This is a genomic window from Thermochromatium tepidum ATCC 43061 (assembly GCF_009664085.1).
Taxonomy (GTDB): Bacteria; Pseudomonadota; Gammaproteobacteria; order Chromatiales; family Chromatiaceae; genus Thermochromatium; species Thermochromatium tepidum.
Window position 1 is genome coordinate 1,042,400 of sequence record NZ_CP039268.1, and the last position, 57,427, is coordinate 1,099,826.

The 57,427-nt window shown below is 63.9% G+C and carries 49 protein-coding genes and 3 pseudogenes (2 of these 52 cut by a window edge); 26 read left to right on the forward strand and 26 right to left on the reverse strand.

Annotated features, from left to right (window positions below; genetic code table 11):
* The 3 genes in view from E6P07_RS04845 to E6P07_RS04855 are tightly spaced (each overlapping or abutting the next) and all read left to right on the forward strand, a layout consistent with a single transcriptional unit that may run on beyond the window.
* Positions 1-3,255: the 3' portion of a translocation/assembly module TamB domain-containing protein gene (locus E6P07_RS04845; protein WP_153974574.1), read on the forward strand. Its footprint begins 495 nt before the window's first position; the window shows 3,255 of its 3,750 coding nt (coding positions 496-3,750); its start codon lies beyond the left edge, outside the window; it ends in the stop codon at positions 3,253-3,255.
* Positions 3,173-4,183, forward strand: coding sequence for a lysophospholipid acyltransferase family protein (locus E6P07_RS04850; protein ID WP_153974575.1), 1,011 nt, complete (start codon positions 3,173-3,175; stop codon positions 4,181-4,183). The genes E6P07_RS04845 and E6P07_RS04850 overlap by 83 nt, the downstream gene beginning before the upstream one ends.
* Entirely contained in the window at positions 4,176-5,141 is a 966-nt protein-coding gene (locus E6P07_RS04855; RefSeq protein ID WP_153974576.1) for a lysylphosphatidylglycerol synthase transmembrane domain-containing protein, read from the forward strand. The genes E6P07_RS04850 and E6P07_RS04855 overlap by 8 nt, the downstream gene beginning before the upstream one ends.
* Before the next feature lie 68 nt (positions 5,142-5,209).
* On the opposite strand, the gene E6P07_RS04860 is transcribed toward E6P07_RS04855, so the two are convergent.
* Positions 5,210-6,172, reverse strand: a complete 963-nt coding sequence (locus E6P07_RS04860) for a SphA family protein (protein ID WP_153974577.1) — start codon at positions 6,170-6,172, stop codon at positions 5,210-5,212.
* A gap of 108 nt (positions 6,173-6,280) precedes the next feature.
* Positions 6,281-6,592, reverse strand: coding sequence for a hypothetical protein (locus E6P07_RS04865; RefSeq protein WP_153974578.1), 312 nt, complete (start codon positions 6,590-6,592; stop codon positions 6,281-6,283).
* A gap of 399 nt (positions 6,593-6,991) precedes the next feature.
* Between E6P07_RS04865 and smc the strand changes: the two genes are divergently transcribed.
* Positions 6,992-10,504, forward strand: a complete 3,513-nt coding sequence (gene smc / locus E6P07_RS04870; protein ID WP_153974579.1) for a chromosome segregation protein SMC — start codon at positions 6,992-6,994, stop codon at positions 10,502-10,504.
* Between the two features lie 11 nt (positions 10,505-10,515).
* Here smc and trxA read toward each other — a convergent pair whose 3' ends face one another.
* Positions 10,516-11,379 (reverse strand): thioredoxin, encoded by an 864-nt coding sequence (gene trxA, locus E6P07_RS04875; protein WP_153974580.1) that lies wholly within the window; start codon positions 11,377-11,379, stop codon positions 10,516-10,518.
* Between the two features lie 223 nt (positions 11,380-11,602).
* Between trxA and trxC the strand changes: the two genes are divergently transcribed.
* The 4 genes from trxC (at position 11,603) to greA (ending at position 17,322) form a co-directional block, all read left to right on the forward strand.
* Entirely contained in the window at positions 11,603-12,046 is a 444-nt protein-coding gene (trxC, locus tag E6P07_RS04880; RefSeq protein WP_153974581.1) for a thioredoxin TrxC, read from the forward strand.
* Between the two features lie 166 nt (positions 12,047-12,212).
* Positions 12,213-13,364, forward strand: coding sequence for a glutamine-hydrolyzing carbamoyl-phosphate synthase small subunit (carA, locus tag E6P07_RS04885; protein WP_153974582.1), 1,152 nt, complete (start codon positions 12,213-12,215; stop codon positions 13,362-13,364).
* 158 nt (positions 13,365-13,522) lie between these two features.
* Positions 13,523-16,732: a carbamoyl-phosphate synthase large subunit gene (gene carB / locus E6P07_RS04890; RefSeq protein ID WP_153974583.1), complete on the forward strand. Its 3,210-nt coding sequence runs from the start codon at positions 13,523-13,525 to the stop codon at positions 16,730-16,732.
* A gap of 113 nt (positions 16,733-16,845) precedes the next feature.
* The gene (gene greA, locus E6P07_RS04895; protein WP_153974584.1) at positions 16,846-17,322 is read left to right on the forward strand and encodes a transcription elongation factor GreA; all 477 of its coding nucleotides are present in this window, start codon (positions 16,846-16,848) and stop codon (positions 17,320-17,322) included.
* A 9-nt stretch (positions 17,323-17,331) separates the two neighbouring features.
* Here the strand turns inward: greA and E6P07_RS04900 are convergent, their stop codons facing one another.
* On the reverse strand, positions 17,332-18,186 hold the full coding sequence (locus E6P07_RS04900; RefSeq protein WP_153974585.1) for an SDR family oxidoreductase: 855 nt from the start codon (positions 18,184-18,186) through the stop codon (positions 17,332-17,334).
* A gap of 220 nt (positions 18,187-18,406) precedes the next feature.
* Here E6P07_RS04900 and E6P07_RS14155 point away from each other — a divergent pair, with 220 nt between their 5' ends.
* The 7 genes from E6P07_RS14155 to E6P07_RS04935 all read left to right on the forward strand — a co-directional run bounded on the left by E6P07_RS14155 (position 18,407) and on the right by E6P07_RS04935 (position 24,365).
* A complete protein-coding gene (locus tag E6P07_RS14155; RefSeq protein WP_425505156.1) occupies positions 18,407-18,532 on the forward strand; it encodes a zinc ribbon domain-containing protein in 126 nt (41 codons plus the stop codon).
* A gap of 220 nt (positions 18,533-18,752) precedes the next feature.
* Entirely contained in the window at positions 18,753-19,088 is a 336-nt protein-coding gene (locus tag E6P07_RS04910) for an FmdB family zinc ribbon protein (RefSeq protein ID WP_153974586.1), read from the forward strand.
* Between the two features lie 108 nt (positions 19,089-19,196).
* Complete coding sequence (locus E6P07_RS14160; RefSeq protein ID WP_211363165.1) at positions 19,197-19,457, forward strand: zinc ribbon domain-containing protein; 261 nt, start codon at positions 19,197-19,199, stop codon at positions 19,455-19,457.
* A gap of 209 nt (positions 19,458-19,666) precedes the next feature.
* On the forward strand, positions 19,667-21,445 hold the full coding sequence (aspS, locus tag E6P07_RS04920; RefSeq protein WP_153974587.1) for an aspartate--tRNA ligase: 1,779 nt from the start codon (positions 19,667-19,669) through the stop codon (positions 21,443-21,445).
* The gene (gene nudB / locus E6P07_RS04925) at positions 21,442-21,894 is read left to right on the forward strand and encodes a dihydroneopterin triphosphate diphosphatase (RefSeq protein ID WP_153974588.1); all 453 of its coding nucleotides are present in this window, start codon (positions 21,442-21,444) and stop codon (positions 21,892-21,894) included. The genes aspS and nudB overlap by 4 nt, the downstream gene beginning before the upstream one ends.
* Positions 21,895-21,973: 79 nt before the next feature.
* Positions 21,974-23,773 (forward strand): ABC transporter transmembrane domain-containing protein, encoded by a 1,800-nt coding sequence (locus tag E6P07_RS04930; protein WP_153974589.1) that lies wholly within the window; start codon positions 21,974-21,976, stop codon positions 23,771-23,773.
* A gap of 100 nt (positions 23,774-23,873) precedes the next feature.
* Entirely contained in the window at positions 23,874-24,365 is a 492-nt protein-coding gene (locus E6P07_RS04935) for a low molecular weight protein-tyrosine-phosphatase (RefSeq protein WP_246172932.1), read from the forward strand.
* Here the strand turns inward: E6P07_RS04935 and E6P07_RS04940 are convergent.
* The 4 genes from E6P07_RS04940 to rne form a co-directional block, all read right to left on the reverse strand.
* Positions 24,346-25,086 carry a DUF2334 domain-containing protein gene (locus tag E6P07_RS04940; protein WP_153974590.1) on the reverse strand — a complete coding sequence of 247 codons (741 nt, stop codon included), beginning with the start codon at positions 25,084-25,086 and terminating at the stop codon, positions 24,346-24,348. The genes E6P07_RS04935 and E6P07_RS04940 overlap by 20 nt on opposite strands.
* Positions 25,086-26,222, reverse strand: coding sequence for a glycosyltransferase (locus E6P07_RS04945; RefSeq protein ID WP_153974591.1), 1,137 nt, complete (start codon positions 26,220-26,222; stop codon positions 25,086-25,088). Before E6P07_RS04945 ends, E6P07_RS04940 begins: the two co-directional genes overlap by 1 nt.
* Complete coding sequence (locus E6P07_RS04950) at positions 26,216-27,412, reverse strand: sulfotransferase (RefSeq protein ID WP_153974592.1); 1,197 nt, start codon at positions 27,410-27,412, stop codon at positions 26,216-26,218. The genes E6P07_RS04945 and E6P07_RS04950 overlap by 7 nt, the downstream gene beginning before the upstream one ends.
* Positions 27,413-27,539: 127 nt before the next feature.
* Complete coding sequence (rne, locus tag E6P07_RS13875; RefSeq protein WP_246172934.1) at positions 27,540-30,263, reverse strand: ribonuclease E; 2,724 nt, start codon at positions 30,261-30,263, stop codon at positions 27,540-27,542.
* A gap of 608 nt (positions 30,264-30,871) precedes the next feature.
* Between rne and E6P07_RS04960 the strand changes: the two genes are divergently transcribed.
* From E6P07_RS04960 to E6P07_RS04970, 3 genes are read left to right on the forward strand one after another with little or no spacing between them, the layout of a single operon-like run.
* Complete coding sequence (locus tag E6P07_RS04960; protein WP_153974593.1) at positions 30,872-31,870, forward strand: RluA family pseudouridine synthase; 999 nt, start codon at positions 30,872-30,874, stop codon at positions 31,868-31,870.
* Between the two features lie 3 nt (positions 31,871-31,873).
* Positions 31,874-32,533: an HAD-IIIA family hydrolase gene (locus tag E6P07_RS04965; RefSeq protein WP_153974594.1), complete on the forward strand. Its 660-nt coding sequence runs from the start codon at positions 31,874-31,876 to the stop codon at positions 32,531-32,533.
* A gap of 34 nt (positions 32,534-32,567) precedes the next feature.
* Positions 32,568-33,578 carry a S49 family peptidase gene (locus tag E6P07_RS04970; protein WP_153974595.1) on the forward strand — a complete coding sequence of 337 codons (1,011 nt, stop codon included), beginning with the start codon at positions 32,568-32,570 and terminating at the stop codon, positions 33,576-33,578.
* 7 nt (positions 33,579-33,585) lie between these two features.
* Here E6P07_RS04970 and E6P07_RS04975 read toward each other — a convergent pair whose 3' ends face one another.
* The 6 genes from E6P07_RS04975 to nth all read right to left on the reverse strand — a co-directional run bounded on the left by E6P07_RS04975 (position 33,586) and on the right by nth (position 40,648).
* Entirely contained in the window at positions 33,586-34,194 is a 609-nt protein-coding gene (locus tag E6P07_RS04975; RefSeq protein ID WP_153974596.1) for a hypothetical protein, read from the reverse strand.
* A 215-nt stretch (positions 34,195-34,409) separates the two neighbouring features.
* Positions 34,410-37,538, reverse strand: a complete 3,129-nt coding sequence (locus E6P07_RS04980) for an efflux RND transporter permease subunit (protein ID WP_153974597.1) — start codon at positions 37,536-37,538, stop codon at positions 34,410-34,412.
* The gene (locus tag E6P07_RS04985) at positions 37,535-38,656 is read right to left on the reverse strand and encodes an efflux RND transporter periplasmic adaptor subunit (RefSeq protein WP_246172935.1); all 1,122 of its coding nucleotides are present in this window, start codon (positions 38,654-38,656) and stop codon (positions 37,535-37,537) included. Before E6P07_RS04985 ends, E6P07_RS04980 begins: the two co-directional genes overlap by 4 nt.
* Before the next feature lie 176 nt (positions 38,657-38,832).
* Positions 38,833-39,366, reverse strand: a complete 534-nt coding sequence (locus E6P07_RS04990) for a hypothetical protein (protein WP_153974598.1) — start codon at positions 39,364-39,366, stop codon at positions 38,833-38,835.
* Between the two features lie 186 nt (positions 39,367-39,552).
* A complete protein-coding gene (locus tag E6P07_RS04995; RefSeq protein WP_153974599.1) occupies positions 39,553-39,987 on the reverse strand; it encodes a DUF1841 family protein in 435 nt (144 codons plus the stop codon).
* Positions 39,974-40,648: an endonuclease III gene (gene nth, locus E6P07_RS05000; protein WP_153974600.1), complete on the reverse strand. Its 675-nt coding sequence runs from the start codon at positions 40,646-40,648 to the stop codon at positions 39,974-39,976. Before nth ends, E6P07_RS04995 begins: the two co-directional genes overlap by 14 nt.
* A gap of 109 nt (positions 40,649-40,757) precedes the next feature.
* Here nth and E6P07_RS05005 point away from each other — a divergent pair, with 109 nt between their 5' ends.
* Genes E6P07_RS05005 through E6P07_RS05015 form a run of 3 tightly spaced genes read left to right on the forward strand, consistent with a single transcriptional unit; the run spans position 40,758 to position 42,680 of the window.
* Positions 40,758-41,522, forward strand: a complete 765-nt coding sequence (locus E6P07_RS05005; protein ID WP_153974601.1) for a lytic transglycosylase domain-containing protein — start codon at positions 40,758-40,760, stop codon at positions 41,520-41,522.
* Between the two features lie 16 nt (positions 41,523-41,538).
* A complete protein-coding gene (locus E6P07_RS05010) occupies positions 41,539-41,985 on the forward strand; it encodes a hypothetical protein (protein ID WP_153974602.1) in 447 nt (148 codons plus the stop codon).
* A gap of 17 nt (positions 41,986-42,002) precedes the next feature.
* Positions 42,003-42,680 (forward strand): YiaD family glycine zipper/OmpA-like lipoprotein, encoded by a 678-nt coding sequence (locus tag E6P07_RS05015; RefSeq protein ID WP_153974603.1) that lies wholly within the window; start codon positions 42,003-42,005, stop codon positions 42,678-42,680.
* Between the two features lie 52 nt (positions 42,681-42,732).
* On the opposite strand, the gene cydX is transcribed toward E6P07_RS05015, so the two are convergent.
* The 6 genes from cydX to E6P07_RS05045 all read right to left on the reverse strand — a co-directional run bounded on the left by cydX (position 42,733) and on the right by E6P07_RS05045 (position 47,740).
* Entirely contained in the window at positions 42,733-42,852 is a 120-nt protein-coding gene (gene cydX / locus E6P07_RS05020; RefSeq protein WP_153974604.1) for a cytochrome bd-I oxidase subunit CydX, read from the reverse strand.
* A gap of 80 nt (positions 42,853-42,932) precedes the next feature.
* Positions 42,933-44,075 (reverse strand): cytochrome d ubiquinol oxidase subunit II, encoded by a 1,143-nt coding sequence (cydB, locus tag E6P07_RS05025; protein WP_153974605.1) that lies wholly within the window; start codon positions 44,073-44,075, stop codon positions 42,933-42,935.
* A gap of 15 nt (positions 44,076-44,090) precedes the next feature.
* The gene (locus E6P07_RS05030; RefSeq protein ID WP_153974606.1) at positions 44,091-45,695 is read right to left on the reverse strand and encodes a cytochrome ubiquinol oxidase subunit I; all 1,605 of its coding nucleotides are present in this window, start codon (positions 45,693-45,695) and stop codon (positions 44,091-44,093) included.
* Between the two features lie 354 nt (positions 45,696-46,049).
* On the reverse strand, positions 46,050-46,439 hold the full coding sequence (locus E6P07_RS05035; RefSeq protein WP_153974607.1) for a NifB/NifX family molybdenum-iron cluster-binding protein: 390 nt from the start codon (positions 46,437-46,439) through the stop codon (positions 46,050-46,052).
* A 51-nt stretch (positions 46,440-46,490) separates the two neighbouring features.
* The gene (locus E6P07_RS05040; protein WP_153974608.1) at positions 46,491-46,910 is read right to left on the reverse strand and encodes a DUF6858 family protein; all 420 of its coding nucleotides are present in this window, start codon (positions 46,908-46,910) and stop codon (positions 46,491-46,493) included.
* Positions 46,911-47,032: 122 nt separating this feature from the next.
* The gene (locus E6P07_RS05045; protein WP_153974609.1) at positions 47,033-47,740 is read right to left on the reverse strand and encodes a Crp/Fnr family transcriptional regulator; all 708 of its coding nucleotides are present in this window, start codon (positions 47,738-47,740) and stop codon (positions 47,033-47,035) included.
* A 261-nt stretch (positions 47,741-48,001) separates the two neighbouring features.
* Here E6P07_RS05045 and E6P07_RS14165 point away from each other — a divergent pair.
* The 5 genes and pseudogenes from E6P07_RS14165 to metA form a co-directional block, all read left to right on the forward strand.
* Positions 48,002-48,823, forward strand: a pseudogene (locus E6P07_RS14165) (ABC-F family ATP-binding cassette domain-containing protein); the annotation flags it as partial.
* Between the two features lie 213 nt (positions 48,824-49,036).
* A pseudogene (locus E6P07_RS14170) lies at positions 49,037-49,348 on the forward strand (ATP-binding cassette domain-containing protein); the annotation flags it as partial.
* 348 nt (positions 49,349-49,696) lie between these two features.
* Positions 49,697-49,903, forward strand: a pseudogene (locus E6P07_RS14175) (ABC transporter ATP-binding protein); the annotation flags it as partial.
* A gap of 48 nt (positions 49,904-49,951) precedes the next feature.
* Positions 49,952-50,797 carry an ATPase gene (locus tag E6P07_RS05055; RefSeq protein ID WP_153974611.1) on the forward strand — a complete coding sequence of 282 codons (846 nt, stop codon included), beginning with the start codon at positions 49,952-49,954 and terminating at the stop codon, positions 50,795-50,797.
* Between the two features lie 18 nt (positions 50,798-50,815).
* Positions 50,816-51,889 (forward strand): homoserine O-succinyltransferase MetA, encoded by a 1,074-nt coding sequence (gene metA, locus E6P07_RS05060; RefSeq protein ID WP_153974612.1) that lies wholly within the window; start codon positions 50,816-50,818, stop codon positions 51,887-51,889.
* Positions 51,890-52,114: 225 nt separating this feature from the next.
* Here metA and csm6 read toward each other — a convergent pair whose 3' ends face one another.
* The 6 genes from csm6 to csm4 all read right to left on the reverse strand — a co-directional run.
* Entirely contained in the window at positions 52,115-53,242 is a 1,128-nt protein-coding gene (gene csm6 / locus E6P07_RS05065; RefSeq protein ID WP_153974613.1) for a CRISPR-associated ring nuclease Csm6, read from the reverse strand.
* 108 nt (positions 53,243-53,350) lie between these two features.
* The gene (locus E6P07_RS05070; protein WP_162008606.1) at positions 53,351-54,535 is read right to left on the reverse strand and encodes a Card1-like endonuclease domain-containing protein; all 1,185 of its coding nucleotides are present in this window, start codon (positions 54,533-54,535) and stop codon (positions 53,351-53,353) included.
* A 102-nt stretch (positions 54,536-54,637) separates the two neighbouring features.
* The gene (locus E6P07_RS13625; protein ID WP_170286768.1) at positions 54,638-54,904 is read right to left on the reverse strand and encodes a hypothetical protein; all 267 of its coding nucleotides are present in this window, start codon (positions 54,902-54,904) and stop codon (positions 54,638-54,640) included.
* A 68-nt stretch (positions 54,905-54,972) separates the two neighbouring features.
* Positions 54,973-55,221, reverse strand: a complete 249-nt coding sequence (locus E6P07_RS05080) for a hypothetical protein (RefSeq protein WP_153974616.1) — start codon at positions 55,219-55,221, stop codon at positions 54,973-54,975.
* A 28-nt stretch (positions 55,222-55,249) separates the two neighbouring features.
* A complete protein-coding gene (locus E6P07_RS05085; protein WP_153974617.1) occupies positions 55,250-56,932 on the reverse strand; it encodes an RAMP superfamily CRISPR-associated protein in 1,683 nt (560 codons plus the stop codon).
* On the reverse strand, positions 56,929-57,427 hold the 3' portion of the coding sequence (csm4, locus tag E6P07_RS05090) for a type III-A CRISPR-associated RAMP protein Csm4 (protein ID WP_153974618.1). Its footprint extends 482 nt past the window's final position; the window shows 499 of its 981 coding nt (coding positions 483-981); its start codon lies off the right edge, out of view; its stop codon occupies positions 56,929-56,931. Before csm4 ends, E6P07_RS05085 begins: the two co-directional genes overlap by 4 nt.

A 57,427-nucleotide genomic window follows, 5' to 3' on the forward strand; every position in this document is an offset into this window, starting at 1 on the left:
CTGGAGCTGGGCGTCGATGAACCGCTCTTCGCCCTGGAATCGGCCCGGCTCTCCGACAGCCGTCTCGTGCAGGGCGCGCTGGACCTGGGACGCCTGGAGGTGCGTCTGCGCGATCCCGCGCTGAGCGCCGGTCTCCAGGGGCGTGCAACCCTGACCGATCGCTATCCGCTCGCGCTCGCGCTCGACTGGGCGCTGGAGCTGTCGTCCGAGGCGCGGCTCGCCGGTCGGGGGCCGGTGAGCGGCGATCTACACCGGCTCGAGTTGAGTCAGGTGTTGAGCGGTTCCATCGAGGCCCAGCTTGCCGCCGAGGTGAGGGACGTGCTCGGCGCCCTGGGCTGGGAGGGCCGGATCGAGGTCGCGCGGGTCGATCTGCCGGCCTTCCGGCCCGATCTGCCGCCGATCGAGACCCAGGCGCGGCTCACGACAACGGGCACGCTCGAGTCGGCCGGTCTCTCGGGGACGCTCGAGGCGCGCGCGCCGCAGCGGCCTGAACTCGGACGGCTCGGCCTGAATCTCGACCTGCTGTGGCGTGAACACCGGCTGAGTGTGCGGTCTCTGGCACTGAACGAGCAGGTCTCTAATGCCGATCTGCGCCTCCAGGGCGAGCTGGATCTGGGCGAAGAGCCGGGCCGATTCAGGCTAGAGGGCGACTGGAAGGGACTGCGCTGGCCGTTGAGCGGCGAGCGGGTCGCCGCGTCGTCCGAAGGCGCGTTGAAGGCTTCAGGGAGCCTTGAGTCCTTCGACTATCGGCTGTCCGGCCGGGTCGTCGGTCCCAGCATTCCGAGCACCAGCCTCGACGTGGCGGGGCAGGGCACGGCTACAGGTACCCAGCTTGAGGCCTTCGTGCTCGACACGCTCGACGGACGTCTGGAAGGGAGCGGCACCCTGAGCTGGACGCCGGACCTGACCTGGGATCTGAGTCTGCGCGCGTCGGGTCTGAATCCGGGTGTCCATGTCCCTGACTGGCCGGGACACATTGATGGGCGCCTGACCAGCCAGGGCCAGATCGATGCCGAGGGGCGCCCCGAATGGACAGCGGTCATCGAGGAACTGAGCGGACGTCTGCGCGATCATCCGATCGCCGCGAGCGGTCAGGTACGGATGACGGGCGAGACGCTCCAGATCGAGCGTCTGAGCGCCTCCTCCGGACCGAGTCGGTTGCATCTCGATGGGCATATCGAACAAGACCTGGATCTCCGCTTTGCGCTGGAGTCGCCCGACCTGGCCACCCTGTGGCCCGAGGCGCGCGGGCGCCTGAGTGCGTCCGGGCGGGTCCAGGGAACACGTGAAACACCGCGTCTCAGGTTCGACCTCAAAGGCGAACACATGACCCTGGCCGGAAACGCCCTCAACGAGTTGCGTGGAACGGCCGATCTGGGTCTTGTGCCCGATGGCCGCTTCGCCCTCCAGTTCACCGGACGCGATCTCGCGGCTGGCGGTCTGGGCTGGACGGTCTTCGAGCTGCGCGGCGATGGCCGGATGTCGGACCATCGGCTCTCGGCGCGGCTCACCGGCCAACCGCTCGCTCTCGATCTGGAGGCCGCGGGTGCGCTCGCCGAGGGCGGTGCCTATAGCGGTCGTCTGTCGACCCTGAAACTCAACACCCGGGATTGGGGCCAATGGTCGCTCCAGCGTCCGCTGCCGCTGAGCTTCGCGGGCAAACGCCTCGCCGTCGGTCCCCTCTGTCTGCGTCAGGCCCAGGGTGCGGGCGGCTGTGTCGGCTTCGAGCAGACCGAGCCCGGACGCTGGACCGCCGATCTGGATCTGGACCGGCTCGACCTCAGACTGCTCAAGTGGCTGCTGCCGGATACCCTGAGCGCCGAGGGTTCGGGCCGGATCAAGGGCCGCTTCCAGGCCAATGGCGCCGTCCTGACCGGCAACGCCACCGCTGAGATCCCCCAGGGACATCTCAACCTCGACCTGGGTCGGGGCAAGCAGAAACGACTGGATCTCTCCAACACCCGTCTGACGCTAGAGTCGGGCACGGCTGGACTCTCGGTACGTCTCGCACTGCCGATCGAGGGGCTTGGACGCCTCCAGGGCGATCTGGGCCTGCCCGGCTGGCGGCTGGACGCCTCGGCCCGTCCGGGTCAGACCCTGCGCGGCGGCCTACGCGCCGAGATCCCCGATCTGGCGCCGCTCGCTGGTCTGATGCCCGACATCAGTGGGCTCAAGGGCGCGATCTCATCCGACCTGAATCTCGGCGGGACACTCCAACGGCCCGGCGTCAGCGGCCGGCTCGACATCAAAGGTGTGAACTTCCAGCTGCCCCTGCTCGCGCTCGGCGTCGAGGACATGGACATCGAGGCCACGGCGCCCTCATTCGAGCGCTTCGACATCCGTGGTGCGGCCAAGCTCGGCGGCAGCACCCTGACCCTGATCGGGGAGGGGCGCACCGGCAGCCAGGGGCCGATGGCCAGGCTGCGTCTCGAAGGCGACAAGCTCAAGCTCGCCGACACCAAGGAGTATTTCGTGCGCCTTTCGCCGAGGATCGACATCGAGGTTGGCCCCAGCGGGGCCGTGGTAGGCGGTGAGATCCGCGTGCCCGAGGCGCGCATCCGTCCGCGCTCGCTCCCGGCCGGCACCGTCTCGCCATCGAGCGACGTCGTGCTCAAGTCGGCAGAGTCCAGTACGCCCTTTCCGATCAAGCTCGATCTGCGTCTGGTGCTCGGCGACGAGGTCACGATCGATGGCTTTGGCGTGCGCGGGCGGCTCTCGGGTGCCTTGAGGGTGCTGCAGGAACCGGGTCGCGAGATGCTGGGCGACGGTCAGTTGCAGATCACCGAGGGCCAGTACCGTCTGACCAGCGGCTTCGGACTCGCCGCCGAACTGGGCGCGCCGCTCAACATCACTCAGGGTCGGCTCATCTATGCCAAGAGTCCGATCGGCAATCCGGGTCTGCTGCTCCAGGCCGAGCGCGAGGGCAGCGACACCACGGCCGGGGTGCAGGTGGTCGGCACCCTGCGCCAACCCAAGATGACCTTTTTCTCCGACAGCGATCCCAACCTGACCCAGGCCGACATCACCAAGTATCTGATGACCGGCATCCCGCCCTCGTCCAATGATCGTGCCGATCAGGCGGGGCTTGCGGTCGGCACCTATATCGCCCCAAAGATCTATATGGAATATGAAAACGGACTCGGCGCTGAGTCTAACAAGGTCAAGCTGCGCTATGACCTCTCCAAGCAGATCGAACTCCAGACCAAGACCGGTAAGAGTCAGGGTGCCGACATCTTCTTCAAATTCGAGAACTAAACGGGCGCTCCTGCATCCGCGCGCCTGGCCGAGCTGGCTCGGGGTGTGGCTGATCCTGGCGCTGGGCCGGCTGCCTTTTCCGGTGCTGTGGGCGCTCGGATCGGTGTTCGGGCGTCTCGCCTATCTCCTGGCCGGCTCGCGGCGTCTGGTGGCGCGACTGAATCTGGAACGATGCTTTCCGGATCTCGGTGCTGCCGAACGCGAGCGTCTGCTGCGCGCCCATTTCGGTTGGCTTGGGGTGGCCGCGTTCTGTCAGGGCATTGTCTGGAGCGCCTCGCGCGCGCGCCTGGCGCGTCTGGTGCGTCTGCGCCACCGCGAGCGGATCGATGCCTGTATCGCCGCGGGCCGCCCGGTGATCGTGCTGGTGCCGCACTTTGTCGGACTCGAACTCGGCGGCGCGGCCTTCACGGCCCTGGTGCACTCGGGTGTCTATATGTACCAGAAGATCCGCAATCCTGTGGTGGATCATCAGGTCAAGCGCGCACGCCGACGCTTTGGTAGCCTCTCGGTCGAGCGTCAGGACGATCTGCGCGCCCTGGTGCGGGAGATCAGACGCGGGACGCCCTTTTTCTATCTGCCCGATCAGGACGGCGGGCGGCGTGGGATCTTCGTGCCCTTTTGTGGGATCCCGGCCTCGACCGTGCCCATGCTCGGGCGCTTCGCGGCCATGACGAACGCTGTTGTCATTCCGACCTTTCCGCGTTTCCTGCCCTGGGGGCGCGGGCTGGAGCTGACCTTCGCTCCACCGCTCGACGACTTTCCGAGCGGCGATCCGCAACTCGACACGGCGCGCATGAACCGGGTCATCGAGGCCTGCGTGCGTGACACACCGGATCAATATTTCTGGGTCCATCGTCGCTTCAAGACCCGTCCACCGGGAGCGACGCCCATCTATCCGCCCAAGCGCAAGAAGCGCAACCATGGTTGATCCGGGCGTTCGCATGGACGCCCTGCGCCTGGGGCGAGTCCGCGACTGGCTGCTCGGTGGGGCGCTGTTGCTGGTGTTGGTGGTTGCGGTCGAGTTCATGGTCGGCTGGTGGCCATTGCTGGCGCCCTGGCGCGCGCTCTCGCCGTGGCTGCTTGCCTGGTTGTTCCTGCTTACGGCCTTAAGCTATGGACTGCGTGCAGTGCGGGTGAGTGACTATTTTGGCGCGCGTCTGGCCGGGCGTTTCCCGTCGGTGCTGCGTCTGACCATCCTGCACAACACAGCCAACAACCTGCTTCCGATGCGCATGGGTGAGCTGGTCTTTCCCTGGCTGATGCGGCGCTATTTCGGGCAGGGTCTGCTGGACTCGGCCGCCGCTCTGGTCTGGATTCGGCTGCTCGATCTGCACTTCCTGGTGCTCGTCGCCCTCTTGATCCTCCAGCTTGGCCATCCCTCCTGGTTGTGGTGGCCGGCGGGCGGACTCTGGATCGCGGGGCTCGGCGTCCTGATCCTCCTGTCTGGGATGGGTGAGTCGTCCATGCTGGCCGGTGCGGGGCGCCTGCGCTCGATCCTGCGTCGGGTGCTCCAGGCGGTACCGGGCGATCCCTGGCTGATTGCACGTCTTTATGGCTGGACGGTCCTGATCTGGGGCCTGAAGTTCGTTGCCTTTGCAAGCCTGCTCCGGTCCTTCCTCCCGATCGATCTCTGGCGGCTGCTGGCGGGGGTCATGGGGGCGGAGCTCTCCAGCGTGCTGCCCGTCCACGGCATTGCCGGCTCCGGAAGCTATGAGCTCGCCGTGGTCGCCGCGCTGACGCCACTCGGGGTCGATCCAAAGCGGGCGCTGGCTGGCGCAGTCAATCTGCATTTGTTCCTGCTCGGGAGCACCTTATTGCTCGGCGCCCTGGCCTTTCTCTTGCCCAGAGGCGCGCTGCCGGTCGAGGCGCGCACCGCCGCTCCCTGAGCGATCCATCCAGCCACAACGGCACGATCACGCACGAGCGACCGCGCGGCGGGCGGATCGACCTCGAGTCAATGGAAGTGATGCACGTAACGCAGATTCAGCCGCGTCCCTTCGGGTCGATTCTCGGCCAGTGTCTCCCAATAGAGATTGGCGAACAGATGATCGTGCTTGGAGACGTGGTAGACGAGTCCCGGCCCCATACCCAGCACCTGTTCCTTGCTGTCCGAGCGCTCGCGCCCATCGACCTTGCTCTCGGTGATCTGCTTGAGAAAGTAGCCATTGAGGCCGAGCCGCAGACGGTTGGGGATGACCTCATAGGCGCTGGCGAAGTTCAGATGCATGGCCTGACCGGCCTGTGAGTCGTCGGCGCCGAGTGCGCTGTTGGGGTCGGAGTTCTCGGCGTTCCAGAGATAGTGCAAACGCCAGGAGAGCGTCCACTTGGGATCGATGAAGAGGGTCGCGGCCCAGTAGGGATTGAATGAGAAGAAATGGCTGCCCGGATTGAGCGCATGATCGGGGTCATAGTCCCCGGTCGGCAGGATCATCTGCAACTCGATCCGTTGCATGAAGCGCGGTCCGTTCGGTCCCATGACCGGATCCCATTGCAGGAAGGGGCCGATCAACAGATCACCGAGATTGCCGCTGTTGTGCGAAAGGGCCTGATTGTCGTCGGGATCGATATCGAAACCGGCGATCGGCAGCATGAGGTTCAGACCCCATTTGCCGCCAAGCAGCAGCTCTTGATCAGACGAGTAGAGCAGCTGCGTCAGACTGACGTTGACGTCCACCTCGGCCCGTTCGAGTCCGCGCCCGGTCGGCAGGCGCAGGTCGTCGCCATCGGCATCCTTGAGATGCCCCTGACGGTAGAACTGGAAGTATTGCTGGGCATACCAGCCCGGACCGGCCGGCGGTCCGCCATCGAGGAAGCTGGTGAAGCCGAGATTCAGGGCCGGCAGATCATAGGCCGATACCAGCGGGGCCGTGGTCAGCGCCAGGGTGGCGGCCAGGGATTTCAGAGCGGAAGGGCGCATCGGAAGCCTCTTGTCGTTGTGTTTGGGATCGAGCGCGCGGAAAGGTAACACAACTGCAATCGGTGTCCGAGCCTGGACGCGGCCTGCTCAGCGTTGGATGTGATCAGGTCAAGTCCTTGTCATAGGCGGTCCGAACCATCCTGAGTCGCTTGACTGGATCGGTCCGGTCAACCTCTGGGGGGCTGCGGGCGAATCGAGCGAGTTGAGATATTTCCAGATGCAGCTCGCGAAGAACTGGGCATCCTCCTGGAGGAATTCCAGGCGTGCAACCTTCGCGTAATGTCGCCGAATGGTTTCGGCATGCCGGAGCGCAAACTCATCTTCCGACAGTTGACGATCTTTTATCAACATTGATTTGACGTCTGGAATCGTGGCCAGATCATCGAAAAAAGCGCCACCAATACGAATCGTCTCGGTCATGGTCCATCCTCCTCTGATTTTCAGGAAAATCCTGAATTTTTTATTTTTTTATATTCGCATCAGATTGCCAGGATCGCTCGTCCTTCGTCGAATTTCTCCAATGGCGTTTATTTTTCATGAAGTTTCGATGAGTAACTTTGATTTAAAATCTTGTCAATACCTCGATAATTCGTGCGCAGGCTTTTTGCTGATTTTTGCGTCGTGGAATATCGTTCCGTGCATCCATGCATGATGATTCCGTTTTCAATGACACAAAAGGCCTAAACCCTGCTGTACGGTCGTCGTCGGTCGGTGAGTCTTGAGTCGGTATCGCCGTGGCTGGAGACATTCGGCCACGCAAGTTATGCTCCACGCCCGAATACCCAAGCCTCAAACCCACTGGATCTCAAGACTTCACCGATGAGACTCGAGCGCGTCAAGCTCGCCGGCTTCAAATCCTTCGTCGATCCCACGACCGTCTACTTTCCCAGCAATCTAGTCGGTATCGTTGGCCCGAACGGTTGCGGCAAGTCCAATATCATCGACGCGGTACGTTGGGTGATGGGCGAGTCCTCGGCCAAGCTGCTGCGCGGTGAGTCCATGGCCGATGTCATCTTCAACGGCAGCGCCGGGCGCAAGCCGGTTGGCGTGGCCAGCATCGAGCTGATCTTCGACAATAGCGACGGCGGGGCTGGGGGCGAGTACGCGGCCTTCAATCAGATCTCGGTCAAGCGTCAGGTCACGCGCGACGGTCAATCTAGCTACTTCCTGAACGGCGCCCGCTGTCGGCGCCGCGACATCCAGGATCTGTTTCTCGGCACGGGACTCGGGCCGCGTTCTTACGCCATCATCGAGCAGGGGATGATCTCGCGCCTCATCGAGGCGCGTCCGGAGGATCTGCGGCTGTTTCTGGAGGAGGCCGCGGGGATCTCCAAGTACAAGGAGCGTCGGCGCGAGACCGAAAATCGGATGCGCCATACCCGCGAGAATCTCGACCGGCTCGATGACGTGCGTGATGAAGTCGGTAAGCAGCTGCTGCATCTGGAGCTTCAGGCAGCGACGGCCGAGAAATATACTCAGTTGCGCGCCGAGGAACGTCGGCTGGATCTGGAACTCAAGGCGTTGCGCTGGCGTGCGCTCGACGACGAACTCCAGGCGTTGAGCCGACGTCTGGCCGAGGCCGAGACCCAGGTCGAGTCCGGTCTGGCCGAACAGCGGCGGCTAGAGGTCGAGATCGAGTCCAGACGCGAGGCGTACAACGCCGCTTCCGAAGAGTTCAACGCGATCCAGGGACGCTATTACGCCGTCGCTGCCGAGATCGCCCGCGCTGAGCAGGCCATCCGGTTCGCCAACGAGGAGCAGGGTCGGCTTAGGGGCGAGCTTAAGCGGCTCGATCAGGAGCTCTATGAAGCCACACAGCATCTGGAGCGCGATCGTGAACGCCTGGCCGAGATCGAGCGCGCGCTCGCCGAGGACGAGCCGCAGCTCAAACAGGCCGAGTCCGAACTAACGGAGGCGACGGTCGCGCTCATGACGCTCGAGGACCGGCTCCAGTCCTGGGAGTCCGAATGGGAGGCCTTAAACATCGAGTCCGCGCACCCAGCCGAGCAGGCCCAGTTGGAGCGGGCTCGGCTCAAGGCGCTGGAGCAGGCCCAGGGACGCGAGCGCGAGCGTCGGCTCCGGATCGAGGGGGAGCGCGCGCGCTTGGATGACTCGGACGTCTCGGCACGGCTGGAAGCATTGGGCGAGCGCGAATCCGTGCTCGACGCGCGGATCGCCGCACTGGAAGTCGAACGCGACACGCTGCTCAAATCCCTGGCCGAGCATGACTCAGCACTGCGCACGCTGGCCGACACGCTCGATCAAGTCCGCACCCGTCTGCGCGAAGCCAAGGGACGTCTGGCCGCGTTGGCGGCGCTCCAGGAGACGGCGCTGGCCGATACCGATGTCGAACGCCGCGACTGGCTGGCGCGCCATGGACGCGCGGGCGCGGCGCGTCTGTTCGAACGGCTCAGGGTCGAACCTGGCTGGGAGCGCGCGGTCGAGGTCCGGCTTGGGGCGGCCCTGCGCGCCCTGACGGTCGAGACACTGGAGACGATTACGGCAGAGACGGACGCCTTGCCGCCCGGTCTGGTGTTGCTCGAAACGGCGGGCGATCTCGTCCCGGATCCCGAGCCTGAGACCGGATACTGGCGGCTCAGCCGGCGTGTCCAGTCGCCCTGGCCGATCAGCGGACTGCTCGGCCCGACGCACACGGTCGCCCATCTGTCTGAGGCCCTGGCGGCCCGTCATCAACTGAGCCAAGATGCGACCCTGATCACGCCCGAGGGCATCGAGGTCGGTCGTCACTGGCTGCGTGTCCCGGAGCGCGACGGGACCTTCGGCGTGTTGGAGCGCGCCGAGACCATCGCTGCGCTCGAATCCGAACTGGCCGCACTTGCCGACGAGGAGGCCGAGTGGCGCGAAGAAGAGATCGAGCGGCGCGCCGCGCGCACCCGTTCCGAACAACGCCGGCGCGCGCTCGAATCCGAGCTGACCGCCCTGGGGCTTGAGCGCTCGGCCCTGCGCGCCGAACTGAGCGCCCTGCGCACGCGCGTCGAGCATGAGTCCGAGCGTCGGCGCGCGCTCGACGAGGAATGGGCCGAGCTGGAACGCCAGAGCGCCGAGGTGCTCGCCGAGATGGAGGACGCGCGCGAGCGTCTGCATGACTGGCTCGATCAGATGGAGACCCTGGCCGAGCGCCGGGTCGGGCTGGAGCAGGAACGTACCCGTCTGCGCGCCCAGGTTGCCGCAAGCCGCGAGCACGAACGCGCCTGCCGCGACCGGGCGCAAGCCCTGCGCATCCGGGTCGAGTCCAACCAGGCCGCGCGCGCGGCAACCCTGCAAAGTCAGACCCGCGCCCAGGCCCAGCAAACCCAGTTGCTTGAACGCCGCGATGCCCTGATCGCCGCACTGGAAACGGGCGTCGAGCCGCTGGCTGAAGAGCGCGAACGACTCAGGGCGCATCTGGCGCGCCAGGTCGAGATCGAGGACGCATTGCAGGCCGCCCGCCGCCGGCGCGAGTCGCTGGAGACCGAGGTCCGCGCGCTGGAGCAGGAGCGCCAGCGCGTCGAGCAGCGACTCCAGGGCCATCAGCATGCACTGGACGCCCTGCGTCTGGAACGCCAGGAACGCCTGGTCCGCCAGCGCACACTGGAGGAGCAGTGTGCAGAACTCGGTACCAGCCCGGGCGCGGTCCTGGAAGCGCTCGACCCGGCGGCGACCGAGTCCGTCTGGCAGGAAGAATTGAGCAGGGTTGTCGCCCGCCTCCAGCGTCTGGGCGCGGTCAACCTGGCGGCGGTTGAGGAATTCAAGGCGCTCTCCGAGCGCAAGGCCTATCTCGACGCCCAGCACGATGACATCGCCCGGGCGCTGGAGACCCTGGAGCAGGCGATCCGCAAGATCGACCGCGAGACCCGCCGTCGCTTCAAGGAGACCTACGAGCAGGTCGATCGGAGCTTCCAGCAGCTCTTTCCGCGTCTGTTCGGCGGCGGCCAGGCCTACCTGGAACTGACCGATGCGGATCTACTGGAGACAGGCGTCAGCGTCATGGCGCGTCCGCCCGGAAAGCGCAACTCCAGCATTCATCTGCTCTCAGGCGGCGAGAAGGCCTTGACCGCTGTGGCCCTGGTGTTTGCCATCTTCCAGCTCAATCCTGCACCCTTTTGTATGCTCGACGAGGTCGACGCCCCGCTCGATGATGCCAACGTTGGGCGTTTCTGCGAGCTGGTGCGCGCGATGTCGGAACAGGTGCAGTTCATCTTCATCAGTCACAACAAGGTGACGATGGAGATTGCACACCACCTGATCGGTGTGACCATGCATGAGCCTGGTGTGTCGCGTCTGGTCAGCGTCGACGTCGAGGAGGCGGTGCGTCTGGCGACCCAGGGTTGATCGCCTGAGGATCAATACAGGATGCTCATCATCCTTGACCGATAGCGGGCGACCAGGGCGTTATCGCTGCCGAGTAGGTCGAATACCGCCAGCATCCCCTTGCGCCCTGCATCGTCACCATAGGTGCGATCGCGCTTGACGAGTTCGAGCAGATGCTCGAGCGCGCCCTCATAATCACCGCGCAGCACCTGATGTGCCGCCAGCTGATAGCGCGCCTCGCTGTCGCGCGGATCGGCCTGGAGACGGTCGTTCAGTTCGGACTCGCTCGGGGCACCCTCGATGACGCGGGCAAACTGGAGCCGACTCCGCAGCGCGGCGACCTCGGGATCCTTGACGAACTCCAGCGGCAGGGTGTCGATCGCCTCCAGCGCCTTGGCGATTTCGCCCGAGCTGGCTAGGAATTGGATCTCCATCAGCGGCAAACGCTTGTTGTCCGGATCCTCGGTGCGTGCCCGGTCGATGAGCGCGCGCGCCGCCGCCAGATCGCCGCCGGACATGGCCGCCTTGGCCTGCTGGAGCAGGCCGTCGGACGCACGCGGGATGTGACGGTCGAGGAATTCGCGCACCTGGTGCTCGGGCAAGGCACCCATGAACTGATCGATGGCCTGGCCATCGCGAAAGAGCTGCACCGTCGGCAGGCTGCGGATGCCGAACTGGACGGCGAGCGCCTGCTCGGCCTCGGTATCGACCTTGGCCAGCAGGAAGCGCCCGCCGTATTGCTCGGCCAGCTTGGACAGTATTGGCATCAGCATCCGGCAGGGTGCACACCAGTCGGCCCAGAAATCGACCAACACTGGGCGCTGGTAGGATCCTTCGATGACGATGGTGTGAAAATTGGCGGCGGTGACGGTGACGATGTTCGGCGAATGACTCATAGGGAGACTTGGAACTCGAGAATTCGATGTCGGATGATGGCGGGGCATATAGCACCCAAGGCGACTGGTATGAAATGCGCCCATGAGCCCCCAACATAGCCATCGATCCCACTCGATTCAAGTGTGTGGCTTGCTGGCGAGGTGTGCCCTCCGGGATGATCTTGGGTGTCTTGGAGAATCCATGTGTCGGGGCGATGTCCGGTATCGCCTGGAGTGTCGAGTCATGTCCCAATCCCTGCATGTCGTTTGTCCATATTGCGATGCCGTCAACCGGGTTCCGGTCGAGCGTCTGGATGCCGGTCCAAAGTGCGGTCAATGCCGGGCACCGCTATTTTCCGGTCATCCGGTGGCGCTCGATACGACAAGGTTCGAGCGGCATCTTACCCGCAGTGATCTGCCGCTCCTGGTCGATTTCTGGGCGCCCTGGTGTGGTCCCTGCCGAATGATGGCACCGGCCTTCGAGGCGGCGGCACGGCGGCTCGAACCATCCGTGCGTCTGATCAAGGTCAACACCGAGGAAGAGCCGTCTTTGGCCGCCCGCCTGGGGATCCGCAGCATCCCAACCCTCATCCTCTTTCGTGGCGGGAGCGAACTCCTCCGCCAGGCCGGTGCCATGGATGCAACCGGCATCGAATCTTGGGCGCGGGGGGTTCTTGCGCGCGCCTGATGACCTAACGGCGCCGCCGCCCCAGGGTTGTGCCTGGACGAGCGCATGGTTGGACAGCCTCGTGTCAGATCTCTAAAATACCGACGATTTAGCGCGTCGCATCCAAAGCGATCTTTCAGGGTTTTAGGCGTTGCCGACGCGCTCCCGCCCCGATTTGGAGACCCACTTGAAAACACCCGCGATTTTGGTTCTGGAAGACGGCTCGGTCTTTCACGGAACCTCGATCGGCGCCGAGGGTTCCAGCGTCGGCGAGGTCGTCTTCAACACGGCCATGTCCGGCTATCAGGAGATCCTGACCGATCCCTCCTATCTGCGCCAGCTCGTCACCCTGACCTATCCGCACATCGGTAATGTCGGCGCCAACCCCGAGGACGAGGAGTCGGGCACTATCCAGGCCGCCGGGCTCATCGTGCGCGATCTGCCGGTGCGGGCGAGCAACTTCCGGATGGCCGAGTCGCTCGATGCCTATCTAGCCCGTCACAATGTGGTCGGCATCGCCGACATCGACACCCGGCGCCTGACGCGCATCCTGCGCGAGAAGGGGGTCCAAAACGGCTGTATCCAGGCTGGGGATGCCATCGACGAGGGCGCCGCACTGGCTGAGGCGCGTGCCTTCCCCGGACTCAAGGGGATGGATCTGGCCCAGCATGCCTCGACCCGCGAGACCTACCCCTGGACCCAGGGTTCCTGGACGCTCGCACGGGGACTGCCCGAGCCGCTCAAGCCGGTCGAGGGCAAGCTGCCCTATCACGTCGTCGCCTACGACTACGGCATCAAGCGCAACATCCTGCGGATGCTGGTCGATCGCGGCTGTCATGTCACTGTGGTTCCAGCCCAGATGCCGGCGGCGACCGTGCTGGCGCTCCAACCCGATGGGGTCTTTCTATCCAATGGTCCGGGTGACCCCGAGCCCTGCGACTATGCCATTGCGGCCATCCGCACACTGCTGGAAACCGACATCCCGATCTTTGGCATCTGTCTTGGGCATCAATTGTTGGGTCTGGCCTGCGGTGCCCGGACGATCAAGATGAAGTTCGGCCATCACGGCGCCAACCATCCGGTGCAGGATCTCAAAACGGGTGCGGTCATGATCAGCAGCCAGAACCACGGCTTTGCGGTCGATGAGGCGAGCCTGCCCGAGACGCTGGAGGCGACCCACCGCTCGCTGTTTGACGGCTCACTCCAGGGCATCCAGCATCGCACCCGTCCGGCCTTCGGTTTCCAGGGCCATCCCGAGGCCAGTCCAGGGCCGCACGATGTCGCACCCGTCTTCGATCACTTCATCGACCTGATGCGGGAGCGCAAACATCCGTCCTGATTTCCATGTCGCCATAAGACGGAATTCAGACAGGATTCGCGGCTTGCACAGATTGGAAATCTTTCCATCCTAGAAAATCCTCTCAATCCTGTCTAAATCGCAAAGGCGGCACCAATCGCCCGACATCGCCAAGCTTTCCGAACCCCGCGTGAGACCCCATGCCCAAGCGTACCGACATCCATAGCATCCTCATCATCGGCTCCGGCCCCATTGTCATCGGTCAGGCGTGTGAGTTCGACTACTCCGGGGCGCAGGCCTGCAAGGCCCTGCGCCAGGAGGGCTATCGGGTCATCCTGGTCAACTCAAACCCGGCCACCATCATGACTGATCCCGAGATGGCCGATTCGACCTATATCGAGCCCGTCACCTGGCGCGTGCTCGCCGCCATCATCGAGCGCGAGCGTCCGGATGCGCTGCTGCCGACTATGGGCGGTCAGACCGCGCTCAACTGTGCGCTCGATCTGGTGCGCGAGGGGGTGCTGGAGCAGTTCGGCGTCGAGCTGATCGGCGCCTCGCGCGAGGCGATCGATAAGGCCGAGGATCGCGATCTGTTCCGTCAGGCGATGCGTAAGGTCGGGCTGGATGTGCCGCGTTCGTCCGTTGCCCATAGCCTTGAGGAGGCGATCCAGGTTCAGGCGTCGATCGGTTTTCCGGCCATCATTCGACCGTCTTTCACGATGGGCGGAAGCGGCGGCGGTATCGCTTATAACCCGGAGGAGTTTGAAGAGATCTGTCGACGCGGGCTTGATCTGTCGCCGACTCGCGAGTTGCTCATCGAGGAGTCTGTGATCGGCTGGAAGGAGTATGAGATGGAGGTGGTCCGCGACCGCGCGGACAATTGCATCGTCGTCTGTTCGATCGAGAACCTCGATCCCATGGGTGTGCATACCGGCGATTCGATTACGGTTGCGCCTGCGCAGACTCTGACCGACAAGGAGTATCAGAGGATGCGTGACGCGGCGATCGCGGTGTTGCGTGAGGTCGGGGTCGATACCGGTGGGTCTAATGTGCAGTTTGCCATCAACCCCGACAATGGGCGCATGTTCGTCATTGAGATGAACCCGCGTGTCTCGCGTTCTTCGGCGCTCGCCTCTAAGGCTACAGGTTTTCCAATTGCCAAGGTGGCGGCCAAGCTTGCCGTCGGCTACACCCTCGATGAGTTGCGCAATGAGATCACAGGCGGCGCGATGCCTGCTTCGTTTGAGCCGAGCATCGATTATGTGGTTACGAAGGTGCCGCGATTTGCCTTTGAGAAGTTCCCCCAGGCCGATCCGCGTCTGACCACCCAGATGAAATCGGTCGGGGAGGTTATGGCGATCGGGCGCACCTTCCAGGAGTCGCTGCAAAAGGCTCTGCGTGGGCTGGAGATCGACCGTTACGGCCTCGACGAGGTCGCTGACCACAAGGCCCCAGACGCGATCGAGACCATCCGGCATGAGATCCGTCAGGCGGGCGCCGAGCGGATCTTCTATGTCGCGGATGCCTTCCGCGCCGGGCTGAGTCTCGATGAGATTCATGGCTTGAGCCGGATTGATCCCTGGTTCTTGGCTCAGATCGAGGATCTGGTCCGAACCGAGGACGAGGTGCGCGCCGCTGGTCGCGCCGCACTGACTCGGGAGCGCCTGCGCGCGCTCAAGCGTCAGGGGTTTGCTGATCGGCGCATTGCGCGGTTGGTCGGTGTTCAGGAATCCGAGATCCGCGCTCTGCGTCACGAGTTGGGGGTACGTCCGGTCTACAAGCGTGTCGATACCTGCGCCGCCGAGTTTGCCTCGACCACGGCTTACATGTATTCGACCTATGAGGAAGAATGCGAGGCCGAGCCGAGTGACCGCGAGAAGATCATGGTCCTGGGCGGTGGGCCAAACCGCATCGGCCAGGGCATCGAGTTTGACTACTGCTGTGTCCATGCCGCCCTGGCCCTACGCGAGGATGGCTACGAGACCATCATGGTCAACTGCAACCCCGAGACGGTCTCGACCGACTACGACACCTCGGATCGACTCTATTTCGAGCCGCTGACGCTCGAGGACGTGCTTGAGATCGTTGCCAAGGAAAAACCCAAGGGCGTCATCGTCCAGTACGGCGGTCAGACACCTTTGAAGCTCGCGCGTGCCCTCGAAGCCGCTGGTGTGCCCATCATCGGCACCACGCCCGACAGTATCGACCTGGCCGAGGATCGCGAGCGTTTCCAGCAGCTCATCCAAGAGCTTGGTCTGCGTCAGCCGCCCAACGCCACCGCGCGCAGCGAGGACGAGGCCGTTACGCGCGCCGCCGCCATCGGTTATCCGCTGGTGGTGCGACCGTCCTATGTCCTCGGCGGACGGGCGATGGAGATCGTCTACGACGAGACCGATCTCAAGCGCTACATGCGCGAGGCAGTGCGCGTCTCCAACGAATCCCCGGTGTTGCTCGATCGCTTCCTCGACGACGCCATCGAGGTCGACGTCGATGCCATCTGCGACGGCAAAGAGGTCCTGATTGGCGGCATCATGGAGCACATCGAGCAGGCTGGCGTGCACTCGGGCGACTCGGCCTGTTCGCTGCCACCCTATACGCTCTCGCCGGCGATCCAGGACCGGATGCGCGACCAGATGGTCAAGCTGGCGCGCGCGCTCAGGGTGGTCGGTCTGATGAACGCCCAGTTTGCGATCAAAGGGGACGAGATCTTCATCCTCGAGGTCAACCCGCGCGCCTCGCGCACTGTGCCCTTTGTCTCCAAGGCCATCGGCGTGCCTCTGGCCAAGGTCGCCGCGCGCTGCATGGCCGGGCGCTCGCTGGAAGAGCAGGGCTATCGGCGCGAGGTCCGGCCCAAGCACTATTTCGTCAAGGAGGCCGTGTTCCCCTTCGTCAAGTTTCCCGGGGTCGATACCCTGCTCGGGCCAGAGATGAAATCGACCGGCGAGGTGATGGGCGTGGGTGAGACCTTCGGTGAGGCCTATGCCAAGGCCCAGGAAGGCGCCGGCAACCTATTGCCGCGCAAGGGCGGCAAGGCCATGCTCAGTGTGCGCGAGGCCGATAAGGCGCGCCTGGTCCAGGTCGCGCGCGATCTGCTCGAATTCGGCTTCACGCTCTATGGCACCCATGGTACCGCTGCCGCCGTGCGCGCGGCCGGACTGCCCTGTATCGGGGTGAACAAGGTCGCCGAGGGTCGCCCGCACATCGTCGACATGATCAAGAACAACGAGATCGGCTTCATCGTCAACACGACCGAAGGGGCCAAGGCGATTGCGGATTCGGCCGCCATCCGGCGCGCGGCCCTTCAGCACAAGGTGTCCTATACCACCACCATCGCTGGGGCCGAGGCCACCTGCATGGCACTCAAGCAACTAGACATCCTGAGCGTCAATCGGTTACAAGATCTTTACTGAACCTGCATCGCGTTGCGCCGCTGGATGCGCTGCGGAGCCAACAGACCCGCAAGGGGTCGGCGCCGCCTGGGGGCCCTTCCCGGCGGCGCTTGCACATGAAGAGGAAATCCATGATGAACAAAGTCCCTCTGACCGCCAGGGGTGCCGAGAAATTGCGTGAGGAATTGGAGCGGCTCAAACGCATCGAGCGCCCACGGATCATCGAGGCGATCGCTGAGGCACGCGCCCATGGTGATCTCAAAGAGAATGCCGAATATCACGCCGCCCGCGAGCAGCAGAGCTTCATCGAGGGCCGGATCAAGGAGATCGAGAGCAAGCTCTCGCATGCCCAGATCATCGATGTGACCAAGATGCCGCACGACGGCAAGGTCATCTTTGGGGCCACAGTCAAGGTACTCGAACTGGAGACCGACGAGGAGCACTGCTACCAGATCGTCGGCGAGGACGAGGCCGATCTGAAACAGGGTCTGATCTCGGTCAGCTCGCCGCTGGCGCGCTGTCTGATCGGCAAGGCCGAGGGTGACCTGGCCTCGTTCCAGGCGCCGGGCGGGGTGCGTGAGTTCGAGATCCTGGAGGTGCAATACGTCTGAATCGACCCCTCAGCCAGCACCGCCCCGCGAGATCCGTGCGATGACCCAATCCAGTCCGGCGGTGGGGAGCAGACGCTTGAGGGTGCCGAGCAGATGGGTAGGGAAGGTGACATAATACCGCGCCCGCGGGCGCGGGCTTTCTAGGGCGTGAATCAGCTTGGCGCAGACCACCTCCGGCCCCAGGGTGAAGGGCTGGACCGGTCCTTCCTGGGTCAAGCGTGCCTCGGCCCGACGATAGGCGTCGCGGTGGACGCTCGACTCCCGGTCGATGTTGGCCAAAAAGGCGCGATGGGCATTGTCGCGGAAACGGCTGAGGATCGGCCCGGGCTCGATCAGCGAGACCCAGATCCCAGAACCGCGCAATTCCAGCCGCAGGGTGTCGGTCAGTCCCTCGAGCGCATATTTGCTCGCGACATAGGCCCCACGATAAGGCAGGGGGATGAGGCCGAGAATGGAGCTGTTCTGCACGATTCGCCCCCGCCCCTGACGGCGCATGAGCGGGATGACGCGGCAGGTCAGGTCGTGCCAGCCGAGCAGGTTGGTCTCGAGCTGGGCGCGCAACACCTCGCGGCTTAGATCCTCGACTGCGCCTGGCTGACCATAGGCCCCATTGTTGAAGAGCGCGTCGAGCCGTCCGCCGGTCAGCTCCAGGGTGCGTTCCAGCGCCGCGCCGATGCTCGCCGGGTCGTCTAGATCCAGTTGCACGGTACTCAGTCCTTCTGCCTCGAGTCGGGCGACGTCCTCGGGCCGACGCGCCGAGGCGATCACCTGCCAGCCGCGCCTGACCAGTGCATGGGCGCAGTAGTGGCCGATCCCGCTGGAGCAGCCGGTGATGAGGATGCTGTGTGCCTGGGTCGATGTCATCGTGAGTTTGAGCGTGTTGGTGTTGGTGGCGGACGGGCATTAACGCCAATCCAGCGCCTGACCGCAACCCAAGATTTGATGTTCCGGTGTGGGCCCCCATTGGATTCAGCCTTGATATAAGGCGCCCGTTTGAAGGGCGAACCCAAAAGGCGAACGGGATGATTGTTACAGGCTGTGTGCAGGGTACAATAACACCCTATGGTTCAACGCGCTTACCGCTATCGTTCACTGGACCTGCACCGCCTGCGGTACGCGCCATGACCGCGATCTCAATGCCGCGCGCAACATCCTGGCGGCGGGCCAGGCCATCCGTCAGGGCGCGGATGCCCTGCGGGTGCATGAGTGAGTTGGGAATACCGGAGGATGTCCGGGAATTGAGGCCTGTGGATCGGGCGCTGGCGGCGGAACGGCGGCGATTGAGCCGGTCTACGAGCCATCCCGCACTGAAGCAGGAAAGGCGGTCCGCGAGGACCGTCCGGCCAGGGAGCCGTACCCTGGGAATCCCCGTCCTTTAGGGCGGGGAGGATGTCAACGACGAATGATCCTGTCTGTCATGGGAGAGAATCATGCCGATCTATGAATATCGTTGTGAACACTGCGATCATGAGCTGGAGCAGATGCAGAAGATCAGCGACCCGCCGCTGACCGACTGTCCGGCGTGCGGCCGTCCCACCCTCAAAAAACGGATCTCGGCGGCTGGTTTCCGCTTGAAGGGCAGCGGCTGGTACGAGACCGATTTCAAGAAATCCGGCGACAAAAAGAAAAATCTGCACGATGGCGGCGGTGAGAAGAAGGACTCGGCGGCCAAGTCGGACAGCGCTGGCTCCAGCGCCACGGCCAAGAGCGATGCGCCCACCGGCACCTCGACGTCCAAGCCGGCCGCCAAGGACGCGGTCTTATAAGGGGCTCGACCAGTTTCGTTAATAGTTGAACTTTTTTGTGCGAATGTTATAATATCTGCATGTCTCGCAAGATGGTCATGCCTCCAAGAGGCCGCCGAGTTCTTAGGGGTGTGTCCTCAGACGCTGTCGGTGCGTGAGTGGACGTGTCCGGATTGCGGAAGTATCCACGACCGCGATGTGAACGCGGCGATCAATCTGAAAAAGGTGGCCGAGAGTTCGGCTGGCGGCTGCCAGCCCTTTCAGCGACAAGCTGATTGCTCGGTGACAGCCTGTGGAGAGGTGGGCTCTGGTCTTGGGCACGCTCAAGACGAAACCGGCCTCTGCGAAGCAGGAAGTCAGCTTCATTCCTGTGTGAGCAGGAATGAGTAAGTCTGATGGAACGGCTATGTATCACCGCGCGGCTCGACGCCCAGGGGCTTGGGTGTCTTAATCGGCGTGGCCGCGAACAGATCCGGTTGGTTCGATGACTTCCCTTGCGCCAAGCCGTTGCGGCCAGTAATCTCTCACGCCTTTTCATGATGGCTCCGGCCCTGTTCCGCCGGGTCCGTCCACCTTGATTTAGACGGGGCGATAGAGCGATGCGCACGCAGTATTGTGGGGATTTGAGCAGCCAGCATATCGGCCAGGAGGTCGTCCTCTGCGGCTGGGTGCAACGGCGGCGTGATCATGGCGGGGTCATCTTCATCGACCTGCGCGACCGCGAGGGTCTGGTTCAGGTCGTGTTCGATCCGGATCGTCCCGAGGTGTTCAAGCGTGCCGAACAGGTGCGCAGCGAATACGTGCTCAAGATTACCGGACGGGTGCGGGCGCGTCCTGCGGGCACGGCCAACCCGGATCTCGCGACCGGTGAGATCGAGGTTCTGGGAGCGGATCTGGAGATCCTCAACACCGCCGAGACCCCACCGATCCATCTCGACAGCCACGCCGCAGACGCCTCCGAGGAACTGCGTCTGCGCTATCGCTATCTGGACCTGCGCCGCCCCGAGATGCAGGCGCGTCTGCGCACCCGCAGCCGGGTCACCCAGGTGATGCGCCGTTTTCTCGACGCGCACGGTTTCCTTGACATCGAGACGCCCATCCTGACCAAATCGACCCCCGAGGGCGCGCGCGACTATCTGGTGCCCAGTCGCACCCATCCGGGCGAGTTCTTCGCGCTCCCCCAGTCGCCCCAGCTCTTCAAACAGCTCCTGATGATGTCCGGGTTCGATCGCTATTATCAGATCGCGCGCTGTTTCCGCGACGAGGATCTACGCGCCGATCGTCAGCCCGAGTTCACCCAACTCGACCTTGAGGTCTCGTTCATGGACGAGGACGAGCTCATGGGCCTGATGGAGGCACTGATCCGGGAGCTGTTCCGCGCGGTGATCGGCGTTGAGCTGCCCGATCCCTTTCCGCGTCTGACCTATGCCGAGGCGATGCGCCGCTTTGGCTCCGATCGGCCCGATCTGCGCATCCCTCTGGAGCTGATCGATGTCGCTGATCTCATGGCGGGGGTGGAGTTCCAGGTCTTCGCCGGTCCGGCGGCGGATCCCGAGGGGCGCGTGGTCGCGCTGCGTCTGCCCAAGGGCGGTGCGCTCTCACGCAAAGAGATCGACGGCTATACCCAGTTCGTCGGCATCTATGGCGCCAAGGGTCTGGCCTACATCAAGGTCAACGAGTGGACGACCAAGGGGCGTGAGGGGCTGCAATCACCGATCCTCAAGTTCCTGCCCGATGCAACGGTCGCGGGTATCATGAGCCGCACTGGCGCCGTGGATGGCGACCTGATCTTCTTCGGCGCCGACAAGGCGCGGGTCGTCAATGAATCGATGGGCGCCTTGCGCGTCAAGCTCGGCCAGGAGCTAGGGCTGCTTGACGGCGAATGGCGTCCGCTGTGGGTGGTCGATTTTCCCCTGTTCGAGCGCGACCCGGTCAATGGGCGTTGGGTGGCACTGCATCATCCCTTCACCGCCCCTAAGGAGGAGCACCTCGGCCTGCTGGAGAGCGATCCGGGCGCCTGTCTATCGCGCGCCTATGACATGGTCTTGAATGGCACCGAACTCGGCGGCGGCTCGATCCGTATCCATCGCGACGCGGTGCAGCGTCAGGTGTTCAAGCTCCTCAACATCAGCGATGAACAGGCCGAGGAGCGCTTCGGCTTCCTGCTCAAGGCGCTGCGCTTCGGCTGCCCGCCACATGGAGGACTCGCCTTCGGTCTGGATCGGCTGGTGATGCTGATGACGGGCGCAAGCTCCATCCGCGACGTCATGGCCTTCCCCAAGACCCAGACCGCGGCCTGTCTCCTCACCGATGCCCCCTCGACGGTCGACGAGGCCCAGCTCAAGGAACTGTCGCTGCGTCTGCGGACACGCGCTTGAGCTTGGGCGAACACAAGCGGGCGCAGTCGGCGCTGGTCGTCGTCTGCACCCGTGGCGGTGAGTTCCTGCTGATGCGTCGTGCCTGGCCAGAGGGGTTCTGGCAGTCGGTCACGGGCAGTCTCGCGCCCGGCGAGACCCCCCGACACGCCGCCGCGCGCGAGGTCTGGGAAGAGACCGGACTGCGCGCCGGTGGGGCGCTGATCGATCTACGCTGGTCGGTACTGTTTCCGATCATCCCCGCCTGGCGTCATCGCTATGCGCCCAATGTCTGCTTCAACCGCGAATATCGCTTCGCCCTGGTGCTGGATTCGCGGCGTCTGGTGCGGCTCAATCCGCGCGAGCATCTCGAATACCGCTGGCTCCCGGCACGCGAGGCGGTTGCGCTGGCCGGCTCCTGGACCAACCGCGAGACCATCCAAGCCGTCGAGGCCCATCGGGCCTGGCTTTGAGCCTTCAGGCAGTTGCCCCCATCTCCCGGCGACTGCCCAGCGCCTGACCCGATAACCCGCGAACCGTTCGACCCAATCCATGCGCGACATCAAAGCCAACCTCGTCGATCGACCCGCCACCCGTAATCTGATCGCGCTCAAGCGGCTGCTCCAGTTCGCCTGGCCCTATCGCCGACGGCTGGCGCTAGCGCTCGGTGCCCTCTTGATCGCCGCTGGTTCGGTGCTCGCCTTCGGTCAGGTGATCCGGGTGGTGGTCGATTCGGGGCTCGGGACGGGATCGGCGGCGGCGCTCGATCGTGCGTTGCTGCTGTTTCTGTTCGTGGTCGGGGTCACCGCCGGGGCCATCCTCGTGCGTAGCTATCTTCTCAACTGGCTTGGCGAGCGGGTGGTGGCCGACATCCGTCAGGCCGTCTTCGAACGGGTGCTGGCCTTGGATGTCGCCTTTTTTGAGACCACGCGCACCGGCGAGGTCATTTCGCGGTTGACCAGCGACACGGCCATTCTGCAAGTGGTGGTCGGCTCGACCCTGGCGATGGCGATCCGCACCCTGCTTTTAATCCTCGGTGGGGTGTTAATGCTCTTGATCACCAGTCCGGAGCTGACCGGACTGGTCCTGGCCGGTCTGCCGATCGTCATCGTCCCGGTCTGGGTCATCGGGCGGCGCGTGCGCCGGCTGTCGCGCGCCAGTCAGGATCGTATCGCCGACGTCGGCGCCTATGTCGATGAGGTCATCCATGGTATCCGCACCGTGCAGTCCTTCTGTCACGAGCCGATCGATAGCCGCCGCTACGCCGCTCAGGTCGAAGCGGCGTTCGAGGTGGCCATGCACCGGTCGCTAGCGAGCGCGCTGCTGTCCGCGATCGCGACCCTGCTGACCTTTGGGGCCATCGGCGTGGTGCTCTGGATCGGGGGACATCGGGTGCTGGAAGGCACCCTGAGCGGCGGCGAGCTGTCGGCCTTTCTGTTCTATGCCATCGTGGTCGCTGGGGCCGTGGGATCTTTGAGCGACCTCATCGGGCAACTGTTACGCGGTGCCGGGGCCAGCGAGCGGCTGATCGAGCTCCTGGAGACCCAGCCGGCGATCCTGCCGCCCGCCGTGCCCGAGCCCCTGCCCAAACCGGGGCGCGGTCGGATTGAGCTGCGCGCAGTGCGCTTCGTCTATCCCTCGCGTCCGGATACACCAGCGCTCGACGGGCTGGATCTGACTATCGAGTCGGGCGAGCGAGTGGCGCTGGTTGGTCCTTCGGGGGCGGGCAAATCGACCCTGTTTCAGCTCCTGCTGCGCTTTTATGATCCGAGCGAGGGGAGCGTGCTGTTCGATGGGGTCGATCTGCGCCGGGTCGCTCTGCACGACCTGCGCCGCCGCATCGCCCTGGTCCCTCAGGATCCAGTGATCTTTGCGACTAGCGTCTGGGAGAACATCCGCTATGGTCTGGAAGGCGCGAGCGACGCGGACGTGCGCCGCGCCGCCGAGGCGGCCCATGCGCTCGAGTTCATCGAACGGCTCCCCCAGGGGTTCGACGCCCAGCTGGGCGAGCGCGGGGTGCGGCTGTCGGGCGGTGAGCGTCAGCGCATCGCCATCGCCCGCGCCTTGTTGCGCGATCCGGCCCTGTTGCTGCTCGACGAGGCCACGAGTGCGCTCGATGCCGAGAGCGAGCGGCTGGTCCAGCAGGCACTCGAAGCCCTGATGCAGGGACGTACCAGCCTCGTCATCGCCCATCGTCTGGCCACGGTGCGCACCGCCGATCGGATCCTGGTGATCGACCGGGGGCGAATCATCGCCTCGGGTCGGCATGATGAGCTCCTGGCCCAGGGTGGACTCTATGCCCGGCTGGCAGCGCTCCAGTTCCAGGATCTCGCCGAAAGGCCACAGCCCTAGTCGAGTCCCATGCGTCAGAATTAAGGGCAGCTGGTATCGAGTAAACCCTGACTGAATCCAGGTGAGTCGTGATTAAGTCGCCACAACAGAGCGGATTGCCATGAGTACTAAAAATAACCCGGTCCGGATCCTGTTTGTCTGCATGGGGAATATCTGTCGATCGCCCACCGCGCACGGTGTGTTCCGGCAGCTGGTGAACGACGAAGGTCTGGCGCACCGTATCGAGATCGACTCGGCCGGTACCCATGCCTATCACATCGGTGAGCCGCCAGATCGACGCGCGCTCGACACGGCGCGCATGCACGGCATCGATATCAGTGATTTGCGCGCTCGGCTGGTGGGGCCGGACGACTTTCGAGACTTCGATTATGTGTTGGCGATGGACCGCGACAACTACGAGTATCTGGCGCGCCTCTGTCCCAAGGGACTGGAGGAGCGGCTCAGGCTGTTCATGGACTTCGCGCCCGAGCTAGGCATCCGCGAGGTACCAGACCCCTACTATGGCGGTCAGCGCGGTTTCGAGCAGGTGTTCGACATGATCGAGGCGGCGGCGCGCGGGCTACTGCTGGACGTCAAGAATCGCCATCTCTGATGGCCTCATCCTCTGCGTCGAGCGCGTCATAGTCGGCGTAGTGCCGGAAACGGCGCAGATCGGCGTGTAGATCAGCGGCCAGCGCCAGTTCCGGATCATAGGGATGCACACCCAGGCGCAACCAACCGCGCGCCTGGGCGCGTGCACGGTTGTAGCGATTCCAGAGTCGAATGATCGGGATGCGCCAGGCGGCATCGGCCTCATAACCGAGCAGTGGCAGCGGATGAAAGCGCCCCGTTCGGGTGGCGATCACACCGCCGAAGACCTCACAATACTCGAACGGCAGCTCGACCAGTGCCGCGCGTGTCACCCGACCCAGGGCCCAGGCGGGCGGGACATAGAGCCGGGGTGCGCCCAGTCCATGCGCACCGAACCAGTCATGGCAGCGGCGCATAAGCGCAAGTCGCCCAGACGTATCGAGCGTCAGGTGCTCGGCGACGTTGCGCGAAACGAAGCACGCATGGAGCCGGTGCCGGATCCCACCATAGCGCTCGACGCGATGGATCCAGCCATGTCCGGCCAGTTGATGCCCCCGTGCGGCATACTCCCTGAGCACCGCAAGCTGCGCCTCGCTCCAGTCCAGACCCGGGACCACCAGCAGCGTGATCGGATACACGCCCGCAGCCTCGAGCCATTCGACCAGAGGCTGCACGCGCGTCAGGGTGGCGGGCATGACGTCATGTACCGAGACTAGGGTACGGATCGCCGCAGGCACATCCATCATTCGGATTCCGGAGCGAGCATGCGGATCCAGTGACGCAGGTTGCTCGCGTTCAATGCGGCCGCCGCCGCCCGGGCCTGCTGGGCCCGTTGTTCGCGGACCTCGGGCGACAGGTCGCACAGTCGTTCCAGGGCCGCCGACAGGGATTCGCCCTCTTCGATCACGAACAGCCCCTGACTGAGCTGCTCCCAGCTCCGGATACCACAGGCCGGGGAGACCAGCACTGGGCGCGCCCGGGCCATGGCCTCGAGGGCGATGGTGCCGAAGGATTCGATCCGAGACGGCAGGATCAGCGCCTCGACGCTATCGATCAGATCCAGGATCCGTTCCCGTCGCACCCAGCCGATGAGCCGCAGATTCGGGAGCCCAGCGGCCTGCGCCTCGAGCCAGCCCTTGAGCGGGCCATCGCCCGCGATCAGAAATTCCAGGTCCGGCAGCGCGCGCGCCGCCGCGACGATCGCCTCAAGGTTCTTTTCTGGTGCCAGACGTCCGGCAAAGAGCACGCGCTCGACCCTAGGACGCAGCGGGGTCGGCGTGCGATCGAGGAAGCGTTTGGGGATGGGTGTGGCCATCAGTTCCAGCCGCTGGGCGCCGATCGCGCGTGCGACCTCCAGCATCGACTCGGAATTGGCCAGCACCACCCGCCCGTGCTCGAACAGGTGTCGATGACAGGCGCGCAGATAGGCGTTGGCCAAGCGCCTGCCCAGCCCCCAGTGCGGAAACAGATCGGTCAGCGCCTCGAAGTGCGTATGGAAGCCCACCACGAGCTCGACCCCAAGCCGGCGCGCCAGATGCAGCCCGAACAGTCCGTAGGGGCCGGGCGTCGGCACCACGATCACCGTGGGGGCAAGCCGTTCCAGTCGCCGGCGGATGAAGGCCCGCGATGGCACCAGGATGCGCTGGGTCGGATCGCCCGGTAGTGGCAACGATAGACCACCATGCCAGCGCCCATTGTGATGACGCGGTGCAATCAGGGCCACCCGGGCCCCGGCCGCGCGCAGATGGTCGGCCAGATCGCGGTAGTAGGCCCCAACGCCATTGCGCTCGGGTGCCGCGTCGGACAGGATGGCGACCCGCAGACCCACGGCCGAGGCCTCATCCACGGGCGTCGTGTCGGGTTCGGATCCGGTCAGCATGTGGCGTCGGGTTCCAGGCTGGGTTCCGGGGCTTGGATGGCCCGTGCGGCAAGACGGACATAGAGTGCGCCGAGTTCGGCGACGATGTGTTGGATGTTTGGCCCGAAGTGCTCGGGCCGGTAGTCGTGGCCGCTGCGATAACGCCTGGAACGTTCGGTCTCGAGCCTCAGGATGCGACGGAAGTCGTCGCTCAGCTCCAGACCCAACTGGGCATGGACGCGCTCCAGGGTGGTGCCCAGGTCGCTATTGAGCGTCTGCATCGTCACCCAGGCGCAGCGCGACTCGGGCAGGGCAGCGAAGACCTGCTCCAGATGCCGGTAGTAAAACCCGAGTTGGGCGCTCAGACGCTCGGGCAGATCCGGGGCCACCGAGAGACTGTCAAACAGGGCCAACCCGGACTGGATCGAACTTAGCTGCGAAGGCAGGGTGCGCTCGGGTTCGCGCAGACAGAGGATGAAGCGGGCATCGGGGAATTCGGCGACCAGACTCCCGGCCAGGGGTGCAAAGGCGGCGTTCTTCGACAGCAGCCGTTTGTCGGGGCCATGGACATAGAGATGGCGTTGCAGACAGCCACGATAGAAGGCCAGCAGCCGACGACGCTCAGGCTCTGGCAGGTCGCGGTCGAAGGTGCCCAGGTGCCAGATGGACTCGGCGTGCGCCAGCGGCAGGACCAGGATGAAGCAGGCCAGCGCCGGCATCAGGGCGAAATAGTCCTCTTCTGGCGTATCGAGCCGCATCGGATGGACCGCATCCAGGCCGCTGAAGGCGTGTCGCTCCAGCCAGCCGATCAGACGCGCACCCGGGCGTCCGAGCAGGGCGTCGAGGCGCGCCAGCCCCAACCAGACATAGCGCGCGCTGATCGAGAGGGCGAACAGACACTCCCAGGCGTGGAAGGTGGTGTAGCGCGCGTCCTGGGCCAGTACCTGATGCAGATAGGTGGTCCCACTGCGCGGGACCCCGAGCACGAACAGTGGTTCGCGGATCTGGACGCGGCGGTAGCCGGGAAAGAGGAGCTCGTCGAGCAGCAGACCCAGCCAGTGCAGCCCCTGGACCAGGGCAAACAGCGGCAGGAACAGCGTCATGACCAGCCGGCGCTTGCGACTCGGATGGGGCTGGCCGGGCGCGGGGACATAGGCCCGCCAGGCGATCGCGGCGAAGCGTTTCAGAGTGGCGAGCAGGAGTGACAACATCGACGGCTCCTCGTGTTTTGCACGAAGCACGCCATCCAATCGCGTTGCGAATCCAAGGTCAAGGCGTCATTGGATCCGCTGGGGCGATCGGATGGCAGCGCGGGTCTTGGTGAGACGCCGAATCGTCTCAGGTGTCCTGGTCCATCGGGTCCGACTCGGCACGGCGCTCCGCCGCGACCTCGATGGACATGCCGTCTGCGCGCTGTGGTGGCGTGGTCGCTTCGGGGGCGATCGCGTTCACGGGCGGCGCTGCAAGCAAGGGACGTTCGACCGGCGTCTGGAATTGGGATGGCGCGGCAGGTGTCGTCGCTTCTGTACGCTTGGCCTCGGGTGGGTTGGCCGAATCGGCGTCTGGGCAGTGGCTGGACGCCTCCCCTGGTGCCTCCTGGGGCTCGATATACGGTTGCGTCATCTCACCGCTGGTCGAGTGCTCGGCGCTCGCCGCATTGCCTTCCTGCGCCTTGTCGTTTGCGCGCAGCGTCGCGGGGCGGCGCCGGTTGCGTCCGCCGCGACGCCGACGCGATGAACGTGGACGCTCGGCGCTGGGCGCGGCTGTCTCGGTCTCAGTGCTGGATTGAGCCCTCTCCGTATCGGTCTCGGTCGGGTCGATGGGCCAGTGCTCGCCCGCGTCACTCGACTCAGGCACGGCGGGCCGCGTCTCAGGTGGTTTGGTTATCGCGGCCAGATCACCCGACATATCGCTCGACTCGAGGGTCCGCTCCTGACGTAACGGGCGCGCTGGAGTATTGCCATTGGCGCCGCGCGACTCATCGGGGCGCGTTCCGCTGGTGTTTGGAGTGAAGCTGCGTCGCCCACGTCCACGCGTGCCATTACGGCGCCGGTCTTCGCGCGCACCCGCGGCGTCGCCGCCCTCGTTGTCTGCATCCCCTCGCGGCTGGAGCGGATCCTCCATCGACTGTGATGGGTTGCGTCGCGGCTCGTTGCGGGTGCTCTCCGAATCCTCGCCGAGGACGCCGCTAGCGCTTATCGCACGCTCGTCCAGCCTGGATACCGCCGGCGGCTGGGGGGCGGTGCTGGATCGCCCATCGGCCTCGGCGCGCTTGTCGGCGGGCTGAGGCTGGGTGTGACCCGTCTCGTTGGTGCGCGAGACAAAGAGCCCGGTCCAGATCCGCTTGAGCAGGCTCTCGGATTCGGTGCGCTCGGTCTCTTTGCGACTGACCTCGGTCGGTGGACTCGGGTATGGACGCTCGGTCTGCCGCGGCGCGGGCGTGCTCGGGGCGATCAGCTTGACTGCCGGCTCCTCGCTGCGCGCGGGCTGGCCGCCGAGCTTGGCATAGGGCGGCACGGATGCGCTCGGCTCGGGGGCCGTCTTCATCGCGTAGCTCGGCTGTTCCTCGGGGAGTCCCTTGGCGAGGTCCTGGGTGCGGATGCGCTCGATCTTGTAGTCGGGGGTCTGGAGGTGCTCGTTGGGGATGAGCAGGATCTCGACCTCATGGCGCTGCTCGATGTCGAGGATGGCGCGCCGCTTCTCGTTGAGCAGGAAGGTCGCGACGCTCACCGGGAGCTGGGCCTGGAGCCGCTCGGTGCTGTCTTTCATGGCCTCCTCCTCGAGGAGGCGCAGGATCGAGAGCGCAAGCGATTCGACACTGCGAATGGTCCCCTGGCCCTTACAGCGCGGGCAGACCTGCTGGCTCGACTCGCCGAGCGAGGGGCGCAGGCGCTGGCGCGACATCTCCAGCAGACCGAAGCGCGAGATGCGTGCCATCTGTACCCGGGCGCGGTCCTGCTTGAGCGCCTCGCGTAACCGCTCCTCGACTGCGCGCTGGTTCTTTGGCGGCCCCATATCGATGAAGTCGATGACGAACAGCCCGCCGAGGTCGCGCAGACGCAGCTGGCGCGCGATCTCGTCGGCGGCCTCGAGATTGGTGTTGAGCGCGGTCTCCTCGATATCGGCGCCCTTGGTGGCACGCGCCGAGTTGATGTCGATCGCGGTCAGGGCCTCGGTGTGGTCGATGACGATCGATCCACCTGAGGGCAGGCGTACCTCGCGCTGGAAGGCCGACTCGATCTGGCTCTCGATCTGGTAGCGCGTAAAGAGCGGTACCTCATCCTGATAGAGCCGCAGTTTTTTGAGGTTCTGCGGCATCACCTGCCGGATGAAGTTCTCGGCGCGCTCATAGACGGCGCGGTCGTCGATCACGATCTCGCCGATGTCGGCACGCAGATAGTCGCGGATCGAGCGGATGATGACGTCGCTCTCCTGATAGATGAGGAACGGCGCCTTGCGGCTCTCGCTGGAGTGGACGATGGCCTGCCAGAGTTGAAGCAGATAGTCGAGATCCCATTGCAGCTCCTCGACGCTCTTGCCGACCCCGGCGGTGCGCACGATCAGCCCCATGTCCTCCGGGATCTTAAGCTGGCTCATGGCATCCCGCAGCTCGGTGCGCTCCTGACCCTCGATGCGTCGCGATACGCCGCCGGCGCGCGGGTTGTTGGGCATCAGCACCAGATAGCGCCCGGCGAGCGAGATGAAGGTGGTCAGCGCCGCACCCTTGTTGCCGCGCTCCTCCTTGTCGATCTGGACCATGACCTCGCGGCCCTCCTTGATCGATTCCTTGATGTTGACGCGCGCGCCGGGCTTGATGCTGTTTGGCTCGAAATAAGAGCGCGCGATCTCTTTGAGGGGCAAGAAGCCGTGGCGCTCGGCGCCATAGTCGACGAAGGCGGCCTCTAGGCTAGGTTCGACACGGGTGATGATACCTTTGTAGATATTGGCCTTTTTCTGTTCGCGTCCTGGCGATTCGATATCGAGGTTATAGAGCAACTGCCCGTCGACAGTGGCCACGCGCAACTCTTCCGGCTGAGTTGCGTTGATGAGCATGCGTTTCATGTTGTTCCTATCCTGCGCACCAGTGCGCGTGACCCGTGGTTGGGCGCCGCGCCCCAGGGTTTTGATTGCAAACCCAAGCGGGCGGATCGGCGCGTCGCCATTTGACGCTCGAGTGGTGCGAGCACGGCGTCGGCACAGTCCGTTCAGTCGACGACCTCGTGTCGGGCTGGAACGGGCACGCGCTTATGAACCATCGTTATGCAGGGCCACTTGAGGCCCCACGTCTATTCGGGCGGTCTAGATCGATAGACCACCTGCTTCGGAGCGGCGGAGGTGACACCGGCACGGCTGGCGTCCTCATCGGGCGACTCGGGAAGGGCGCTGGGTGTAGAATTCGACCTTGCTCGACGTTGCCAAGCAGGCTTCATGCACGGCGGCCCCGAGGTGGCCTGGTCGGGTGTCGGATACCGGTCTTGGGTCCGTGGGTCGGACTGGCGCCCTTGTAATGGGCGTTGGGCGCAAACCCCCTGGATGCACTTGCCGCTCCGGAAAAATTCCGTGTTTCACTTGGCCAGCGCAAGGCGTCAATGGTAGCAGTGAACCCTATTTAGCAGCAATTGAGCCAAACGTTCAGGTTCAAACCCAGATTGAAAATTTCAGCCTCCACGATGAACTCAGGCATCGCCGATCATCCGCTCTCGTCCCTTCAAGGTGGGGATGCGGCGAAAGCGCCACAATATCTCCGGATCGATGACCAGTCCGAGGGTCAGCGGATCGACAATTTTCTGTTGCGCGTCCTCAAGGGTGTGCCGCGCAGTCATCTCTATCGCCTGCTCAGGCGCGGCGAGGTGCGTGTCAACAAGGGGCGGATCAAGGCCGAGTATCGCTTGAACGCCGGGGATGTGGTGCGCATCCCGCCGATCCGGCTCGGTGAGTCTGCATTGCCCGCGCGATTGACCGCGTCTCAGTTGGCGCGGCTGGAGGCGGCGATCATCCATGAAGACGAGCGTCTGCTGGTGATCGACAAGCCCTCGGGGCTGGCGGTGCATGGTGGCAGCGGTCTGAGCTATGGTCTGATCGAATCGCTGCGTCAGCTGCGTCCCGGACGGGAGCTCGAGCTGGTGCATCGGCTCGACCGCGACACCTCGGGCTGTCTGGTCGTCTGCAAACGGCGGAGTGCGCTGCGCGAGCTCCATGCCCTGATCCGCGAGGGTCGCATGGACAAGCGTTACCTGGCCCTGATCCTGGGCGAGCTGCCGCGCGCGGAGTTGTTGGTCGAGGCGCCGCTCAAGAAGAACGTGCTGAGCAGCGGCGAGCGTCTGGTGCGGGTCGACCTGCGCGAGGGCAAGGAGGCGCGCACCCGCTTTCGGCGTCTCAAGCGCTTTGCGTTCGACGGACGGATCCTGACCCTGGTCGAGGCGGGGCTTCTCACTGGGCGTACCCATCAGATCCGTGTCCATGCCGCCCATCTCGGCACACCGCTGGCCGGCGACGACAAATATGGCGACCCGGCGGCCAACCACTGGCTCAAGGGCTATGGACTAAACCGGTTGTTCCTCCATGCCTCGGCGCTGAGTTTCAAGCTCGAGTATAGGGTTCGTCCGCTGCGTCTGGAGTGCCCACTGCCGGCTGAATTGCAACAGGTGCTCGGTGTCCTGGAGAGCTGAGACTTGGACTTTGAACTGATCGTTTTCGACTGGGATGGAACCCTGATGGATTCCGAGGCGCGGATCGTCACCTGTATCCAGGCGGCCTTCCGGGATCTGGGACTGCCCGAACCCATGACCGAGACCGCGCGCGACGTCATCGGACTTGGGCTGGACGAGGCGATGGCGCGTCTGCTTCCCGCAGGGGATGCGGGATTGCGCGCCCAGGTGGCGTTGCAATACCGTCTTCACTTCCTGGGCGACGACCAGCATCCCTCGGAGCTCTTCCCGGGCGCGCGCGAGACGCTCGCCTGGATGGCCGAACAGGGCTATCGACTGGCGGTGGCCACGGGCAAGAGCCGCGCGGGTCTGAACAAGTCACTCGCCGAGACTGGTCTGGAGGCTGTCTTCCATGCCACACGCACGGCGGACGAGACCTTCTCCAAGCCGCATCCCCAGATGTTGCTGGAGCTCATGGCCGAGCTCGGGGTCAGTGCTGAAAAGACGCTCATGATCGGTGATACCGAATACGACCTACAGATGGCCAACAATGCCGGGGCACGCTCGCTGGCGGTCTGTTATGGCGTCCATGATCCAGGGCGGCTGATGGCTTGCGGTCCGCTCGCCTGTCTCGATTCACTCTGGGCGATCCGCGACTGGCTGAGCGCCAGGCGGGCCGACTGACTTCCGCTGTCTCCACTGTACCCCGAGGATCGTCATGAGCTGGAAATTTTGGAAGCAACACCGCGAACCCATGCCGGCACCCGAGCGACCGGACTGGGAGCGCGTCCTGATCAACCGGCTCGTGGCCGAGTATCTGGATGACCAGCGCAAGCGGCGACGCTGGTCGACCCTGTTTAAGCTGCTGATCCTGGTCTATCTGTTCGGCGTGCTGGTCGCGGTCAACAGTCAGGGGCTGTCCGAGGCGGTCAAGGTCGGGGAGGATCACACGGCACTGATCGAGATCAATGGCATCATTGCCGCCGATTCAGACGCCAGCGCCGATCGCGTCATCACTGCCTTGCGCGCCGCCTTCGAGTCCAAGCATGTCAAGGGCATCATCCTGCGCATCAACAGCCCGGGCGGTAGCCCGGTCCAGGCCGGCTACATCAACGACGAGATCCGGCGTCTGAAGGAAAAATACCGGAAGGACCATCCCGGCAAGGACATGCCGGTCTATGCCGTGGCCGTCGATCTCTGTGCCTCAGGTGGCTATTACGTCGCCGCTGGGGCCGATGCCATCTATGTCGACAAGGCGAGTCTTGTCGGATCGATCGGGGTGCGGATCGACAGCTTCGGTTTCCAGAAGGCGATGGAGGAGCTCGGGATCGAGCGGCGTCTGCTGACGGCCGGGGTCAATAAGGGCATCCTTGATCCCTTTTCACCGCTCGAGCCGGCCCAGCGCAACTTCATCCAGGGCGTGCTCGACCGGCTGCACCGCCAGTTCATCGCCGCCGTGAAACAGGGCCGCGGCGACAAACTCAAGGGTGGGGACGAGCTCTTCAGCGGATTGTTCTGGAGCGGCGAGGAGGCGGTCGAGCTGGGGCTGGCCGATGGTCTGGGCAGCTCCAGCCAGGTGGCGCGCGAACTGATCAAGGCCGAGAAGATCGTCGAATACACCAAGAAGCGCGACCTGCTCGAATCGATCGCCAAGCGGTTCGGCGTGTTGGTCGGCGTCGGGTTGTTGGAAGGACTGGGCGTCTCGACCGCTCTGAACCTGCCCCATTGAGGCGGCCTCAGTGGGTGAGGGCAGTCTGGAGCGCCTCCAGATCGAGCCGCTCGAAATAGGCCTCGATCGGCTTGCTGTCGGCCAGGTGGCTGCCCTTACCCTGGATCACCAGTCGGTTACCGACCATGAGGGTGATCTCATAGTCCTGGGTGTTGGCGGCGTGCTCCAGCATCCCGCGATAGCCCTTGAACGAATAGGTCTTCATGTCGGGGTTGTTCTGCATCACGAACGGCATGGACATGGCCATGGTCAGCATCGGCATCAATGGCGAGTCGGCCATCAGTCTGAGCGTGATCTCGGCGCCATCCTCGCGCCGGTAGCTCCGGGTCAGTGTGGTGCCCGTAATCACGGCCGCGATGCCGCCAGCCTGCGACCTGGGCTCATCTGCCGTCCAGCCGGGGAGCGGTTCTGGCAGGAGCTTGACCAAATTGGCCGTCATCTGTTCCTGGATCTTATTGACCGCGAAATTGAGCGTCTCGATGGCGCTTCTCAGCTCGCCGGACTCATAGGCCTTGCGGGCGGCTTCGATCTGATCACTTACCTCGTCGGCCTGGATGGAGCCGGTCAGACAGAGGGCAGCGACGAGCAATAGTGGCTGGGTGCGTCGAATGCTCATGGGTTGATCTCCAAGTTTTATTAAGGTGGCCCATAAAGACCATCGGGCCAAAAGGCTAAAACACGCTTCGAGCGGTCTTCCGGGAAGGCGTGAACAATAGAGCAATTTCAAAGCCCTGCCCCTGTCAAGGTAGATCTCAGCAAAGCGGGAGCTCAGTCATGGATAATCTTGGTTGTACAGGAGTGGCTTTATATAAAAACATAAAAATCAATTATTTAATCGAATTCGATCCGGTGCTCGGCCAGTTCCCGCTCCAACTGTCGCCGGACTGTCCCAGGCGATCCGCTATGGCGTGCCAGCCGGTCATAGGCTACAGGCACCACGAACAGGGTAAAGACCGTCGCCGCCAGCACCCCGGCGAGGATGACGATCCCTAAGACCGTGCGCGTCTCGGCACCGGCGCCACTGGAGAGCAACAATGGGATGGCCCCGGCGGCGGTGGTGACGCCGGTCATGAGGATGGGCCGCAGCCGCGTCTCGCTTGCCGCGATCAGGGCCGCGCGAAACTCCAGCCCCTGATCGCGTAGCTGATTGACGAACTCGACGATGAGGATACCGTTCTTGGCCGCCAGACCCACCAGCATCACCAGCCCGATCTGGCTGAAGAGATTGAGCGTCTGGCCAGTAAGCCACAACCCAAGCAGCGCCCCGGCCATGGCCAGGGGCACCGTGAGCATGATGACCAGCGGCTGGACCCAGCTCTCGAACTGCGCGGCCAGCACCAGATAGACCACGATCAGCCCCAGCACGAAGACGAACAGCACCCCCTCGGCGCTGCTTCGGAAGTCACGACTCTGACCCTTGTAGTCGATCTGGGCGTACTGGGGCAGATGGGCGCGGACCTTGGATTCCAGGTAAGAGAGCGCATCGCCGAGCGCCAGCCCTGGGGCCAGACTGGCCTCGAGGGTGATGGCGCGGATGCGGTTGAAGCGGTTGAGGCTCGGCGACGTAGCGGTCTCGATCACGCGCGCCAGGCTTGCGAGCGGGATCAGGGCGTCGCTATATGCCGAGCGGACATAGAGGTTCTCCAGACTGGCCGGTGTGCGCTGTTGATCGCGTTCGCCCTCCAGGATGACGTCATACTCCTCGCCCTGATCCAGATAGGTCGTCACCCGGCGCGAGCCGAGCATGGTCTCGAGGGTGCGCCCGAGCGTGCCGATCCTCACCCCGAGGTCGGCGGCGCGGTCGTAGTCGATCTCGACCCGCAGTTGCGGCTTGGTCTCCTTGTAATCCCAGTCGATGCCGGTCAGACCCGGATTGTCCTGCTCGATCGCGGCGAGCAGGGTGTCACGCCAGGCGGCCAGTTCCTCGTAGCTGCCGCCACCGATGACGAACTGGACCGGCTTGCTGGTGCGTGCGCCGAAACCCTGACGCATGACTGGGAAGGCGCGTACCCCCGGCAGATCGGCGAGCCTGGCGCGCACCTCATCCATGATCACCCAGGCCGAGCGGCGCTTGTCATGGCGGTCGAGCACCAGGGTGATCATGCCGGTGTTGAAGGTCGCGGTGTTGGAGAAGGCGCGCGGACTGCGCACCAGCAGGCGGATCGCCTCGCCGCGCTCGACATAGGGCATGAGCCGGCGCTCGATCTCTTCCATGTAGGTCTTCATATAACTGTGGGACGCCCCCTCGGGTCCGTTGACCAGGATGAAGAAGGCGCCGCGATCCTCGCGCGGGGTGTATTCCTGCGGAATGCGTTCGAACAGCCAGACGGCGGCGCCGAGTGTACCGATCAGCGCCAACAGGATGATCCAGGGCCGGCACAGCAGGAATTCGAGCAGACGCCGATAGGGCCTTCGGATCGCCAGGAAGCTGCGTTCGATGTGCTCGGCGAGTCCGGCGGGCGCGCCTGCGGGCCGATGTCCCGCCGGCAGCACCCTGGAGGCCAGCATCGGTGACAGCGAGAGGGCGACGAAGGACGAAAAGACCACGGCAGCGGCCAGGGTGAGCGCGAACTCGGAAAATAGCCGTCCCAGATCCCCTCGCAGGAAGGCGATCGGGGTGAAGACCGAGGCCAGCACGGTGGTGGTCGCGATCACGGCGAAACCGACCTGACGTGTACCCCGGTAGGCGGCGACCAGCCGCGTTTCACCATATTCCTCCATGCGCCGGTGGATGTTCTCCAGCACCACGATGGCATCGTCCACCACCAGCCCGATGGCCAGCACCAGGGCGAGCAGGGTCAATATGTTGATCGAGAACCCGAGCGCAAAGAGCACCGTGAAGGTCGACACGATCGACACGGGCACTGTGACTGCCGGCACCAGGGTCGCGCGCCAGTTGCCCAAGAATAGAAAGATCACCAGTACCACCAGCGCGATGGCGCTGGCGAGCGTCTTGTAGACCTCCTTGATGGCCTCCTCGACGAACACCGAGCTGTCGAAGCTCTGGCTCAAGTGCATCCCTTCAGGCAGGGAGCGGTTGATGCGTGCCATCTCGGCCTTGGCCGCCTGGGCGACGGCAAGGGTGTTGGCGGTCGATTGCTTGACGATACCCAGTCCGACCATGGGCCTACCGTTGCCGCGAAAGAGGGTGCGTTCTTCCTGGGTGCCGCGCTCCACGCGCGCCACATCACCGAGCCGTACCAGATAGCCATCCGCGCCACGCTTGAGCACCAGCCGTGCGAAGTCGTCTGGGGTGCTGAAGGCGCGCTCGATGCGCACGCTGAACTGGCGGTCGATCGACTCGATCTCGCCGGCCGGCAGCTCGATGTTCTCGGCGCGCAGCGCGTCCTCAACGTCTGTGACTGTCAGTTCGCGCGCGGCCAGGGCGCGGCGGTCGAGCCAGACGCGCATCGCATAGGTCTGCTCGCCGCCCAGCCGCACCCGCGCCACGCCGTCGAGTACCGAAAAGCGATCGACCAGATAGCGGCGTGCATAATCTGAGAGTTCGGGGACCGTCATCCGCTCGCTGGAGAGGTTGAACCAGAGGATGACGTCGTCGTTGCTGTCGACCTTCTGGATCTCGGGCGGATCGGCCTCACGCGGGAGCTGATCGAGGATGCCGGAGACACGGTCGCGGATGTCGTTGGCGGCACCGTCGAGGTCGCGGGCGATGCCGAACTCGATGGTGATGCGCGAACGCCCGTCCTCGCTGGTCGATTCGATGGTGCGGATGCCCTCGACCCCGGCGATGCGTTCCTCGATGACCTGGGTGATGCGGGTCTCGACCACGGCTGCCGCCGCACCGCGATAGGTGGTCTCGATTGAGACCACGGGTGGGTCGATGTCCGGAAACTGGCGCAGCGGTAGCCGATCGAACGCGACCAATCCGAAGGCGACCAGCAGGGATGACAGGACGCCGGCCAGGACCGGGCGAGTGATGGAGAGGTCAGAGAGGATCAAGGCAACTGCCCCAGCTCGGCTTTGGCTGGGCGGGTGCCCGGCACGGACGAGACGCCGGGGATGAGTCGGATCGGCTGACCGGGACGGATCTTCTCCTGACCCTCGGTGATCACGCGATCCCCAGGCCTCAGTCCCTCACGGACCTCGACCCAGCCGGGAATGCGCGTACCGATGCGGATCCGGATCTGTTCGGTCGTCAGCCCAGACGCGCCCTCCATGACCCGCAGTACGAAATGTTCCTGTCCGCGATGCAGGATCGCCGCCTCGGGGATGGTGAGCGACTCGCGCGGGTCGAGCATCAGCACCACCTGCATCAGGAGTCCAGGTTTGAGGCTGAGGTCGGGATTGGGCAGGATGGCGCGCACCCGCACCGAGCGCGTGACCGGATCCACACGGCTGTCGATACTGCGCACTACGCCCTTGAAGACGCGTGTGCCGAAGGCCGCACTCGTGGCCTCGATGCCGAGTCCAGGCTGGAGCGCGGCGAGATGGACGCTGGAGACGCTAAAGTCGAGCTTCATGAGCCGGTCATCGTCAAGGGTCGTGATCAGATCCCCTGGTGTGACCAGTGCGCCCGGGCTGACGTTGCGCAGACCCAGCACGCCATCGAAGGGGGCCTTGATGAAGCGGTCGGCTAGGCGCGACTCGATGGCAGCGAACAGGGCGCGTGCCGTGTCGAGATCACGCTTACGCTCGTCGAGCAGGGATTCGGAGGCCGCGCGCTGGGCCACGAGCGACTTGACCCGGTTGTATTGTCGCTCGGCCTCACGCAGGCGCACGCCGGCCTCTTCCAGTAGGGCGTGCTCCTCGGCGCTGGTCATCTCGACCAGCGGGTCACCGGCGCGCACCCGCTGGCCATCCTCGAAGTGCACCACCGAGATGGTCTCAGTCACCTTGGAGGTGATGGTGACCGATTCATTGGCCTTGAGTGTGCCCAGGGCCTCGACCCGCTCGTCGAGCGACTGGGCGCGCGTCTCGACCGCCACCACGGGCGTGACGGTCGGCGTGGCTCCGGGTTTGGCCGCCCAGGCACTTGGCGCAACTGGCCCGATCAGTAGCGGGATCAGGATGGAAATCGAGAGAACGCGCATCAATCGGGACTCGATCTGTGCTGTCATGCATCACGCCGAGTGTGTCCAGGGGCGGTGGACGCGACACCCTATGTTAGGTGTTCGGCTCTACGGAGAGTTCCTGGTGGCGCAGAAACACAACCGGCCCTGTCAGGGTAATGACAGGGCCGGTTGTTGTCTCAGGGCCTTGCGCTGGGGTCAATCACTCGACCCGGTGCGCCGCTTCAATGGGTCTGGGTCGAAGACTCGACCGGGGCCTGGGCCTGATGCTGGGGCAGCTTAGCAAGATGGCGGCTCGGATGTTCGGCGCGACGTTCCTCGATCCAGTGCTTCATGGCCTCGCGGTGCTCCTCGATCCGCTGCTTGACCTGTTCGCGATAGGCGTCCATCTCGCGACGATGTGCCTCCAGTGAATCAGGCATGGCCGGGAACTGGCCGAGTTCTGGCCTCTTGGGGAGCTCGGACGCCTTCGGATACTCACCGAACTCAGGGGCGGCCGGAGGTTCAGGGGACGCGAGCCAGGCCGGACGGTTGCGGTCGAACCAGGCCCGTTGCTGCTCGAAGAACTGGCGTTGTGCCTCGAACGCCTCGCGCATGGCCTTGTCGTGTTGTTCAAACATCGCCTGTTGCTGCTCGATCAGGGCCTTGAACTGATCGGCACTTGGTGCAGTGGCTGGATAGGGCGCGGCATACCAGGCAAGGGACGTGGTCGTGGTGGCGATGAGCGCGATGGCGGAGGCGGCTTGGATCAGCTTCATGTGACACACCTTAAAGTTCGAAAGACTTGTTCAAGGTTCGATGCACCGCATTTGAGTGTTTGGCGACAAGTAGCGATGCGTTCTGGTAGATCGATGTGGTTCATTATATAAGAAAATTATGAAATATCAATAGCTAATACCCTGGCCGACCTCGGAGGGGATCTGGGGACAATCTTGGCAGACGGTCTAGGCGCGGACCTCTCGGTGGTCGATGCAGTCGAGATAGCCGGCCTCGTCAAAGGGCAGGCGCTGATGCTGAACGCGCCAGAGCGACTCGGCCAGACACTCCATGATCGCATGCTCGACCTGATGCGGATCGCCGAGGTGGGTAAGCAAACGCTGGTAGCGTTCGCGGATACCCCGCGGCTGATCGATACTGAGCTGTTCAAGAATCGCCAGATGGAGTCCCAGATGCAGAAAGGGATTGGTCTGGCCCAGTTCGGGCGGAAAGTCCTGATCAAGCGCGCGGGTGCCATCCTCTAAAAACGGCCAATACTCTGGGTGACGACGCATCAGTTCGACGATTTGGGATTCAATCGGCCCTAACGGCGCCTGGGCCTTAGCCTTGCGCCAGGCCTCGAGAAAGATCCGGCGGTGTGTCTGACGGTCAGTGCTGAACATGGTCAAGGGTGTTGGATGGAGCGGGGTGAGGTGGGGTTTTGTCCGGATACTCGCACAGGTCGGCGATGAGACATTCTGGGCAACGCGGTTTGCGCGCGGTGCAGACATAGCGTCCGTGCAGGATCAGCCAGTGGTGGGCATTGCGCTGAAACTCGCGCGGAACCTGATTCAAAAGCCCCTGCTCGACCGCCGCCGGCGTCTTGCCCGGTGCCAATCCGGTACGATTGGCGAGCCGGAAGATATGGGTGTCGACCGCCATGGTCGGCTCGCCAAAGACGGTGTTGAGAATGACGTTGGCGGTCTTGCGTCCGACGCCGGGTAGCGCCTCCAATGCTGCCCGGTCGCGCGGAACCGCGCCACCATGACGTTCGATCAGGAGCGCGCAGGTCCGAAGGATATTGCGCGCCTTGGTGTTGAATAGACCGATGGTGCGGATATGCGCCTTGAGTCCGTCCTCGCCCAGGGCCAGGATCGCCTCCGGTGTATTGGCGCGGGCGAAGAGTCTGGCTGTGGCCTGATTGACGCTCTTATCTGTCGCCTGAGCTGAGAGCATCACGGCGATCAGTAGCTCGAATGGGGTGCGATAGACGAGCTCGGTCCTAGGGTTCGGATTGACTGTGCACAAGCGGGCGAAGATTTCATGACTTTTCTCGGCATTCATGGTTGCATTGTTGGTTTGAGTGTCGTTTGATGCATCATCATCGGCCCGATCATGATTCTTCTGGATCATCCCAGCTGTCTTGAAATCTGGGCTTTTCATGCAAACTCTGATGAACCAGAAACCGATCGCTCGATTGTCCACGCTGCTGTTTGCGCTGATCCTTCCGCTGTCCGTTCTCGCTGAGGGCGAGAACGCAGCGGTAAGCCCGGTCGATCCGGGTCGGCCGCTGCTGCCGACGCCGCCCGACCGGCCCAAGCCTAGCCGCACCCAGGTTCAGGCCATGATTCCGGAGGTCGCTCGGCGTCATGGTGTCGAGGAGGCGCTGGTGCATGCGGTGGTGGCCGCCGAGTCGGACTATGATGCCCACGCCGTCTCGCAGGCCGGTGCCGTGGGCCTGATGCAGCTCATGCCGCCGACCGCCGCCGACTATGGTGTGACCTCGCTGGACGATCTGTTCGATCCCAAGATCAATCTCAATACCGGCACCCGCCATCTCAAGCGCTTGCTGCGCAAGTACAATGACGACTATGGGCGCGTCATCATGGCCTATAACGCGGGCGAGGGCGTGGTCGATCGCACCAACAGCCAGGTCACCTATCTGGAGACGCTCAACTACACCGAGGCCGTCATCCGTCACTATCGGCGCAATGGCGGGACAGCGCCTACGCAGGCCGCGCTCGAACAGGTGCAGGCACTGCGCGGCGTGCGCAACGCCGGACAGGCCCGGCGGCTGTTGAAAAAATATCTCGACCCATCACTCTTATCACTCAAGGTCCAGCCGACGTTGGACGTGCGCTATCTCAATCCGGCCCTCCACGACAGCGCTCCAGAGAGTAGGCCCATGTTCGAACTCGACAAGACCATCATTCGCTGAAATCGTTGATCAGGGTATGAATCAAACAATCCAAAAACTGCGCCAGATTGCTCAGGACAGCACCCTAAGCGCCGAGGACAAGGTCATTGAGCGGCATGAGATCCAAGCCTCCTGTGCGGAGCTGGCCGCGCCCCTGGTTCAGGCCTTTCGGGATGTCGCAGGTGAGTTCGTGCGCGTCTCGGTACTCAGCCGTATTTGGCCCGGCGACTATGACCGTCGCGATGATCGCGTTTCCGGATTGTTAATCCAGTGGATCGGTCCGGAGTCCGCCCCACATGGGCTGAAGCTGGCCGTGCCCAATGGTTCGCTCACCTTCGAGGTGACACTCAAGCGCGACGGCTCGCCTGTCTTTACCTGCGTGCGCGACACGCTCGGGCAGCGTCCTGCGATCATGGACTTCGCCAACCGCGACGATTGGCTGGAGTTCTTTTATAAATCCATCGCCGATCTGGTGGAACTTTGACGGACAGGGGCAACCGCATGACTCGACTGAATACCAGGACACTAGTTCTCTCCGGCGTGGCTGCCGCACTCGTCAGTGGCTGTGCCGCCGATGGCTCGGGTCTGACCGAGACCGGGCGCAGCGCCGCTATTGGCACCACGGCGGGCGCGGCGACCGGTGCACTCATCGGCTCGCTGAGCGGCGACGCAGGCAAGGGGGCACTGATCGGTGCCGTGGGCGGTGCCCTGGTCGGGACCATGGTCGGTTCCTACATGGAGGAGCAGAAGCGCGACTTCGAGCGACAGCTTGCACCCGAGATCGCCGGCGGCGTCATCCGGGTCCAGAAGTTGCCCGACAATCAGCTCCTAGTCGGTATGACCAGCGCGACCGCCTTCGAGGTCGACTCCGACCGCATCCAGCCGAGTTTCTACAGCACGCTCGACAAGATCTCGGCCATCGTGCGCAAGTACGGCAAGACCCAGCTCGCCGTCTCGGGTCATACCGACAGTACGGGATCGGCGGCCTACAATCAGACGCTCTCTGAGCGGCGCGCCGCCTCGGTCGGATACTATCTTGAGCGTAGTGGCGTGCTACCGCAGCGCATCTATTTGTCCGGCTACGGCATGAATCAGCCCATCGCCAGCAACGCCACAGAGCAGGGGCGGCGACTCAACCGACGGGTTGATATCGTCATCATACCGATCACCCAGGGGTGACGGATACCAAAAACGCGGCCTGGGCCGCGTTTTTCGTGGGTGTGTCCGAGGTTCAGCGGGATCGCTCGTCGTCAGCCGTGCCCTGACACTGATCAGACTCATACCAGAGTACATTGATGACGCCGAAGGCCAGCGCCAGGAGGACGCCGAGTATCCAGGAGAAGTACCACATGGCTTGTTCCTCGATGAATCAACGGATGACTTGAACCTGTCGCCGGAACATCGTTGGGGTTCGGCGACAGGAAAGGGCGCTCAATAGGCGAGATGATCCTGCGCGCGGATCTCCTCGACCGTCACCCGCCGCCACATCTTGGCATAGGTCCAGGTGGTATAGGCCAGGATCAGCGGCACGAAGATCACCGCGGCCCAGAACATCACCGTCAGGGTCAGATGGCTTGAGACCGCGTCCCAGACCATCAGACTGCTGTTGGGGTTGGTACTCGACGGCATGATGAAGGGGAACATGGACGCGCCAGCGGTGACGATGATCCCGGTCAGCCCCAGGCTGCTGGCGACCAGACCCCAGCCGGGCCGGTCGGACATCGAGGCCAGCACCGCCAGCCCCATCCCTGCAAAACCCAGTAACGGGAACAGCAGCGTCCAGGGGTAGGCCGAGTAGTTGGCCAACCAGGCGAAGCCCTCGCGCACGACCTCCTTGGTCAGCGGATTGGGCGTGGCATCCAGTGCCGGCATCGAGACGACCTTGTAGCCATCCACCCCGATCGTCAGCCAGACACCGGCCAGCGCAAAGGCGACGATGGTGGCCAGACCTACCTTCTTGGCCACGCCCTTGGCCCGGCCTGCGATCGGCTCCTCCGTGCGCAACTGGAGCCAGATCGCCCCATGCGTGACCAGCATCCCGAGGCTGATCAACCCGGCCAACAGCGCAAAGGGGTTGAGCAGTCCGAAAAAGCTGCCGCTGTAATAGGGGCGCAGCAGGTCGTCGAGATGGAAGGGCACGCCCTGGAGCAGATTGCCGAAGGCGATGCCGAACACCAGCGCCGGTACCGCGCCGCCGACGAACAGGCCCCAGTCCCAGGCGTTGCGCCAGCGCGGATCAGCGATCTTGCTCCGATAGTCGAAGCCGACCGGGCGGAAGAAGAGCGCAAACAAGGCAAGCAGCATCGCAAAATAAAAGCCGGAGAAGGCCGCGGCATAGACCAGCGGCCAGGCAGCGAAGATGGCCCCGCCGGCCGTGATCAGCCACACCTGATTGCCGTCCCAGTGGGGACCTATGGTGTTGATGATGACGCGGCGCTCCTCGTCGGTCTTGCCCAAGAAGGGCAGCAGGGCCCCCACGCCCATGTCCAGCCCATCGGTGACGGCAAAGCCGATGAAGAGCACACCCACGAGCACCCACCAGATGAACTTCAGGGTTTCATAGTCGAGGATCATGATTCGGTCTCCAGCCTAGTCGAGCGGTTTGTGCGGGGCCAGCGCCGGGGCCATGCCGCCCGCTGGACCGGCGCTGCGCTCGTGATGATAGTGCCCGGTATGCAGTGAGCTCGGACCCAGACGCGCGAACTTGAACATCAGATAGATCTCGATCAGGAACAACAGGGTATAGAAGAGGATGAATCCCGAGAGACTGATGACCAGATCGTTTGCTGTCAGGCTGGATGCAGCAATCGATGTCGGTAGTACCTCGCCGATGGCCCAGGGCTGACGTCCGAACTCGGCGACGAACCAACCGGTCTCGGCGGCGATCCAGGGCACCGGGATGCTATAGAGGAAGAGGCGCAACAACCAACGTTGCTTTTCGATGACGCGCTTGGCGTTGAAATAAAAACCCAGTGCCAAGAGCAAGAGCATCCAGACACCAGCCCCGACCATGATGCGGAAGGTCCAGAACAACGGCGCGACCTCGGGGATGGAATCCTTGACGGCCAGTTGGATCTGCTCCTCGCTGGCCGTGGCCGGATTCTCGGTATAGCGCTTGAGCAACAGACCGTAACCGAGGTCCTTCTTGTGTTGCTCGAAGACGGCGCGGTTTTCAGGGGTGTCCTCGCCGCTGCGCAGCCGCTCCAGATACGCATAGGCGATCATACCGCTGCGAATGCGCACCTCGTGCTCGCGCATCAGGTCATTGAGGCCCTTGACCTCCTGGTCGAAGGACCGGGTGGCGATCAGCCCCAAAAGCCAGGGGATCCGGATGGCGTCATGGGTCTCCTGCGCCTCGTTGCTGGGGTGGCCATAGACCGTAAAACTGGCCGGGGGTGGCTGGGTGTGCCATTCGGCCTCGATCGCGGCGAGCTTCACCTTCTGCACATCGCCGACCTCATAGCCGGACTCGTCGCCAAGCAGGATGACCGAGAGGATAGAGGCCAGGCCAAAGCCCACCGCCACCGAGAACGAACGCTTGGCGAAGGCCAGGTCGCGCCCCTTGAGGATGTACCAGGAACTGATACCGAGCACGAACATGGAGGCGGTCACATAGCCCGCGGCGACCGTATGCACGAACTTGACCTGGGCGACCGGGTTAAACAGCAGCTCGCTGAAGCTGGTCATCTCCATGCGCATGGTCTCGTAGCTGAACTCGGCGCCGACTGGATTCTGCATCCAGCCGTTGGCGACCAGGATCCAGAGCGCCGAGAGGTTGGAGCCGAGCGCGGTCAGGAAGGTGACGACCAGATGCTGGCGCTTGGAGAGCCGCTCCCAGCCGAGGAAGAACAGGCCAATGAAGGTCGACTCTAGGAAAAAGGCCATCAGGCCCTCGATGGCGAGCGGTGCGCCGAAGATGTCACCGACATAGTGGCTGTAATAGGCCCAGTTGGTCCCGAACTGGAACTCCATGGTCAGGCCGGTGGTGACACCCAGGGCAAAGTTGATGCCGAACAGCTTGCCCCAGAACTTGGTCATATCCCGGTAGATCTCGCGACCGGTCATGACATAGACGCTCTCCATGATCACCAGGATCCAGGAGAGTCCGAGCGTCAGTGGAACGAAGAGGAAGTGATACATCGCCGTGATGGCGAACTGCCATCGCGAGAGTTCGACCATGGTACCGTCGAGCATGAGCGAGTCTCCTGAAATCCAGCACTGGATGTCGCGGAAGGTTGGCTACATCGACGCGACTCCGACAGAGCCGCGCCATGACGGGAGACTATACCGGATTGGGCTTCTCGGGAATAACCTGATTCAGCTTTCGTTCATGTTTTGAAGCGTTCACGCCCGATGACCAGCCGCCACACGGTCGCCGAGTTTCCACCTGATGAATGCCTACCGGGAGGGCGGCGCTCGCCGCAGCCGCAAGGGTGCAGTGAAACTGGACGCGCTGAAGCAGGACGTCGAGTGTGTTCCTGTTTGGGTAGGAAAGGGGTCCACTGATGGAACGGAGGCGGGTCTATGTTGGGGCGTGGTCTTTTGAGGTCAAACCTCGTTTCCGGCGGACTGGCCATGCCTGTGGCCATGATCGTCGTCATGGGGAGCCGGTTCCGGTAGGGGGCGACCGGCGGCAAGATCGGCGGCTGCGGCGCGCGGGTCGGTCGCACTGGTGGCATAGACCGCGATCCCGTGACGGGACATCCGGGCGCGGAATCCATGCCCCGCGCTCTGGGTCAGGATGGCATCGATTCCGCGCGTAAACAGCGGATGATCGTCGCCGTGATGATCATGCAGCGAGAGTCCGGCAGGCAGATCCAGACGCTCGATCTCGACCGGCTCGCCCTTTCCGTCGGCCTCCAGGATGAGAAAGCGTCTGGCCTTGCCGGCATGTCCGGTGATGGTGCGGAAGTTTTGACTGGTGACGGCGATGCGCATGGCGTGGGTGTTCCGAAGGTCAGTGGATTGTTGAAAGGCGTATAGGCGGTCTTAGTCGGGCTGCCCGGCGGTCTCGGTACGGTGTTTGTGGAGCCCCATGGCCCAGTCCTCCATGACCGCATTGGCCACCGGCATGGGCGTCTCCATGAAGGTGATCAGAAAGCCCTGCTCGGTCTCGGCGATCCCGATCGAGCGCGGACGACAGGCAAGCAACTCGGGTCTGGGTAGCGAGATGCCAAAACAGAACACCAGGTTCCGGGCCGCGCGGATACCCTCGCCGATGTGGCCCTCGGGCAGCGAGCGGGTATGGGCATAGTGATCGAACTCGGCAATGAAGACCGCGCTGCGATGCGACTCGATGCAGGCGCGGAAATAGCCGCAGATCGCCTCAACCGAATGGAAGGGCGTCTCCTCGCGCGCAATCTCCAATGAATAGATGGGATATTCGGCGAATGCGAGTGATGTTTTCATCGGTCGTTGAGACCCCGGCCGGGGACGATGCAGTTTCACTAATTAGCCGCTGGACTGGATGAAGGGCATTGAAAAGGATCAAGTTCAGCGACTCGTCCGCGCGGCGGTCGATGGTCGGCCTTTCAATTATCTGCCAGCCGTCGCAGATTGGGGATGTCGAGCAAAAAGAGATTGGGCGCGGTTTCGACCAGAAGGCCCTGCCGCTTGAACTCGGCGATGGTGCGGCTGGCCGTCTCTGTGGTCACGCCGAGCATGGCCCCCATGTCCTCGCGGCTGAACAACGGGCATTCGCTGGTCTCGCGGTCGCGCACCAGGCGCAGCAATAGCCGTGCTACACGCTGGCGTGCCGAGCCGGTCGAGAGTTCGGTCAGCCAGGCGTCGGCCTCGGTCAGGGCACGTTGCCAGCGGGCCATGAGCTCGCGATGCAGGCCTGGGTTGGCGCGTCCGAGTTCGCGTACCAGTCGCGCCGGATAGCGACAGACCTCGGTGGCATGCAGGGCGATGGCGTCGTGCTGATAGCGGTCGTCGAGGAGCGACTCCAGACCCAGCACATCGGTGGATCGGGCGATGCGCACGATGCGCTGGCTGCCGTCGGGCAGATATTGAACCAGTTTCAACATCCCCGAGCGCACGGTGAACAGATACTCACCCGTATCGCCGGCCAGATAGAGATGCGCGCCGGGCTTGAGCCTGAACTGGTCGATCGGTTCGTGAATGCGCTCGAAATCTGCCTCGCTCAGGCCGGAAAAGAGCACCGAGGTCCGTAGCGCACAGCTGAGGCAGTTGGCCTCGCCAGACCAGGCCTCGCGGAGAGAGACTGTTTTCGTCATCGGTCGGGATCGACTCCTAAATCAGTCCGCATCCGCAGAAGCGCGGCGCGGCTCAGTGCCTGGGATCCGTCTCCGTGCGCGTTGGGTTCAGCTTGTATCGACGCGGTTGGAGTGATCAAAGTTAAAATATTACTCGAACGTCGGTGAGGCGAGCGGGCTTGGCGTGTCATTGACAAAGTGCAATTTGGTGGTTGCGGTGGTGCTAGGGGCTTCGCCGTGTGCTCCGACAACATTCATCCTTCGTGATTCCATGGCAAACGCATGACCCTGCTCAGTCTCGATTCGATCGGTCTCTCCTACGGCCTGCCGCCGCTGCTCGAGGGGGTCTCCTTCGCCATCGAGCGTGGCGAACGGATCTGTCTGATCGGGCGCAACGGGGCGGGCAAATCGACGCTGCTGAGGATCATCGCCGGTGAGCTCCAGCCCGATAGCGGTCGCATCCACCTGAGCCAGGGTCTGCGCATCGGGTATCTCGCCCAGGATCTGCCGGCTGGCTCTGCTGCCAGCGTCTTCGAGGTGGTCGTCTCGGGACTCGGTGAGCTGGGGGCACTGGTGCGCGCGTATTTCGACCGCTCGCACGCGCTGGGGCCGGATGCGAGCGGACCTGAGCTTGCCCGACTGGCCGAGCTCCAGCATCGACTGGAAGAACAAGGCGGATGGGAGATCGAACAACGCGCCGAGCGTGTCATCGCGCGGCTCGGGCTGGACGCCGAGGCGCGGTTTGATTCGCTCTCGGGCGGGATGCAGCGGCGGGTGATGCTGGCGCGTGCCCTGGTGGTGGAGCCGGATCTGCTGTTACTCGACGAGCCGACCAACCATCTCGACATCGACAGCATCACCTGGCTAGAAGAGTTTCTGGTCGGCTTTCGGGGGGCGCTCTTGTTCATCACCCATGACAGGCGTTTTTTGCAGCGGGTCGCCACCCGGATCCTGGAGCTCGATCGCGGTCGTCTCACCGACTGGCCGGGTGATTACGCCAACTATCTGCGTCGGCGCGAGGAGCGGTTACACGCCGAGGCGCAGGCCAATGCGCACTTCGACCGCAGGCTCGCCGAGGAGGAGGTCTGGATCCGGCAGGGCATCAAGGCGCGGCGCACCCGCAACGAGGGCCGGGTGCGCGCGCTCGAAGCCATGCGCGCCGAACGCCGGGCCCGGCGCGCGCTCCAGGGTGCGGCGCGCCTCCAGCTGAGCGAAGCTGAGCGCTCAGGCAAGCTGGTGGTCGAGGCCGAGGGTGTGACCCATCGCTGGGGCGACAAGATCATCATCCGCGACTTCTCGACCCTCATCTGGCGCGGCGACAAGGTCGGCATCATCGGACCCAATGGCGTGGGTAAGAGTACGCTGCTCAAGCTTCTGCTCGGTGAGCTGGAGCCGCAACAAGGCCGCATCCGGCGCGGCTCCAATCTACAGATCGTCTATTTCGACCAGAGACGCGCCCAGCTCGACCCGGAGAAGAGCGTGCGCGACACCGTCGCCGGTGGCAGCGATCAGGTCGAGGTGGCGGGGACCCGGCGCCACGTCCTGTCCTATCTCAAGGACTTCCTGTTCTCCCCGGAACGCGCCAACCAGCCGGTCAAGGCGCTCTCGGGCGGCGAGCGCAACCGTCTGCTGCTGGCCAAGCTCTTTACGCGTCCGGCCAATCTGCTGGTACTCGACGAGCCGACCAATGATCTCGACACCGAGACGCTCGAACTCTTGGAAGAGCGGCTGCTGAACTACTCGGGGACATTGCTGTTGATCAGCCATGACCGTGCCCTGCTCGACCATGTCGTCACCAGTATCCTGGCGTTCGAGGGCGATGGGGTCGTGCGCGAGTCTGTCGGCGGCTATGAGGACTGGCTCAGGCAGCGTCCGCCTCCGGTCACACCGGTCTCTGTACCCGAAGTGAGCGCGCCCGCGACTCAGAGGTCCAAGCCCAGGTCCAACCCCAAGCGCGCCACCAACAAGCTCAGCTTCAAGGAGGCGCGTGAGCTGGCCGAGCTACCAGGGCGTATCGAGTCGCTGGAGCAGGAACAGACGGCGCTGCACGCGCGTCTGGCCGATCCCAGGCTCTATCAGGGCGACGGCACCGAGGTCGTCACCGTCAAGGCGCGTCTGGGGGCCGTGGACGCCGAGCTGGAAGCGGCCTATGCACGTTGGGAGGCGCTGGCTGCACGCGAGTGAGGCGCCCGATCGAAGCACATCCACATCCATCTATTCGGAGTAGAGCCATTGAAATTCACGGTCGAGGGCTTCCGTGCCTGGAAGCACAAATGCGTGACCCTGCTTGGTATGTCCGGGGTCGGCAAGACCCATCTCGCGGCGCTGCTGCGTCGTCACGACTGGTTCCATTACTCGGGTGATTATCGCATCGGCACCCGTTATCTCGATGAGCCGATCCTGGATCTGATCAAGTCATACGCCATGCGTGATCCCTTTCTACGCGATCTGCTGCGGCGCGATTGGATCACCATTCGCAATGTGATCAAGATCAATGATTTGGGCCCGGTACTGAGCTTCATCGGCAAGCTCGGCAACCCCGAGCTGGGTGGGTTGCCGCTCAATGAGTTCAGCCGCCGCCAGGCGCTCTATCGTGAGGCCGAGATCGCGGCCATGCTCGATCTGCCCGAGTTCGTGCGCAAGGCGCAGGAGATCTACAACTATGCCCATCTGGTCAATGATGTCGGCGGCAGTCTGTGTGAACTCGACGAGCCGCGCGTCATCGACCTGCTTGCCCGACACAGTCTGATCCTCTATATCCGCGTCCCCGAGTCCGACGAGATCAAGCTCATCGAGCGTGCCCAGGCCGATCCCAAGCCACTCTATTACCGGCCCGAGTTCTTGCAGGCCGCGGTTCGGGACTATCTAGAACTGCGCCAGCTCGACTATGTGGCCCAGATCGATCCGGACGACTTCACGCGCTGGGTCTTCCCGCGTCTCTTTCATTCGCGCGTGCCGCGCTACGAGGCGATCGCACGCCCGCACGGTTACACGGTCTCGTCCAAGGATGTGGCGCTGGTGCGTGACGAGGCCGATTTCCTCGAGCTCGTCGAGTCGGCCATCGCGCGCACCGCGTGAACATTGCGAGGATCGACCATGCCCATCGTCGCTCACAACGATCTCCCGACCTTCGCCCGACTGCGCGAGGAAGGTCATCAGATTCTTGATCCCGATTTTGCGCTCCATCAGGACATCCGCGAACTCCATATCGGTCTGCTCAATATGATGCCGGACGCGGCCTTGGCGGCAACCGAGCGCCAGTTTTTTCGCTTGATCGGCGAGAGTAACCAGATCGCACAGTTCTATGTCCATCCCTTCACGCTCGCGGAGCTTGAGCGTGGTCCCGAGGCGCGCGCCCATGTCGAGCGCTATTACCAATCCTTCGACCAGATCCGCGCTGAGGGGCTGGATGCACTGATCATCACCGGCGCCAATGTCACTGCACCGGATCTGGCGCTGGAGCCGTTCTGGGAGCCGCTGATCGAGGTGGTCGACTGGGCCTACGACAACGTCTGCTCGACGCTCTGTTCGTGTCTCGCGACCCATGCGGTGATGCAGTTTCGCTATGGCGAGCGGCGGCGGCGTCAGCCGTTCAAACGCTGGGGGGTCTTTCCGCATCGGGTGCTGGTGCGCCGCCATCCGCTGGTGGCTGACGTCAATACCTGTTTCGACGTGCCACACTCGCGCTTCAACGACATCAGTCATGAGCAGTTCGTCAGGGCCGGTCTGCATGTGCTTGTCGAGAGCGAGGAGGCGGGTGTGCATCTGGCGGTCAGTCCAGACGGCTTCCGGCAGGTCTTGTTCCAGGGGCATCCCGAATACGACACCATTTCCTTGCTCAAGGAATACAAGCGTGAGGTGGGGCGCTTCATCGCCGGTGAGCGGCCTGACTATCCACCCTTCCCAGACAACTACTTTGGGCTCCAGGCGCGGGCCATCCTCGATGAGCATCGCGAGCGCGTCATCCAGGCGCTCGATCAGGGCCGGACCCCACCAGAGCTGCCGGAACGGCTCATCGCCCCCAGTCTGAACAATACCTGGCACGACACGGCCGAGGGCGTCATCGGTAACTGGATGGGGCTCATCTATAAGGTCACCCATCTCGATCGCCGTCAGACCTTCATGGCAGGCATCGATCCGAACGATCCGCTCGGATTGGGCCTCAGGTAAGGCGGCCTGAACCTGCACGGTCGGCTGGGTTCGCGTGCCGACGGGGTGTCTCCGGCCCAGAGATCGGGCACGCCGCTCGGTACGCCATCCTGGCCGGTGCGCGTGACGACCTCGACGCCACCCGGTCTGAAGGTCGGGGAGGATGTCAAACGAGCGGTCTTAAGTGAAGGAACGGCGACACCCGAGCGAGGCGTTCAACGACTCTCGAACCGGCGAGGCCGGCATTCAGGCACACTGAATCCTGATCTGCTCGGGCTTGAGCGGCAGAAACACGGTGACGCGCTCGCCGTCCCTGGAGGTGGCGATCTGATAGCGCGCGGCCGAACGTGCGCCGAGCACCGTTTCCAGCTTGCCGTTGATCCGCGACTTGTGCGGCTCGAAGTATTTCGCACAACGGATGGTGATGGCCTTGCGCTCGGTGATCGCCTTCTCGATGCGCTCATAGGCCGCGCTCATGGGATTGAGCACCCGACCGGCCAGGGCCAGGAACTCTTCGGCCAGGGCTTGGGCCGACCAGTCGGTAGCCTGCTCGCCACGGGCGGCCCGCTCGGCCAGCCATAGCAGGATCAGAAACTCCGTCTCGCTCAGTCCCAGCGCCTCATCATCGGCCCAGGCTTCACGGCAGGCGATGTCCAACACCAACTGCGGCGCTTGCAGTCCGCGATTGGCCGTGGCCACCACCCGGCTGAAGCTCGCCTGCCCAGTGCGCAGCCGCTCCGGCAAACCGTCGCGTAGCCTCACGAAGGGGATATCGGCCAGATCCACACGCGCGTTGCGCGCATCGACCGTGACCTCCTTGTCGCCGCGCTTGCTGTGGATCGGATGCTCATAGGGCGTTGGATAGTAGAAGTCGCGGTTGGTCTCATAGGGGTCGGAGACCAGCACATGCGACAGCCGATCCTGGGGCCGCCCGTAGAGCGAGAGCGCATAGCCGAGATAGTAGCCCATGGTCTTGCGCCCACCGGCGATGGAGACATGGAGCTCGCTGTCGGGGTCGGCGGTCAACGCGCGCAAGGTCTCAGTGATGAAGTCCGCGGCCAGGGTGTTGTCGGCCTGGGTGCGGATGTCGTCGAGCGGGCGGCCCTCGGCGTCCCGAAGGACATGGATCTGCTCAGGCGTAAAGAGGATCGGGGGGAGCCCATAGTCCTCACACAGCCGATGGAACCAGCGCCCGCCGGCCAGCAGATTGAGCCGGGCGTTGTCGGCGCCGGTGGCGGTGGTGATCAGATGGATCGCGTGCGGGATCCAGGGATCCTCATCCCGGCAGGCCAGCGCATAGAGCGTCTCGGTGACGATCTGCGGGGTCAGGCCGGTGACGGCGAGCAGGATACGACGGGGCGTGGGTTGGGTCATGCGTGATGCCTGTGACAGTCCGGTCTCAATCGGACGCATGGTGCGCGTAAACGCGCTCAGTCGCCTTGCCTGCAAGCTTGCGGGACAGGCGGCGCGTTTAGCCCCCGCTCAGTCTCGACCCGAAAGCCAATCGAGCACCAGCTCGCGTAAATTGGCCAGCTCATCGGGGCCAATCAGTCTGAAGCGAGCCTGTTTGGCCCGTTCGATCAGCACCTCCGAGGGCTGACGCGCCGACAGCAACCAGGTATCGCCAAACAAGCCCCTCGCATCCTGACTCAGGCTTTTCAGCTTGTAGGCGATGTCGTTCTCGTTGTTGGGACCGATGCGCGGTGTCTTGTATTCGATGAACAGCAGCTGATTGATGTGGCAGGCCAGAACATCGAATTCGTTGATGGTCTTCTGTGTGTCGGCCCACACCCCCTCGACACTGAGTCGCGTATCGAAGGCGCCGGCATCCTTGACCGTGTGCCAGGCGTATTCCTTCAGCCAGCCACCGCGCACGAAGCGCGCGGCCTCGACGCTGGTAAAGGTGACGTCCGGCGAGCCGTCCTGCCAGGTGATCAGCCCCGCCTTCATCAGCTCGCCCAGCGCCTTGGCCCAGATCCCGAACGGCACGGTCTCGAAGGCCTGGTCGGGCGCCACCAGCCGCTCTTCGTAAGTGCCGGGAATGTTTTCCAGCGCCCGGTCGACCAGGCGGTTCATCGCCCCGATGAAGGTTTGCAGATTGGGATCGGCGATATGCTTGCCGAGAAACTTGCAGGTAGCCTTACGCTGATTCACGGCCTCACGCCAGCTAACATCATCGGACGCCGCCCGGCGGAACCGAAACCCCTGGGCCGCCAGATACAGCGGCACATCGAGCACGTTACCCATCGGCGTGGGTTCAGGCAGCGACGCCTGCGCATTGGGCAGATATTCGATGCGCCGGTGGGCCGTGTCGGTGTAAAGGATGTGACTGGCAATCCCACGAAACGCCTCGACGAATCCCAACGACATCAGCTTGGTGCCGCCGGTGGCATTGAGGACGATTTCAGCGTCCGCCTGCTCCTCGATGAGCCGATCGGCCAGCGTATCGGCATACGCCTTGATCTCGCGCAGTCCGGCATCGGGCACGTCCAGGCACAGTTCCACCCCGATGCCCTGCTCCTTCAGGAGCTTTTCGAGGCGCCGGTCGAGACGACGCTCGGCCATCTCGCGGGTGACCATCAGGAGCACCCGATCCGGGCGCTCCATGAGGATGGGGATCAGATTGGGCAGGATCTGAGCGGACACCAGCGCGATATGGATTTTCATAGCCATCATCTTGTTGTGTTTGCTGATGGTTCGTCGGCGAACGCAATGACCTCGATGCGCTCGGCGGCGGCACGTTCGAGACGCCGATCATTGGTCCAGAACTCATCGCAACCCGCGTCGATGGCCGCGGCGAGGTGCAGGGCGTCGGGAGTCGAACAACCGATGTTGTGCACGCAGTTCGGTTGCCTGCTCGAACACCGATTGGCTCATGCCCAGAGTGCACACTTCGGGGCGAGCAAAAAATTGCTCGAATCGCTCCAATAACGGCATGTCGCTGTGCCGCATGGGAAAGATGCGGAATTTCAGACGGGTGAGCGGGGTTATGTAGATCCGCACCTGATCGATACGCGGATCGAGTCGCGTGGTCATGCGCTGGCTCTAGGGTGCGACACCCTGAACCCGATAGATGACGACGCAACTATCCCAATAGATCCGGCTCATGGTTCCCCCCAACTCGCACGCTCCCCGGCCAGATAGGCGTCGATCTCCTCGCGCGTGTAGCACCGCTGCAACGGATGAGCGTCCAGTTGCCGAAAGAAATCTTGCAACGAAGTGCTGTCGTTTGGCCCAAATCGCTCGGGTACGAGCACGATCACCTCTACCTCTCCTTTCGGCGAGTCGGCCGGCAGCTCCAATTGGAGCCGGCGGCGACTGTCGATGGTGGCGTTGAATTTCAGGGCGCGCATGGTCGTGTCCTCGCGGGCGGTTTCGGGGTCAGGCCGATGCCTTCTGTCGCAATGCCTGGATCTGCTCCTGACGTTCGCGTTTCTTCTTGCTTGCCGGCCAGCCGATGTAGCCATAGATCTCCTCGGCCAGATCGGCCAGGGCCATACAGTCCGCTGCCGGCCAGGACTCGACCGCCTCCTTGAACAAGGCCACCAGCCGATTGGCCAATTCACCCCCGGCTTGCCGGAGATTGGCCTGCCGATCCTGTTCCAGCCGCATGCGCAGTGCTTCCAGTTGACGCCCCTGCTCAGAGAGCGTGGCCAGCCGCGCCGCTCGCTCGGCCTCTTCGCGCGCCTGGCGTTCAGCCGCCTCGCGCTGGGCCTGGTCACGCGCCCGCTCGGCCTCGAGACGCTCGCGCAAGGTGCGGCGACGGGCCTCGACGGCATCGCGCCAATGCGCCTCGGCAGAGGCTTCGTTCAGACCTTGCTCAGTCAGGCCAACAGGCCACTCGGCGAACGCCTGATCGTGCAGGACCGCCTCGACCAGTACCCAGCCGAAAGGGATCAGATCCCGGCGTTGCTGGATGTCCTGGGCGGCCAGCCACACGGTCTTGGTGACGGGCAAATCCTCGTAGCGGGTCTTGCCGGTGGCGGGATCCTTACCCATGTTGATCTTGATCGAGCGCACGCCGTTGAGCGTCACCGACTCGGCCCCGCTATAGAAACCGACCCGCAACAAAAAGGCGCGCCGGGCGCTGAAGGCCGGTTCCTGGGCGTCGAGGATCTGTCGGATCGCTGCATGCCAGGTGGCGTCCAGATAGCTGCGTGATCCCAGTTCCTGAAGTTCGCGCTCTAGGATCGGGCGATAGAACGCCTGGCAGGCCTCGGCCAGTTCCTCGAACGTCCAGCGCAACTCGGGCTTGGGCAGCTCGGGGCGGGTCAGGCCGCCGAGTTCTTGGAGTGATAGTCGCCCCTGAAAGGCGCGTGGGCGCATGGGCGGGATGCACTCGACGACCTGGCGCAGGTTCTCGGCCTGTGCGGCGACCTCGCGCCCATCCTTGGTGACCGGCTGACGCTTGCGGTTGACGGCGTAACGGATCTCGGTGCCGAGCGTCTCGGGCGGGCGCACGTCGGCGGCATCGCCGAGTTGGACCAGACGCATTGGATCCTGGTCGAAATTGGCATAGCCGAACAGGCGTTTCTGGAACGGGACATTACGCGCGTTGGCAGGCAGACGCTTGATGTCATCCGGCAGCGACGCGCCGCCATTGACCCGATCGAGCAGCGCGGTGCGGATCGCCCCCTTGAGGCTGGAGCCGGGCAGGATCGGGCGGCGGGTGGCGGCATCACTATAGGTACGCATGATGCGTAGCTGGTTGATGATGTCGCGCTCGCGCTGGGCGGTTTTACCCACCCGCTCGGCGTACTCGGCGGCGATGGTCGGCAGCACCGGAATCACATGCTCGGCCTCGGGGATCAGCCGCTCGGCCTGACGATGAAAGAACCCCTGCACCTGCTTGAGCAACTCGACCGTGGGCGGACCGTTCAGAATACGCAACAGGTCGGCGCGGGCCGCCTCCGGCAGTGCCCGCAAGGCCGCCTCGGGACTGAAGCTGTAGAGTCCCGTACCGTCGATGACGTACTGGGTCGGCTCATAGTCCTCACCTGTGCCGATATGCAGCGGCGAGAGCGGCGTGATCGCGAGGTTCCAGGTCGAGAATCCGTGACTCATGCGGCCACCTCCAGCAGCGGCAGATGGATCGGAATACAGGGGGCATAGCCCTGGTGGACGGTCTCGGGGATGACCTTGGAGAGCGAACCGTCGCCCCCGAGTCCCTGTCCGATGAAGGGTGACTCGGGCATCCGGCGCGGGGTCAGAATCGCCCCGGCGCGCGCGAGCAACAGCGGGGTCTTGAACGGATTGCCCTCGTGCACTGCCAGATCCCCGTGACGCCCGAAACGGGTGAAGACCTCGTAGAAGCAGCGGTCGGCGTCCCACGCCAGCCCCTGGGGCGCACAGGGGGCGAGCGTCAGACAGGCATTGGCATTGTCCTGCTGCGGCCAGGGGGCGTTGGGGATCGTCTCGACGTCGAACTTGCCCAGTCCGATGCTCGCGTCCCGTCCAAAGCCCGAGGTGCCGATGTCGGCGAAGAGTTGCGCGATCTCATCGCCAGACAGACGCTCGGGGTCGAAGACCAGGCGACAGACGAGCGCCACCCCGGGTGCG

Coding starts and splice junctions, on each gene's coding strand:
- E6P07_RS05005 (WP_153974601.1), top strand. CDS start 40,758: ATGAACCAGAAACCGATCGCTCGATTGTCCACGCTGCTGTTTGCGCTG.
- aspS (WP_153974587.1), top strand. CDS start 19,667: ATGCGCACGCAGTATTGTGGGGATTTGAGCAGCCAGCATATCGGCCAG.
- E6P07_RS04855 (WP_153974576.1), top strand. CDS start 4,176: ATGGTTGATCCGGGCGTTCGCATGGACGCCCTGCGCCTGGGGCGAGTC.
- E6P07_RS04910 (WP_153974586.1), top strand. CDS start 18,753: ATGCCGATCTATGAATATCGTTGTGAACACTGCGATCATGAGCTGGAG.
- E6P07_RS04940 (WP_153974590.1), bottom strand. CDS start 25,086: ATGGATGTGCCTGCGGCGATCCGTACCCTAGTCTCGGTACATGACGTC.
- nth (WP_153974600.1), bottom strand. CDS start 40,648: ATGAATGCCGAGAAAAGTCATGAAATCTTCGCCCGCTTGTGCACAGTC.
- csm6 (WP_153974613.1), bottom strand. CDS start 53,242: ATGACCCAACCCACGCCCCGTCGTATCCTGCTCGCCGTCACCGGCCTG.
- greA (WP_153974584.1), top strand. CDS start 16,846: ATGAACAAAGTCCCTCTGACCGCCAGGGGTGCCGAGAAATTGCGTGAG.
- E6P07_RS05070 (WP_162008606.1), bottom strand. CDS start 54,535: ATGAAAATCCATATCGCGCTGGTGTCCGCTCAGATCCTGCCCAATCTG.
- E6P07_RS04930 (WP_153974589.1), top strand. CDS start 21,974: ATGCGCGACATCAAAGCCAACCTCGTCGATCGACCCGCCACCCGTAAT.
- E6P07_RS04850 (WP_153974575.1), top strand. CDS start 3,173: ATGACCTCTCCAAGCAGATCGAACTCCAGACCAAGACCGGTAAGAGTC.
- E6P07_RS05085 (WP_153974617.1), bottom strand. CDS start 56,932: ATGAGTCACGGATTCTCGACCTGGAACCTCGCGATCACGCCGCTCTCG.
- E6P07_RS04985 (WP_246172935.1), bottom strand. CDS start 38,656: ATGACAGCACAGATCGAGTCCCGATTGATGCGCGTTCTCTCGATTTCC.
- E6P07_RS04975 (WP_153974596.1), bottom strand. CDS start 34,194: ATGAGCATTCGACGCACCCAGCCACTATTGCTCGTCGCTGCCCTCTGT.
- E6P07_RS05030 (WP_153974606.1), bottom strand. CDS start 45,695: ATGCTCGACGGTACCATGGTCGAACTCTCGCGATGGCAGTTCGCCATC.
- E6P07_RS05080 (WP_153974616.1), bottom strand. CDS start 55,221: ATGCGCGCCCTGAAATTCAACGCCACCATCGACAGTCGCCGCCGGCTC.
- E6P07_RS13625 (WP_170286768.1), bottom strand. CDS start 54,904: ATGACCACGCGACTCGATCCGCGTATCGATCAGGTGCGGATCTACATA.
- cydB (WP_153974605.1), bottom strand. CDS start 44,075: ATGATCCTCGACTATGAAACCCTGAAGTTCATCTGGTGGGTGCTCGTG.
- E6P07_RS05035 (WP_153974607.1), bottom strand. CDS start 46,439: ATGCGCATCGCCGTCACCAGTCAAAACTTCCGCACCATCACCGGACAT.
- E6P07_RS04860 (WP_153974577.1), bottom strand. CDS start 6,172: ATGCGCCCTTCCGCTCTGAAATCCCTGGCCGCCACCCTGGCGCTGACC.
- trxA (WP_153974580.1), bottom strand. CDS start 11,379: ATGAGTCATTCGCCGAACATCGTCACCGTCACCGCCGCCAATTTTCAC.
- E6P07_RS04970 (WP_153974595.1), top strand. CDS start 32,568: ATGAGCTGGAAATTTTGGAAGCAACACCGCGAACCCATGCCGGCACCC.
- E6P07_RS05040 (WP_153974608.1), bottom strand. CDS start 46,910: ATGAAAACATCACTCGCATTCGCCGAATATCCCATCTATTCATTGGAG.
- E6P07_RS04990 (WP_153974598.1), bottom strand. CDS start 39,366: ATGAAGCTGATCCAAGCCGCCTCCGCCATCGCGCTCATCGCCACCACG.
- E6P07_RS05010 (WP_153974602.1), top strand. CDS start 41,539: ATGAATCAAACAATCCAAAAACTGCGCCAGATTGCTCAGGACAGCACC.
- cydX (WP_153974604.1), bottom strand. CDS start 42,852: ATGTGGTACTTCTCCTGGATACTCGGCGTCCTCCTGGCGCTGGCCTTC.
- E6P07_RS04935 (WP_246172932.1), top strand. CDS start 23,874: ATGAGTACTAAAAATAACCCGGTCCGGATCCTGTTTGTCTGCATGGGG.
- E6P07_RS04945 (WP_153974591.1), bottom strand. CDS start 26,222: ATGCTGACCGGATCCGAACCCGACACGACGCCCGTGGATGAGGCCTCG.
- E6P07_RS05015 (WP_153974603.1), top strand. CDS start 42,003: ATGACTCGACTGAATACCAGGACACTAGTTCTCTCCGGCGTGGCTGCC.
- rne (WP_246172934.1), bottom strand. CDS start 30,263: ATGAAACGCATGCTCATCAACGCAACTCAGCCGGAAGAGTTGCGCGTG.
- E6P07_RS04950 (WP_153974592.1), bottom strand. CDS start 27,412: ATGTTGTCACTCCTGCTCGCCACTCTGAAACGCTTCGCCGCGATCGCC.
- metA (WP_153974612.1), top strand. CDS start 50,816: ATGCCCATCGTCGCTCACAACGATCTCCCGACCTTCGCCCGACTGCGC.
- smc (WP_153974579.1), top strand. CDS start 6,992: ATGAGACTCGAGCGCGTCAAGCTCGCCGGCTTCAAATCCTTCGTCGAT.
- E6P07_RS04900 (WP_153974585.1), bottom strand. CDS start 18,186: ATGACATCGACCCAGGCACACAGCATCCTCATCACCGGCTGCTCCAGC.
- E6P07_RS04865 (WP_153974578.1), bottom strand. CDS start 6,592: ATGACCGAGACGATTCGTATTGGTGGCGCTTTTTTCGATGATCTGGCC.
- trxC (WP_153974581.1), top strand. CDS start 11,603: ATGTCCCAATCCCTGCATGTCGTTTGTCCATATTGCGATGCCGTCAAC.
- E6P07_RS04960 (WP_153974593.1), top strand. CDS start 30,872: ATGAACTCAGGCATCGCCGATCATCCGCTCTCGTCCCTTCAAGGTGGG.
- carB (WP_153974583.1), top strand. CDS start 13,523: ATGCCCAAGCGTACCGACATCCATAGCATCCTCATCATCGGCTCCGGC.
- E6P07_RS04995 (WP_153974599.1), bottom strand. CDS start 39,987: ATGTTCAGCACTGACCGTCAGACACACCGCCGGATCTTTCTCGAGGCC.
- E6P07_RS05045 (WP_153974609.1), bottom strand. CDS start 47,740: ATGACGAAAACAGTCTCTCTCCGCGAGGCCTGGTCTGGCGAGGCCAAC.